We start from the raw sequence: 41,935 nt of genomic DNA on the forward strand, positions 1-41,935 counted from the left end.
CTGCTCCGGCCGCGGCCCCCGCGCCGCCGCCCGACCCCGAGGCGCTCGCCTTCGCCGCGAAGGTCTCGGGCGTGCTCGGGGAGCTGGGCACCCCGGACGCCATGCCCGGGCTGCCGACGTGGCGCGTCGACGCGGGGCGGATCGTCGAGACGTGCACGCGCCTGCGCGACGCCGGGTTCGACTACCTGCTCTTCGTCTCCGCCGTCGACCGCCCGGCCGAGGGGCGCTTCGAGGTGCTCTACGCCTTCACGAGCTACGCCGGCGGCCGCCAGGGCGCCCTGCTCGCCGAGGTCCCCCGCGAGACGCCGGCGATCGACTCGGTCTTCGGTGTCTGGAAGGGCGCCGACTGGCACGAGCGGGAGACCTACGACATGTTCGGCATCGTCTTCCGCAACCACCCGTTCCTGAGGCGGATCCTCCTCGACGAGGACTGGCCCGGCCACCCGCTGCGCAAGGACTACGTGGACACCCTCCACGACGTCGTGAAGCGGCCCTACTGACCATGGAACTGCTCAAGGCGTTCAAGACGGCCGACGTTCCCGGCACCGAGGCCCCCATGGCCTACGAGGACTATTTCGTCAACATGGGGCCGCAGCACCCCTCGACCCACGGGGTGCTCCGCCTCGTGCTCAAGCTCGCGGGCGAGACCGTCCTCGGGGTCACCCCGGTGCTCGGCTACGTGCACCGCGGCGTCGAGAAGATGGGCGAGGCGATGACCGTGGTGCAGTTCACGCACCTGACCGACCGCCTCGACTACCTCTCGGCGCACATGAACAACTGGGGCTGGGCGCTGGCGGTGGAGGAGGCCCTCGGCATCGAGGTGCCGGAGCGGGCCCAGCACATCCGGGTGATCATGGCGGAGTTGACCCGCATGGCCTCGCACCAGCTCTGGTGGGGCGTGCTCGGGATGGACCTCGGCGCCTTCACCCCCTTCCTCTACGGCTTCCGCGACCGCGAGCGGATCAACGACATCTTCGAGAAGACCTGCGGCGCCCGGCTGACGATGAACTACATCCGTCCCGGCGGCGTCGTGCAGGACGTCGACGAGGACTTCGCCAAGGACGTCCGGGCGTTCCTCGAGTACTTCGCGCCCTGCATCACCGAGTACGAGGAGCTCCTCGGCGGCAACCTGGTCTTCCAGGAGCGCACCAAGGGGATCGGCGTGCTCTCGGCCGACCTGGCGCGCTCGCTCGGGGTCACCGGGCCGACCGCCCGCGCCAGCGGCGTCGACTACGACGTGCGCCGCGCGCGCCCCTACGGCATCTACCCGCAGCTCGCCTTCCGGGTGCCGGTCATGAGCGCAGGCGACTGCTGGGCGCGCTACCAGGTGCGCATCGACGAGATGCGCGAGAGCCTCGGCATCGTGCGCCAGGCGCTCGAGAGCATGCCCGAGGGACCGGTGCGGGCCAAGCTGCCGGCGATCGTCAAGATCCCGAAGGGGCACTGGCTCTCGCGCGTGGAGGCCGCCCGCGGCGAGATCGCCTTCTACCTGCAGGGCGACGGCGGCGAGAAGCCCTGGCGCGTGAAGGTGCGCAGCCCGAACTTCTCGAACCTCGCCGCGCTCCCGTACATCTCCAAGGGCCACCGCGTGGCCGACATCGTGGCGATCCTCTCCACGCTCGATGTCGTCATCCCCTGCATCGACCGCTGAGGCGCTGAACGCGATGGACAACTGGATCTGGCACACCGAGCGCATTCCGGCGGCCATCACCGCCTTCCTCACCGCGCTGCTCGGCAACCCGCAGCTCGTCGACCTGGTGAAGATGATCCTCGCCGCGGCGCTCCTGGCCGGCTTCGTCTCGCTCACGGCCCTCTCGCTGGTCTGGGTCGAGCGCAAGGTCGCCGCCCACGTCCAGCAGCGGCTCGGGCCGATGCGCGTCGGGCCGCACGGCATCCTCCAGACGCTCGCCGACGGCCTCAAGCTGCTGAGCAAGGAGAACATCACGCCGCTCGAGGCGGACCGGTTCATCTTCCACCTCGCGCCGCTGCTGTGCTTCGCCGCGACCTTCGTCGCGCTGGCCTTCATCCCGTGGGCGCCGGATCTGCAGGTCGTCAACTTCAACGTCGGCCTGGTCTTCGTGCTCGGGATCGGCTCGGTCGGCGTGCTGGGCATCCTCGCCGCCGGCTGGTCGAGCAACAACAAGTGGTCGATGCTCGGGGCGATGCGCGCCGGCGCGCAGATCATCTCCTACGAGCTGTCGGCGACGATCGCGCTGATCTCCATCCTGGTCTTCGCCGGCTCGCTCGACTTCCGCGAGATCGTCGCCTCCCAGGCCCAGGGCTGGTGGATCTGGCGCGCGCCGCTCGTCGGGATCGTGGCCTTCCTCATCTACGGCATCGCCTCGATCGCCGAGTGCAACCGCACGCCCTTCGACCTCGTGGAGGGGGAGAGCGAGCTGACCGCCGGCTTCCACACCGAGTACGCCTCAATCCGTTTCGCGATGTTCTTCCTCGCCGAGTTCGTCAACATCTTCCTCGTCTGCTCGATCTCGGCCACGGTCTTCCTCGGCGGCTGGATGCCGTTCCACATCGGCGGCGCCGCCGGCTTCAACCGCCTCGCCGACCTCATCCCCCCCTGGGCCTGGTTCTACGGCAAGGCGATGGCGCTCGTGCTCGTCTTCATGTGGGTGCGCTGGACCTTCCCGCGCCTGCGCGTCGACCAGATGATGCGCTTCGAGTGGAAGTTCCTCATGCCGCTGGCCTTCGTCACGCTCGCCGTCGCGAGCTGCCTGGTGACCGCCGGCTGGTACTTCTTCCCCGGGTAAGGCGGCAGGAGCGGCGGCATGGGCTATCTCGGACGGACGGTGACGGCGATCCAGGGCTTCGTCACCGGCATGGGCATCACGCTCGGGCACTACGTGCGCTTCTCGGAGGTCGTGACCCAGCAGTACCCCGAGAACCGCGAGTGCCTGAAGATGGCCCCGCGCTTCCGCGGCAAGATCCACCTCGTGCGCGACCCCGAGAACAACACGCACAAGTGCACGGCCTGCGGCCTGTGCATGAAGGCCTGCCCGAACAACTCGCTGACGGTCAAGCGCGAGAAGGACCCGGAGACGAACAAGTTCAAGCTCGCCGGCTACTATTACCACTTCGAGCGCTGCACGCTCTGCGGGCTCTGCGTCGACACCTGCAGGTTCTCGGCGCTCGTCATGGGCAACGACTACGAGAACGCCGCCTACGAGCGCGGCGCGCTCACCCTGCGGCTGGACACGCCCGACGGCGTGCCGCGGCCGGCGCCGGAGGCCCCGTGACGCTCGAGACGTTCTTCTTCTACCTCATGGCGGCGTTCATCCTGTTCTCCGCCTACTTCGTGGTGACCGCGCGCAACCTCTTCCGCTGCGCCATCGGCCTGGCCGCGGTGCTCATCGGCATCGCCGGCGTCTACCTGCTCATGGACGCCCAGTTCCTCTCGGCGGTGCAGGTGGCCGTCTACGTCGGCGGCGTCGTGGTCCTCGTCGTGTTCGCGGTCCTCATGGTCTCGGACGTCACGCAGAAGGAGTACCTGCGCTCGCCGTTCTCGCGCAGCGTCGCCGCCGCGATCATCGCCGAGCTGCTGCTGATGGTCGTCGCGGGCGCCGCGCTGATGCAGGGCTTCGGCGCCTCCCGCCCCACGCCGGCCTCGGCGCCGGTGCGGGAGATCGGGCACGCGCTGCTCGAGACGGGGCCGGGCGGCTTCGCCCTGCCCTTCGAGGTGATCTCGCTCGTGCTGGTCGCGGCGCTCATCGGCGCCTGCACGGTCGCGGGCGGGCCCGAGGACCGCGCACGGGAGGAGGGCCAGTGAACCCCGGGCTCGAGCACTACCTCGTCCTCTCGGCGCTGATCTTCAGCTTCGGCGTCTTCGGGCTGCTCACGCGCCGCAACCTCGTCGCGATGCTCCTCTGCGTCGAGCTCGTGCTCAACTCGGCGGCACTGAACTTCGTCGCCTTCCATCGCTTCCTCTTCAAGGGCGACCCCGGCGGGGTGGTCTTCCCGATCCTGATCATCGCCGTGGCCGCCGCGGAGGCCGCGGTCGCGCTGGCGGTCATCATCTCCCTCTTCCGCCACCGCAAGAACCTCGACGCGCGGGCCGCGGACACGCTCAGCGGGTGACGACGATGAACACGTTCTCCGGCCATCATCAGGAAGCGGCTTCGCTGTTCGCATCCCCAAGCCTGCAGCGCTGTGCGGGCGAGGCGCCCGCGCCATGACGACGGGCTCCTGGTTCCTCGACCACCTCTGGCTGGTGCCGCTGCTGCCGTTCCTCGGCGCGCTCCTCATCGCCCTCGTCCTGCGGCCGCTGACGAGCCCGCGCGTCTGCTCGGGGGCGGCCATCGCCGCCGTCGGCGGCAGCGCCTTCGTCGGCTGGGGCGCCGCCTTCGCCTACTTCGGCCGCCACGCGCACGACACGCTCATCCCCTGGCAGACGACCTGGCTGGCCTTCACCCCGAAGTTCCCGGGCAACGTCGGCGTGATCGCCGACGACCTCTCGATGCTGCTCGTGCTCGTGGTGACCGGCGTCAGCCTGCTCGTGCACATCTACTCCACCGGGTATCTGCACGGCGAGCCGGGCTACCCGCGGTACTTCGCCGCCCTCAACCTCTTCACCTGCTCGATGCTCGGCCTCGTCCTCTCCGTCTCCATCCTCCAGATCTACGTCTTCTGGGAGCTGGTCGGCGTCTCCTCCTTCCTGCTGATCGGGTACTACTGGGAGAAGCCGAGCGCGGTCTCGGCGTGCAAGAAGGCCTTCATCGTCACCCGCTTCGCCGACCTCGGCTTCCTGCTCGGGCTGCTCATCCTCTCCGGCTACGCCGGCGGCCTGGATTTCGCGCACCTCGGCGACCCGGCGACCATCTCCCGCCTCGAGGGCGTGACCCTCATGGGCGTGAGCGCGCTCACCCTGTCGGCAGTCCTCGTCTACTGCGGCGCCGCAGGCAAGAGCGCGATGTTCCCGCTGCACATCTGGCTCCCCGACGCGATGGAGGGGCCGACGCCGGTCTCCGCGCTCATCCACGCCGCGACGATGGTCGTCGCCGGCGTCTACCTCGTCGCGCGGCTCTTCCCGTTCTACGCCGCCACCGAGGGCGGCATGGCGGTCGTGATGGCGATCGGCACCTTCACCTCGCTCTTCGCCGCGGTCATCGCCGTGACGCAGTTCGACATCAAGCGCGTGCTTGCGTTCTCGACGCTCTCGCAGCTCGGCTACATGATGCTCGCGCTCGGCGTCGCCCGGGCCGAGGCGCCGCTCGGCTTCACCGCCTCGCTCTTCCACCTGGCGACCCACGCCTGCTTCAAGGCGCTGCTCTTCCTCGGCGCCGGCAGCGTCATCCACGCCGTGCACACCAACGACATCCGCGAGATGGGCGGGTTGCGCCGCAAGCAGCCGATCACCCACTGGACGTTCCTCATCGCCTGCCTCGCGATCGCCGGGTTCCCCGGGACCTCGGGCTTCTTCTCGAAGGACGAGATCCTCGCGGCTGCGCTGCACGGCGGGCACCCGGTGGTCTTCGGCGTCGCGCTCTTCGTGGCCGGGCTCACCGCGTTCTACATGTTCCGGATCTACTTCCTCACGTTCTGGGGCGAGCCGCGCGACCACCACAAGTTCGACCACGCCCACGAGTCGCCGGCGAGCATGTGGGTGCCGCTGGCGATCCTGGCGGTGCCCTCGATCTTCCTCGGGTACGTGCCCTTCGGCCAGTACGTCTACCGCGGGGAACTGGAGCACGCGAGCATCGACCCGATGATCGCGGTGCCCGCGACCCTCGCCGGCCTCACGGGCATCGCGACCGCGGCCCTGCTCTACGGCCGGCCCAGCGGCGCGCCCGCCCGGGTCGCCGCGGCGCTCGGCGGGCTCTACCGCACCGTCTACAACAAGTTCTACTTCGACGAGATCTACCTCTTCATCACCCACAAGATCATCTTCCGCTACATCAGCCGCCCGCTGGCCTGGTTCGACCGGCGCATCGTCGACGGCACCATGGACCTCACCGCCCAGGCCTCGCGCCTCGGCGGGGCCTGGCTGCGGCTCACGGCCACCGGGCGCCTGCAGAACGCGCTGCGCTTCGTCTCCGGCGGCGCCGCCCTGCTCATGCTGACGCTCATCTTCGCCGGGCCGGGCATCGCCGCGCTCGTCGCCGCCGGCTATGGCGGCATCGGCGCGGCCCTCGCCGTGCAGATCGTGCGCAACGTCCGCGGCACCGGCGAGCCGCTCAAGAACATCCCGCGCGACTGACACGGGACACTAACGGGAAGAACAAGGGGGACGCATGGGCATACTGACGCTCATCACCGCCGTGCCGTTCGCGGCCGTGGCGATCATCATGTTCCTGCCCGCATCCAGACTCGAGACCATCAAACGGGTCGCGCTCGTGGCCACCGGCATCGACGTCGCCCTGGCGGTCTGGCTGGTGTTCGACGCGCTTGGCCGCATCGGCGCCGGGAGCGCCCCCCTCTGGCACGTCGAGCGCTTCACCTGGCTCGAGACCCTCGGCGTCGAGTACTACATGGGCGCCGACGGCGTCGCCGTGCTCATGATCCTGCTGACGGCGGTCGTCATCTTCTGCGGCGTGCTCGCCTCCTGGCGCCACGAGCACCGCGGCAAGGAGTTCTTCGCCTTCCTGCTGCTGCTCGTCGGCGGCGTCTTCGGCGTCTTCGGCGCCCAGGACCTCTTCCTCTTCTTCCTGTTCTACGAGATCGCGGTGCTGCCGATGTACCTGCTCATCGGCCTCTGGGGCACCGGGCCGAAGGAGTACTCGGCCATGAAGCTGACCCTGATGCTCATGGGCGGTTCGGCGCTGATCGTGGTCGGCATCCTCGTGCTCTTCTTCCAGTCGGGCTCGCCGACCTTCGCCATGGACGCCATAGCCGCGCGGGGCATCCCGGCCGCGACGCAGGCCTGGGTCTTCCCGCTGATGTTCTTCGGCTTCGGGACCCTCGGCGGCCTCTGGCCGTTCCACACCTGGTCGCCGGACGGCCACGCCTCGGCGCCGACGGCGGTCTCGATGCTCCACGCCGGCGTGCTCATGAAGCTCGGCGGCTTCGGCTGCCTCAAGGTCATGTTCCTGATGCCCGAGGGCGCGCGGATGTGGGGGACCTTCTTCCTCGCGCTGACGACCGTGAACATCTTCTACGGCGCGCTCATCGCCTGCCGCAAGACGGACCTCAAGTACATCACGGCGTACAGCTCGGTCAGCCACTGCGGGCTGGTGATCTACGGGCTCTCGACCCTGAACATCACCGGATTCCAGGGCGCCGTCGTGCAGATGTTCGCGCACGGCCTGATGACCGCCCTCTTCTTCGCGCTCATCGGCATGATCTACGGGCGCACGCACACCCGCTTCATCACCGAGATGGGGGGCCTGCTCAAGGTGATGCCGTATCTCGGCGTCTGCTACATGATCGGCGGCATGGCCGGGCTCGGCCTCCCCGGGCTCGCCGGCTTCATCGCCGAGGTCCAGGTCTTCGTCGCCGCCTTCCAGGACGCCTCGCTCTCGCACCGCGTGATGACGGTGCTCGCAGCCTCGAGCGTCGTGACCACCGCCGTGTACCTGCTGCGCGCGCTGACGAAGATGCTCTACGGCCCGATCCAGGACAAGCACCACCTCGAGCTGACGGACGCGACGCTCGTCGAGCGCGTCCCCCTCGGCATCCTCGTGTTCTTCCTGGCCTTCGCCGGGATCTTCCCGATGTGGATGATCCGGCTCATCTCCAGCTCGCTCGCGCCGGTCGTGGCGCGCATCGCGGCGGTTGGCTAGGAGGTGACGACCATGGGCGCCTCGTTCTCCGCGATCAACCTCGAGGTCGGGCTCACGATCCTGGCCGCGGTCGTGCTCGGCGTGGGGATGGTCAGCCCCAAGGGCCGCAACGGCCGCGCCGAGACGCTCCTGGCCGCGGCGGGCTTCGGCCTGCTGTTCGCGGGGACGTTCGCCGGCCTCTCGCCGCTGGGCGAGGCCTTTGGCGGCGCGTGGGGCACCGGTCCGCTCTCCGTCCTCTACAAGCGGCTCTTCCTGGCCGCCGGCGCCCTCACCGCGCTGCTCGCCTGCCCCGGCGACGAGCCCCAGCCGCCGATCCCGGCCAGCCGCCTTGGCGAGGCGATGGGCCTGATGACGCTCTCGGTCACCGGCATGTGCGTGCTGGTCTCCTCCCGGGAGCTGGCGCTGCTCTACACGGGCCTCGAGCTGGTCACGATGCCGCTGGTGGCGATGGTCGCGATCCACCCGCGCCGGCCCCAGGCCGCCGAGGCCGGTCTCAAGTACGTCTTCACCTCGGCGCTCTCCTCGGGCTTCCTGCTCTATGGTCTCTCCTTCGTCTACGGCCTGACCGGCTCGACGATGCTCGCGACGATCGCCCAGCGGCTGCCCGCCGGGCCGCTGACGGTCGCCGCGCTGGTCATGGTCATGGTCGGCGTCGGCTTCAAGATCTCGGCCGTCCCCTTCCACCTCTGGGCGCCGGACGTCTACCAGGGCGGCCCGGTTGTCGTCTCCGTGTTCCTCGCCGTGGCCTCGAAGGCCGCGGGTTTCGCGCTCTTCGCCAAGGCCGTCGCCCTGGCGTTCACCCAGATCGGCGAGAGCGTGGCGCTGCTCGTCGCGGTGCTGGCGGTGCTGACCATGAGCATCGCGAACCTCGTGACGCTCTACCAGACGAACATCAAGCGGTTCCTCGCCTGGTCGTCGGTGGCGCAGTGCGGCTACCTGCTCGTCGGGCTCGCCGCCCGCGGCGTGCGCGCGGACGCCTCCGTGGCCTTCTACCTGCTCGTCTACCTGGCGTCGAGCCTCGCGGCCTTCGGCGTCGCGACCATCGTCGAGCGGGCGACCGGCCGCGAGGACATGCGCGAGTACATCGGCCTCTCCGAGTCCAACCCGCGCATCGCGTTCGTGATGATGCTCGCGCTCTTCTCGCTCGCCGGCATCCCGCCGCTGGCGGGCTTCCTCGGCAAGTTCTTCCTCTTCGCCGCGGCGGCGCAGGTCGGGAAGAACTGGCTGGTCCTGGTGGCGGCCGTCAACTCGACGGTCTCCCTCTACTACTACCTGACGGTCATCCGCTGGATGTACATCGAGAAGCCCAAGGAGGGGAGCACGCCGGTCCCGGCGATCCCGGTCTCGGCGGCCTCCGGCGCCGTGCTCGCCATCAGCACGATCGGCATGCTCGCGCTCGGGCTGCTGCCGCAGTTCCTCCGCTGGGTCGAGAGCGCCTCCGCCTCCGGCTTCTAGCGCAGGCCGCCCACAGCGGCCCATCTGCGGCGTTGCACTCCTCCCGGCTCCCTGCGGCGTACCGCGCGTACGCCTCAGTCGCCGGATCGTCGCGCGCCTTGCATCTGGACCCCTGTGAGCGGCCTGCGCGGGCTCATCCAAGACATTCGCTGATCCGTTGCGTCGCGCGCCTTGCATCTGGACCCTTCTGCGGGGCCTCCCTCACGGTTCCGAACCGGGGGCCATCTGCCGCGGCGCGTCCCTCCTGCCGGATCGTCGCAAATCCGTGGCGGGTCGCCCCTTGCATCTGACCCCGGCTCCGGCCCGGCGTGTCCCCGCGGCCTACCACTCGTGCGGGTGTGCCAAACGGCGCGCCATCGGTGTCAGAATGCTGTAGAATGGCCGGCCGGCGCGGACAACGCGTCTGAAAGGATGACGTTGGACGAGAGGGACGGGCGTTGATACAGAACAAGATCGTGGTTCGCTTCCTGGACGGGAGGCGGCTCAAGGGGTACACAGGGGACTTCCTGCCATCAAAGCCGGCGTTTCATGTCATGCCCCTGGACGCCCCCCCGGGGACCAAGCCCATGCTCGTGCAGATCTCGGAGCTCAAGGCGGTCTTCTTCGTGAAGGACCTGGTCGGCAACCCCGAGCACCGCGAGCGCCTCGAGTTCCGGCCCGACCGGCCCCCGGTGGGCAAGAAGATCCGCGTCGTCTTCCGGGACGGGGAGGTCCTCGTCGGCACCACGCAGGGCTACGATCCGACCCGCGCCGGCTTCTTCCTGGTGCCCGCCGACCACGAGTCGAACAACGAGCGCTGCTTCATCATCGGGCGCGCCACCACGAAGGTCCAGTTCCTCTAGCCGGCGCCCGGCATCGTTTCTTCCGCGGCGGAACTTGCCTGCGGGCGCTTCCATGGGGGAGGCTTCGCCCCCCGGTGGCGCGGCTGGCGCCGCTGTCACCCCCCCTGTTGTGAGAAGCGGGCCTCCTTCGCGTGCGGCGGCGGCGCCGTGACTACCCTGCGTCAGAGCGATCGTCAGTCGACAAGGCGGCAGCGGCGCCAGCCGCGCACCGAGCTCACCAGCCAGACCCCGCGCGCGGACCGCAGCTCGTCCACGCCGATGCGCCGCTCGCGCACCGTGCCGCGCTCGAGCAGCGCGGCGCGAAACGTGCCGCCGAGCAGACCGCACTCGAGCGGCGGCGTCCAGAGCCCCGCTGCGTCCCTGATGACGACATTGGCGGTCGCCGCCTCCGTGACCTCTCCCTCCCCGTTCCAGAGGATCACCTCGTCGCAGCCGCGGCGGCCGGCGAGCGCCCGCTCGTAGGGCTCGCGCCGCGTGGTCTTGTGGTGGAGGAAGAGGTCGTCCCGGCGCACCGGCTCGCGCGCGAGCGCCACCGCCAGGACGCGACGGGCGCGCGCCGGCGGGCGCTCTTCGAGAGGCACCGCGCGCAGCCCGAGCGGCGCCACGGCGATCTCCACCGTCCCGGCTTCGTCCAGCAGCAGGCGGACGCGGCGGGCACCGCGCAGACCGCGCACGGCCGCCCCGAGGCGTGCCCGCACTGCCTCCGGGTCGCAGGCGAAGCCGAAGTACTCGGCCGACGCGGCGAGGCGCCCCAGGTGCCGCTCGAGAAGCAACAGGCCCCGCCCCGGCAGCCACGCCAGGGTCTCGATGAGCCGGAAGCGGGCGGGCACGCCGCCGAGGACGAGCGTCTTGGTCCGGCACTCCGCCAGCTCCGCTCCCGCCCGCGAGTCCCAGACGATACCGCTGCCGGTGCCGTACTCCGCGCTCCCGCGCCGGCGGTCGACGACGAGCGTGCGGATCGCGACGTTCATCCAGCCGCTCCGGCCCGGCCCGAGCACGCCGACGCAGCCGGTGTAGATCCCCCGCGGCGTCCGCTCGAGCTCCGCGATGATCTCCATGGTGCGGACCTTCGGCGCGCCGGTGATCGACGCCGACGGGAAGATCGCGGCAAGGACCTCCTCGAGGGGCGCGCCGGTCTCGGCGCAGACGGTCGAGGTCATCTGCCAGAGCGTCGGGTAGCGCTCGGTCTCCCAGAGGCGCGGCACCCGGACGGACCCGGCGCGCGCGACCCGGCCGAGGTCGTTGCGCACCATGTCCACGATCATCACGTTCTCCGCGCGCTCCTTCTCGCTGGCGCGCAGCGCGTCCGCCTGCCGCACGTCGGCCGCGGCGGTCAGCCCGCGCGCGGCGGTGCCCTTCATCGGCCGGCAGGTGACCAGGTCGCCCTCGAGGCGGAAGCACAGCTCGGGCGAGGCGGAGAGCACGGCGTACCTGCCGGTGTCGATGAAGGCGCCGTAGCGCGACCGCTGCGCCCGGGCCAGGGCGGCGAACCGCGCCGCCATGTCCGCGCCGTCCCACGGCGCCCGCAGCCGGTACGTGTAGTTGACCTGGTAGGTCTCCCCAGCGGCGATGCGCCCGTGGATGGCCGCCACGGCGTCCCGGTAGATCTCCGGCGTCGGCCCGCCGCTCCACGTCGGCGTGAAAGGCGCTACGGCGCCGCCGGCCTCCGGCGCGCGCGCATCCTCGCCCCCCGCGAAGAGCGCGAACCACGCGAGGGGGACCTCGCCCGCCGGCCGCACCGTCAGCGCGTCGTCAAAGGCGGGGGAAGCCTCGTAGCCGATCCAGCCGACCGCCACCCTCCCGCGATCGATCTGCCGCCGCACCTCGGCGACAAGCGGCAGGACATCGACGAGGCGCGTCGCGACGAGCACGCCGAGCGGCTCGCGGTAGCGTCGCCAGCGCGTCCGGTCGTCGCTCCCGCAGGTCGCCAGCGCGCCGACGCCCCCGCTCGGCGCGCGGCTGCCGACACGACGCGTGTTCCGCACTGTCACCGCGCCCCTCCCGCGCCGGACAGCCGGCCGGCGTGCCGGAATTGTACCCGAGAAGCGCACGCCGGGAGCGCGACGGGGCGGCGCGGCGTCTGTACTATGATGGTTCGAGAGCGGCGGGGCGACGGCGCGGCAGCTGTGCGGAGGAACGATGGCGAAGGAACGGAAGGTCGATCTGCCGGCCCCCCTGCCCGGCACCGCGACGGAGTTGGCCGAGCGGGGCTGGGACGAGCTTGACGTGCTCCTCGTCACGGGGGACGCCTACGTTGACCACCCTGCGTTCGGCGCGGCCCTGATCGGCCGGGTGCTCGAGGCGGAAGGGCTTCGGGTCGGCGTCGTGGCGCAGCCGGATTGGCGCACGCCCGAGCCGCTCCTGGCGATGAGCCGCCCGCGGCTCTTCTGCGGCGTGACCGCGGGCAACCTCGACTCCATGGTGGCCAACTACACCGCGGCCCGGCACCGACGCTCCGAGGACGAGTACAGCGAAGGCGGGGCGGCCGGGCGGCGCCCCAACCATGCGGCCGTGGTCTACGCGCAGCTGGCGCGGCGGGCGTTCCCCGGGCTGCCGGTCGTGCTCGGAGGGATCGAGGCCAGCCTGCGGCGGCTGACGCACTACGACTACTGGGCGGACGGGCTCAAGCCGTCCATCCTCCTGGACGCGAAGGCGGACATTCTCGTCTACGGCATGGGCGAGCGCGCCGTGCGGGAGATCGCGCGGCGGCTGCGGGCTGCCGCGGCCGCAGGTGCGCCCGCGGACCTCGCCGGCATCCGGGGCACGGCGCGGCTCCTGGGCGCCCGCGCCGCCGGGGCGCTGCCGCGTCGGACACCGGCACCGGCAGGCGACACGATCGTGCTCCCGTCCTGGGAGCAGCTCCAGGCTGACCGCGCCCTGCTGCTGGAGACGACCCGCCGGACCGAGACGGAACAGAGCCCGTTCTGCGGCAGGCGGCTGGTGCAGTTCTTCGGCGACCGGGCCGTGGTCGTCGACCCGCCGGCGCCGCCGCTGTCCACGGCCGAACTGGACGCGCTGGCCGAGCTGCCGTTCACGCGCCGGCCGCACCCGCGCTACGGCGGCCCGATCCCCGCCTTCACGATGATCCGCGACTCGGTGACCGTCGTCCGCGGCTGCGCGGGCGGCTGCACCTTCTGCGGGCTGGGCCTGCACCAGGGCCGGTTCCTCTCGGCCCGCAGCGCGGACTCGGTGCTGCGCGAAGTCGAGCGGATCGCCACCGCCCCGGGGTTCCACGGCACCATCACCGACCTCGGGGGGCCGACGGCGAACCTCTACGGCTGCGCGAACGGCCTGGACGCCGCGTGCCGCTCCTGCCGGCGGGCGAGCTGCCTCTTCCCGGCACTGTGCGACCGCTTCGCGATCCGCGAAGAACCGGGGATCGAGCTGCTGCGGGCCGCCGCGCGCGTCCCCGGCGTGAGGCACGTCTTCGTGCAGTCGGGCATCCGGATGGACGTGGCGCTGCGCACTCCCCGCTACCTGCGCGAGCTGGTCCGCCACCACGTTTCCGGGCACCTCAAGGTGGCACCGGAGCACCTGCATCCGGAGGTCCTGCGCCGCATGCGCAAGCCGGCCGGCGTCTTCGAGCGCTTCCGGGAGGAATTTCGCAGGGAGAGCGCCGCCGCGGGCAGGGAGCAGTACCTCGTGCCGTATTTCATCGCCGGCTTTCCCGGCTGCACCGAAGCGCAGATGGGGGTCGTCGAGGAGTGCCTGCGCGCGACCCGCTGGCAGCTGCAGCAGGTCCAGGACTTCATCCCGCTGCCGATGACGCCGGCCGCCGCGATGTACGCCACCGGCCGCGACTACGAGACCGGCAGGCCGATCTTCGTCGCGCGCGGCGCCGGCGAGCGACTGCGCCAACGGCGCGCGCTGCAGCCTGCGGCGGGGCCGCCTCGAGGCCGCCGGCGGTGAGCGTGGCACCGCGGACGCCCGCCCATCGGAAGCAACCCATGATCGGGACGCGCCTCCATCACCTCGCCCTCGGCGCGCAGGACGTCGAGCGCATCGCGGCGTTCTACCGCGACCTTCTCGCGCTGCCCGAGGTCGCGCGGCACCGCCTCCCCGACGGCACTCTGCGGTCGGTCTGGCTGGACCTCGGGGGCGCCGTCCTGATGATCGAGCGCACGGCGGAGCCGCCCCGGCGGGTGGCGGACGTGGGCGCGGGACTCTTCCTGCTGGCACTTGCCTGCGCAGCGGAGCGGCGCGAGGCCTGGGAGCGGAGTCTCACGTCCGCCGGCGTCCGGATCGAGGGCCGGACCGAGCACACGAGCTATTTCCGCGATCCCGAGGGGAATCGGGTCGCGATCTCTTCGTACCCGTTCAACATATTCCAGAAATAGTACGTATCGGTAGTTGTCTTAGATTTGCCATTCCCGCAAGTATCTTTTATTCAGTAAACCTGCAAGACGCAGCGATCGGGTCACTGGATAAAATTCTCCGTATTATCAGACTGATACATCGAGCGATTGCCTGCTGGCACGTCGATTGCTGAACAACCAAGACGACGGGCGACGTGCACTGGGGCACGTGCCGAAGAGCAAAGCGAGGAGGAACTCGATGAACAGCAGCGGAAGAGCGTCGGGGCGTATCGGAACACGCGGAGCGGTCGCGGCACTGGCGTTGGCGGCGCTCGTCGGCGGCGCGCCGGACATCGTCCGGGCCACCCCTTCGACGACCTACTGGACGCCGATGACCGTGGACATCCAGCCCTACGGCGTCCTCCACACCGGCGTCGACAACTACTTCACCGTCTTCCGCAAGGCGAAGGACGGGGGCGGCCAGTTCCCGACCGACGTCGGCCTGACGCTCGGGGTGCTCCCCTTCGACAAGCTCAGGATGGAGGTCGGCGTCGACCTCATGGAGTCCTCGGACTACCCCCTCTCGTTCAACGCGAAGATCGGCGTCCCCGAGGATGCGTGGTTCTCCGGGCAGCCGACGCTGCAGCTGGGCGTCTTCAACGTCGGCACCAAGGCGGACGTCACCAACCAGGACGTCGTCTACGCCGTGATCGGCAAGAGCATCCCCGGGATCGGGCGCCTGTCCGCGGGTCCGTACTGGGGCAACAAGAAGGTGCTCATGGACAAGGACGGCGGCGCGGAGAACACCGGGTTCATGGTGGCCTTCGACCGCGCCTTCCTGCCGGTCAAGGACCGGGATGGGAACGAGTTCAGCCGCATCGTCCTCGCCGCGGACTACGCCTCGGGCAAGAACGCGATCGGCGGCGGCGGCGCCGGGGCGTACTGGTTCTTCACGAAGGACATCAGCCTGCTGACCGGGCCGGTCTTCTTCAACGAGGAGGCGATCAACGGCAAGTGGAAGTGGACGGTCCAGTTCGACATCAACACCTCGATCTTCTGATCCGACGGAGCCGCGGGCCCGACGCCACGGGCCCGCGGCCGCCGCTCCGGGCACCCGTTGCGTAGGTTTTCCCGAACGGGACCCTCCGGCGCCCAGGCGTCGTCGCGAGACAATCCGTTGTCACTTTCGGGGGTTGCGATCGGGATGCCGGGGTTGGCACGCTCGTTGCTGGCCCCGGAAGTCCGAACGAGCGACGAGGCGCCGCGCACCCAGGCGACGACACATGGAGGAAGGGGCGGATGGCTCAAGGATGCGGCGCCGGCGACGGACCGCGCCGGCGCCGTGTGGCATACTGGCGTCACCACAGCGCCCGGAGGGTGCCGTGAGCGCACCGCGAACGGCGAAGGCGGCGGCGCCGCGGGGACGGGGAACCATGAGGATCGCACTGGCGCAGATCAACCCGACGGTCGGCGACCTGCGCGGGAACATCGAGCTCATCGCCGCGGCGGCGGGCCGAGCGCGGGAGGCCGGCGCGCAGCTGGTCGTCCTCCCCGAGCTCGCGCTCTGCGGCTACCCGCCCGAGGACCTGCTGCTCAACCCGCACTTCGTCCGCGAGTGTCGCGTCGCCCTCGCCGAGGCCGCCCGCCGCTGCGCCGGCATCGACGCCCTCGTCGGCTTCCCCGAGGCGGCCGCCGACCGCGTCCACAACGCGGCGGCGCTGCTGCGCGGCGGGGCGGAGGCGGCGATCGCGCGCAAGACCGAGCTGCCGAACTACGGCGTCTTCGACGAGCGGCGCTACTTCGCGCCCGGGGCCGGGGCGCTGACGGTCGACCTCGGCGGCACCGCGCTCCTGGTCACGATCTGCGAGGACATCTGGGTCGCCGGGGGCGCCGTCGAGCGCCAGGCCCGCCAGCGCCGCCACGACCTGGTGATCAACATCTCCGCGTCGCCGTTTCATGCCGGCAAGCTCGCAGAGCGCCACGCGGTCGCCGCGCGCTTCGCCCGCACGGCCGGGACGCCGCTGTGCTACCTGAACATCGTCGGCGGGCAGGACGAGCTGGTGTTCGACGGCGGCAGCTTCGTCGTCGACGCGAAGGGGACGATCACCTCGGCCGCCCGGCGCTTCGTCGAGGACCTGCTCATCGTCGAGCTGGCGCCGGGCCCCGACGGGCTCCCGGCGCCGGTGGCGCAACCGCTGCCGGCGCCGCACGAGCGGCTCGCCGAGATCCACGCGGCGCTCGTCCTCGGCACGCGCGACTACCTGCGCAAGAACCGCTTCGGGAAGGCCGTCATCGGCCTCTCCGGCGGCATCGATTCGGCGCTGACGGGGGCGATCGCCGTCGAGGCCCTCGGCGCCGAGCGGGTCGTCGGCGTCTCTCTGCCCTCGCGCTTCAACAGCCGCGAGACGCGCACCGACGCGGCGCGCGTGGCCGCGAATCTCGGGATCCGCTTCCTCGAGATCCCGATCCAGGAGACGTACGAGAGCTACCTGCGGCTGCTGGCGGGCCCCTTCGGCGAGGGCGACCCGGGCGTCGCCGGCGAGAACCTGCAGGCGCGCGTGCGCGGGAACATCCTCATGGCGCTCTCGAACCGCTTCGGCTGGCTCGTGCTGACCACGGGCAACAAGAGCGAGACCGCCGTCGGCTACTGCACGCTCTACGGCGACATGGCCGGCGGCTTCGCGGTCATCAAGGACGTGCCCAAGACGCTCGTCTGGGAGCTGGCGGCCGACCTCAACCGACGCGCGCGGCGCGAGGTGATCCCGGAGAGCACGATCGGGCGCGTGCCCTCGGCCGAGCTGCGCGAGAACCAGCGCGACGAGGACTCCCTGCCGCCGTATCCGGTTCTGGACGCGATTCTCGCCGCGTACGTCGAGGGGCTGCGCTCGCCGCGCGAGATCGCCGCGCTCGGCTTCGACCCGCAGACGGTCGAGCGGGTGATCCGGCTCGTCGACGGCGCCGAGTACAAGCGACGCCAGGCGCCGCCGGGCGTGAAGATCACCCCGCGCGCGTTCGGGCGCGACCGGCGGCTGCCCATCACCAACGGCTGGACGGACCATCTGGCGGAGCGATGATGCGCGTTGCGGTCGTCATGCACGTCGACAGCGAGGGCCCCGGTGTTCTTGCGGACGTCCTGCAGGCCGCGGGCACCGCCGTCGAGACGGTCCACCTCCACCGCGGCGAGCGCCTGCCGGAGCCGCGGGCGCTGGACGCCGCGATCGTCCTGGGCGGCCCGATGAACGTCTACGAGGAGCCCATCCACCCCTTCCTGCGCGAGGAGGACCGCTTCCTCCAGGAGGCCGCGGAGCTCGGGCTCCCCGTCCTCGGCATCTGCCTCGGCGCCCAGCTCATCGCCAAGGCGGCCGGCGCCGCGGTGCGGAAGAACCGCGTCAGGGAGGTCGGCTGGTACACGGTCTCGCTCACGGAGGACGGGGTGCGCGACCCGCTCTTCCGCGAGGTGCCGCCGACGCTCACGGTGCTGCAGTGGCACGAGGACACCTTCGACGTGCCGGCCGCCGGAACGCTGCTGGCCACCGGCAGGGAGTGTCTCAACCAGGCCTTCCGCGTCGGCAACAGCTGGGGCCTGCAGTTCCACCTCGAGGCGGACCGACCGATGCTCAAGGAGTGGTTCGGCGGCCAGCCCGGCTCCGCCCTCATCCTGCACCAGTACGACCGTCTGACCCCGGAGATCGGACGCTACGCCCACACCCTGGGGGAGAATTTCCTCGATTTTGCACGCCGCCGCTGACGTCCGCGGACGGTCCGGCGTGCCGGGAACGCGTCGCGGGAACCCGGGCGGGGCGTGTGCTATCATCGGATTCTTCACAGGCCAGGACGACAGCCACCGGAGAAGGGCAGATGGGGCGCAGCCTGATCGACGGCCAGGCGAAGCGGGGCAACTGCGGCGTCGGCTTCGTCGCCCGGCTCGACGGCGTGCCGCGGCACGATGTCGTCGAGCTGGGCGCGCGGGTGCTCGTGAACCTCGAGCACCGCGGCGCGGTCGGGGGAGACAAGACCACCGGTGACGGGGCGGGCCTGCTGCTGCAGGTCCCCGACCGCTTCCTCCGCGCGGAGGCCGCGCGGCTCGGCTTCGAGCTGCCGCCCGCCGGCGCGTACGGCGCCGGCATGGTCTTTCTCCCCCCCGGCGCGGCCGAGGCGGCCCGCTGCGTCGCGCTGATCGAGCGGCTCGCGGCTGCCGAGGGGCTTCCCGCGCTTGGCTGGCGCGACGTCCCCGTCTTCGCGAACCACCTCGGCGACTTCTCGCGCGCGACCCTCCCGGCGATCCGCCAGGTCTTCCTTCGGGCCGGCGCGCTGGCCGACGACGCCCTCGAGCGCAAGCTCTACGTCGTACGGCGGCTGGCGGAGCGCGAGGCCGCCGGCTGGGGCGAGGCCGTAACCCCGTACTTCTGCGTGCCGAGCCTCTCGGCGCGCACGGTGCTCTACAAGGGTATGCTCACGGGCACGCAGCTGCTCCCCTTCTACCCGGACCTGACGCAGCCGCAGTTCGAGAGCGCGCTGGCGCTCGTCCACCAGCGCTATTCGACGAACACGCTCCCCTCCTGGCCGCTCTCGCAGCCCTTCCGCTTCCTGGCGCACAACGGCGAGATCAACACGCTCCGCGGCAACGTGAACCGGATGCGCGCCCGCGAGGCGATCCTCGCCTCGGAGCTCTTCGGCGACGACCTGGCGAAGCTCACGCCGGTCATCCAGGAGGACGGCTCGGACTCCGCGATGCTCGACAACGCCCTCGAGCTGCTCGTGCTCGGCGGCCGCTCGCTGCCGCACGCGATGATGATGCTCATCCCCGAGGCCTGGGGCCCGCGCTACCAGATCAGCGAGGACCGGCGCGCGTTCTACGAGTACCACGCAGCGATCATGGAGCCCTGGGACGGCCCGGCCGCCGTCGCCTTCACCGACGGGCGCGTGATCGGCGGCATCCTCGACCGCAACGGCCTGCGCCCGGCGCGCTGGACGGAGACGCGCGACGGCCTCGTCGTGCTCGCCTCCGAGTCCGGCGTCATCCCCTTCGAGCCCGAACGGATCCTGCGCCGCGGCCGGCTGCAGCCGGGGCGGATGTTCCTCGTCGATCTCGACGAGCACCGCGTGGTCCCGGACCGCGAGATCAAGGCGCGCATCGCGCGCCAGCGCCCCTACCGCAACTGGGTGCACGCCAACCGCATCGAGCTGCGCGGGCTCTTCGAGGCCTCGGAGATCCCCGCCGAGGAGCCGGCGCGCCTGCGCGCCCGCCAGCATGCCCACGGGTACACCGAGGAGGAGTGTCGCATGGTGCTCGGGCCGATGGCCGCGCGCGGCCAGGAGGCGGTCGGGTCCATGGGCAACGACGCGGCGCTGGCGGTGCTCTCGCGCCGGCCGGTGACGCTGTTTTCCTACTTCAAGCAGCTCTTCGCGCAGGTCACCAACCCGCCGATCGACCCGCTGCGCGAGGAGCTGGTGATGTCGCTCATGAGCTTCATCGGGCGCCAGCGCAACCTGCTCGAGGAGACGCCGGCGCACGTGCGCCAGCTCAAGCTGCGCCAGCCCTTCCTGACGCCGGAGGACATGGAGCACCTGCGGCGGGCCGCCCACCCCGACGTGCGCACCGCGGACCTCGACATGACCTTCCCGGCGGGGGGCGACGGCGCGGCGCTCGAGCGGGCCCTGGACCGGCTGTTCGCGGAGGCCGAGCGGGCGATCGGCGAGGGCGCGACGGTCCTCGTGCTCACCGATCGCGCGATCGGCCCGGAGCGGGCGCCGATCCCGGCGCTGCTCGCCGCCGCCGGGCTGCACCACCACCTGATCCGCGCCGGGCTGCGCAACCACGCCGGCATCGTCCTCGAGGGGGGCGAGCCGCGCGAGGTCATGCACTTCGCGCTGCTCTTCGGCTACGGGACCAACGCCGTCTGCCCGACCACGGCGCTCGCGACGGTCCGCGAGCTGGCCGAGGGCGGTCTCCTCGAGACGCCGGTGACCCCGGCGCAGGCGCTGGACAACTACATCACCGCCCTCAAGAAAGGGCTCCTCAAGACCTTCAGCCGCATGGGCATCTCGACGCTGCGCAGCTTCTTCGGCTCGCAGATCTTCGAGGCGGTGGGGATCGGCGCGGCCGTCGTCGACCGCTACTTCGCGGGGACGCCCTCGCGCATCGGCGGCATCGGCCTGGAGCAGATCGCCAGCGATGCCAACGCCCGCCACCGCGGCGGCTGGTGCGAGAGCGGCTGCCCCGCCGGCCTGCTCGAGAGCGGCGGCGACTACCACCTGCGGGTCGACGGCGAGAGCCACACGCTCGGCCCCGTGGCGATCTCGAAGCTCCAGGAGGCGGTGCGCCGCAACGACGAGCGCATCTTCAGGGAGTACGTCGCGGCGGTCAACGCGGGGCTGCGCCGCACCACGCTCCGCGGTCAGCTCGACTTCGTGCCCGGCGCGCCCGTCCCCCTCGGGGAGGTGGAGCCGGAGGAGGCGATCATCCGGCGCTTCGTCTCGGCGGCGATGAGCTTCGGCTCGATCAGCCCGGAGGCGCACGAGGCGATCGCGATCGCGATGAACCGCCTCGGCGCGCGGAGCAACTGCGGCGAGGGGGGCGAGGACCCGGCGCGCGCCGTGCCGCTGCCCAACGGCGACTCGCGGCGCTCGCGCGTGCGGCAAGTGGCCTCGGGACGCTTCGGCGTGACGCTCGAGTACCTGCGGGGCGCCGACGAGCTGCAGATCAAGGTCGCCCAGGGCGCCAAGCCCGGCGAGGGCGGGCAGCTCCCGGGGCACAAGGTCAGCCGCGACATCGCCCGCGTCCGTCACACCACCCCGTACGTGACGCTGATCTCGCCGCCGCCGCACCACGACATCTACTCGATCGAGGACCTGGCGCAGCTGATCTTCGACCTCAAGGTCGCGAACCCGTCCGCCCGCGTCTCGGTGAAGCTCGTCTCGGAGGCCGGCGTCGGCACCATCGCCTCGGGCGTCGCGAAGGCCAAGGCCGACATGGTGCTCATCTCGGGCTTTGATGGCGGCACCGGCGCCTCGCCGCTGACCGCGATCCGCCACTGCGGGCTCCCCTGGGAGCTGGGCCTCGCCGAGACACAGCAGTCGCTCGTCGCCAACCGCCTGCGCGACCGCATCCGCGTCCAGGTCGACGGCCAGCTGCGCACGGGGCGCGACCTGGCGATCGCGGCGCTGCTCGGGGCCGAGGAGTTCGGCTTCGGCACGATCGTGCTCGTCGCCCTCGGCTGCATCATGATGCGCAAGTGCCACCTCAACACCTGCCCCGTCGGCGTGGCCACGCAGGACCCGGAGCTGCGCCGGCGTTTCGGCGGCGCGGCCGACCACGTGGAGCGGTTCTTCCGCTTCCTCGCGCGCGACCTGCGCGAGCAGATGGCGGCCCTCGGCTTCCGCACCGTCGACGAGATGGTCGGGCGCACCGAGCGGCTCGCGGCGGCGCCGGCGGCGGACCACCCCAAGGCCCGCCTGCTGGACTTCACGGCCGTCGTGCGCCCGCGCATCTTCGACGCGGGGGAGCCGGCCCGCCGCTGCGTGCGGACGCAGGAGCACGAGCTGGCCGCCCACTTCGACCACGAGCTGATCCGCCGCGCGGCGCCGGCGCTCGAGCGGGGCGAGCCGGTCGCGATCGCGCTGCCGGTGCGCAACGTGCACCGCACCGTCGGCACGCTGCTGGCGGGCGAGGTGCTGGCGCGCTTCGGCGCGGCCGGGCTGCCGGACGGCGCGATCGCGCTCACGCTCAGCGGCTCGGTCGGCCAGAGCGCGGGCGCCTTCCTCTGCGCCGGCATCACGCTGCGGATCGAGGGCGACGCCAACGACTACGTCGGCAAGGGGCTCTCGGGCGGGCGCATCGTCGTCGTCCCCCCCCCGGGCGCGACCTTCGTGCCGCACCAGAGCACGATCGCCGGCAACGTGGTGCTCTACGGCGCCACCGGCGGCGAGGTCTTCCTCAACGGTCGCGCCGGCGAGCGCTTCGCGGTGCGCAACAGCGGCGCCGCGGCGGTCGTCGAGGGCGTCGGCGACCACGGCTGCGAGTACATGACCGGCGGCACGGTGGTCGTGCTCGGCCGCACCGGCGTGAACTTCGCGGCCGGCATGTCGGGGGGCGTGGCGTATGTCTACGACGAGACCGGTCTCTTCGACACGCGCTGCAACCTGGACATGGTCGACCTCGAGGGAGTCTGGATTCCCTCCGACCAGGCCGAGCTGCGCGCCCTGATCGAGCGGCACCTGGCGCTCACCGGCAGCGCGCAGGCGCGCATGCTGCTCGAGAGCTGGCAGTCGCGGCTGCCGTATTTCGTCAAGGTCATGCCGATCGAGTACCGCACCTCCCTCGAGCGGATGCGCCGGGAGGCGGAGCTGCAGGCGGAGACGGTGTCGGCGACGGAAGAGGTGTTTGACTAGATGGGCAAGCCCACCGGCTTCATCGAGTACGAGCGCGAGGACGCACCCAAGCGTCCGGTCGCGGAGCGTGTGCGCGACTTCCGCGAGATCGAGCTGGCGCTCCCCGAGGACCGGCTGCGCCGCCAGGCGGGGCGCTGCATGGACTGCGGCGTCCCCTACTGCCACAGCTTCGGCTGCCCGCTCGCCAACCGGATCCCCGACTGGAACGACATGGTCTGGCGCGGGCACTGGCGGCGCGCGCTCGATTCGCTGCACGCCACGAACAACCTGCCGGAGATCACCGGACGCATCTGCCCCGCGCCCTGCGAGAGCTCGTGCACCCTCGGCATCAACGCACCGGCGGTGAGCATCCGCCAGATCGAGCTGGCGATCGTCGAGCGCGGGTGGCGCGAGGGGTGGATCGTCCCGCAGCCGGCGCCGCGCCGCAGCGGGAAGAAGGCCGCCGTCGTCGGCTCGGGCCCGGCGGGGCTCGCGGCGGCGCAGCAGCTGGCGCGCGCCGGCCACGCCGTCGTCGTCTACGAGAAGGCCGACGGGCTCGGCGGCATCCTGCGCTACGGCATCCCGGACTTCAAGCTGGAGAAGTGGGTGCTCGACCGCCGCATCGCGCAGATGGAGGCCGAGGGCGTGGTCTTCGAGACCCGCGTCGAGGCCGGGAGGGACGTTTCGGTGAACTACCTGCGGCGCACGTTCGACGCGGTCGTCGTGGCCGCCGGCTCGCGCGTGCCGCGCGACATCCGCCTCCCCGGGCGCGACCTGGCGGGAGTGATCCTCGCGATGGACTACCTGACGGCGCAGAATCGGCGGGTGGCGGGGGGCGCCGGGGGGACGTCCGCCAAACCGGACCTCACCGCCGCCGGCAGGCGCGTCGTCGTGGTCGGCGGGGGAGACACGGGCGCGGACTGCGTCGGCACCGCCCGGCGGCAGGGGGCGGCCGAGATCACGCAGGTGGAGATCCTCCCCGAGCCTCCACGCGAGCGGGCCGCCGACAACCCCTGGCCCCACTGGCCGCAGGTGCTGCGCACGGGCACCTCGCACGACGAGGGCTGCACGCGGCTCTGGGGCGTCTCGACCAAGGAGGTCCTCAGCGACCCCGCCGGGCACGTCCGGGCACTGCTCTGCGTGCGGGTCGCCTGGAGCCCGCCGGATGCCGCGGGGCGCCGCTCCTTCGAGGAGGTCGCCGGCTCGGCGTTCGAGCTGCCGGCCGACCTGGTGGTGCTTGCGATGGGCTTCGTGCACACCGAGCACAGCGCGCTGGTGACGGACTTCGGCCTCGAGCTCAACCCCGGCGCCTGCCTCCTCACCGACGCCGACCTCATGACCTCGGCGCCGGGTGTCTTCGCCGCCGGCGACTGCGTGCTGGGCGCGCGGCTGATCGTCACCGCGATAGACCATGGGCGCCGGGCGGCCGCCGCGGCGGACCGCTGGCTCAGGGAGGGCTGAGCGGATCCGGCCGACCTCGCGGGTCCGGCTGGACTGGGAGCGGGCGACATTTCCGTAGGTATCGTTCAGCGATACTTACGGAACGGTCCCGGCGTGGATGTCGGTCGCCGGAGACGCCCGGAGAAAACGCAGGAAATTGCCGCCACATGGCGCGATGGCCGCGGCGAACGGACCATGGCACGACGCTTGCTAAGTTCCGGGTCGATCATAACCCGAACGGAGGGGGAACGAGATGGGCAAGAACGCGATACCTGAACTCTTCGGCGCCAACGTCTTCAATGACCGGGTCATGAAGGAGCGGCTGCCGAAGGACGCCTACAAGGCGATGCGGCAGACGATCGACAAGGGCCTGCCGCTGAAGTCCGAGACGGCGGCGGTCGTGGCCAACGCGATGAAGGACTGGGCGATCGAGCGCGGCGCCACGCACTACACGCACTGGTTCCAGCCGCTGACCGGCGCCACCGCCGAGAAGCACGACTCGTTCATCACGCCCACCGACGACGGCGGCGTGATCATGGAGTTCTCCGGCAAGCAGCTCATCCAGGGCGAGCCGGACGCCTCCTCGTTCCCCTCCGGCGGCCTGCGCGCCACCTTCGAGGCCCGCGGCTACACCGCCTGGGACGCCACGTCGCCGGCGTTCCTCAAGGAGGACGCGGCCGGGGACGTCACGCTCTGCATCCCGACGGCCTTCTACTCCTACCACGGCGAGGCGCTCGACAAGAAGACGCCGCTGCTGCGCTCGATGAAGGCCGTCTCCGACCAGGCGCTGCGCGTGCTGCGGGCCCTTGGCGACACCACCGCGACGCGCGTGGTCTCCACCGTCGGCCCCGAGCAGGAGTACTTCCTCGTCGAGAAGGACCGCTACGCGGACCGCCTCGACCTCATCGCCTGCGGCCGCACGCTCTTCGGCGCCGCCCCGCCCAAGGGGCAGGAGCTGGAGGACCAGTACTTCGGCGCGATCAAGGACCGCGTCGCGGCCTTCATGAAGGACCTCGACATCCAGCTCTGGAAGATGGGCATCACCTCCAAGACCAAGCACAACGAGGTGGCGCCGGCGCAGTTCGAGATGGCGCCGATCTTCTCGACGACCAACATCGCCGCCGACCACAACCAGCTCGTCATGGAGACGATGCAGAAGGTCGCGCTGCGCCACGACATGGTCTGCCTGCTGCACGAGAAGCCGTACGCCGGCATCAACGGCTCGGGCAAGCACAACAACTGGTCGCTCTCGACCGACACCGGCCTCAACCTCCTGGAGCCCGGCCACACGCCGCACGAGAACGCCCAGTTCCTCGTCTTCCTCGCGGCGCTGCTGATCGCGGTCGACACGCACGCCGACATCCTGCGCGGCACCTGCGGCTCCTCCGGCAACGACCACCGCCTCGGCGCGAACGAGGCCCCGCCGGCGATCATCTCGATCTTCCTCGGCGAGGAGCTGACGAACATCCTCTTCAAGCTCGCCCGGGGCGAGAAGGCCGCCTCCTCGGAGCGGGCCTACCTCAAGGTCGGCGTGGACACGCTCCCGGAGCTGCCGAAGGACAACACGGACCGCAACCGGACCTCGCCGTTCGCCTTCACCGGCAACAAGTTCGAGTTCCGCATGGTCGGCTCCTCGCAGTCGATCTCCGGCCCGAACGTCGCGCTCAACACCACGGTGGCGGAGGCGCTCGACAACATCGCCACGCGCCTCGAGAAGGCCAAGGACAAGAACGCCGAGATCTCGGCGATCATCAAGGACGCGGTCAACAAGCACGGCCGGATCATCTTCAACGGCAACAACTACGCCGAGGAGTGGGTCCGGGAAGCCGCCCGCCGCGGCCTGCCGAACGTGCGCAACACGGTGGACGCCCTCAAGGCCTTCATCACGCCGAAGTCGCTGGCCCTGTTCGCGAAGTACAAGGTGCTCTCGCACGAGGAGACGCACTCGCGCTACGAGATCTACGTCGAGCAGTACGCGAAGCACATCAATATCGAGGCGCGCACGGCGTCGCAGATGGTGCGCCGCCAGTTCCTCCCGGTCGCGATGCTCTACATGACCGAGCTGGGCAACTCGGTGAAGGCCGCGGGCGCGGCCGCGAAGGTGCAGAAGGCGCTGCTGGCCGAGATCGGCGCCCTGGTCGTCTCCGCGGACAAGAACGTCAAGCTCGTGGAGAAGGAGACCGACAAGGCGCACGGGGCCGGCAGCGCCGAGAAGAGCGCCGCAGCCTTCCGCGACAAGGTCGTCCCGGCGCTGCGCGCCCTGCGCGCCGACGTCGATGCCCTCGAGAGCGTCTGCCCGGCGGACCTCTGGCCCGTGCCGACCTACGCCGACCTGCTCTTCAAGCTCTAGTCCCCGCCCCGGCGACAGCAGACCCCGCCCGGCGCCCGAAGGCCCGGGTGGGGTCTTTCTTTTCCGGTCTTCTCGCGGAGGCGGGGCACTTGCCGCGCCCGGACCGCAGGCCAACCGTTCGGTATGAAATTGCAGCTTCGTCCGCTGATTCCATACCGATCCGTCCCTTCGTTGTGGTGGGCTGCGATGGAAACGCGGGCCGGGTTTGAAGCGCCCGGCCAACGGACGCCACGCCTGCGGCGTTCGGGCACCTCCGATTTTCTCCGGATTTTCCGGGCACAGCCGGGAACCTCCCGGACACTGGCGAGCGTGCGTTCGGTCGCTCTCCTCCTCCGGCGCGCCGCATTCCCGACCTTGGGCACACGAATTGCACCCGGCTGGAGGTTACGTTGATAACGACACGCATGGCATGAGCGAGGACGCGCGCGAAAGGACCGGGAGAAGGATGGGCAGCAGCAAGATCACCGCACTGTGTTGTCAGAAGGCGCTCTACGCCGGCCTCAAGCCCGAGGAGACGACCCGGGCCTGGGTGGAGGGCGTGCAGATCATCGAGACCCCCTGCTCCGGCAAGGTGGACCCGATCTACCTGCTCAAGGCCTTCGAAAAGGGGGCCGACGGCGTCGTCGTGCTCGCGTGCGACCAGCGCCTCTGCTCCACCATCGAGGGGGCGAAGCGGATCCACAAACGGGTCGCGCGCGCGCAGGCGCTGCTGGCGGAGGCGGGGATCGAGCCCGAGCGCCTCGTGCTGCGCATCGTGCGCCGGCCGGCGCTGCGCTCGCTCGAGGCGCTGTTCGCGCCGATCAAGGAAACCATCGCGGAGCTCGGGCCCTCGCCCGTCCGCTGACGAGAAGAACCGGAGGTCGCGCACATGATAGTCGGCGAGAGGAAACCGTTCGAGGAGATCAAGGCGCTCCTCGGGGACAGCGCCCGGGTGCTGCTGGTCGGCTGCGGCACCTGCGTGAAGGTCTGCTTCACGGGGGGCGACAAGGAGGTGGCGGTGCTCGCCTCCCAGCTGCGCCTGGCGGCGGCCAAGGCCAGGAAGAAAAAGGTCTTCGACGAGCTGACGGTCGAGCGCCAGTGCGAGATCGAGTTCGTCGACGAGGTCGCGAAGGCGCTCCCCGGCCACGACGTCATCATGTCCATGGCCTGCGGTGCGGGCGCCCAGATGCTCGCCAGCCGCTTCCCGCAGGTCCCGGTGCTCCCCGCGGTCAACACCACCTTCCTCGGGGTGCTCGAGCGCCAGGGGCTCTTCCTGGAAAACTGCCAGGGGTGCGGCGCCTGCGTGCTCGGGACCTTCGGCGGCATCTGCCCGGTCTCGCGCTGCGCCAAGAGCCTCTTCAACGGCCCGTGCGGCGGCTCCCAGGGCGGCAAGTGCGAGATCGGCGGCGACGTCCCCTGCGCCTGGGCCCAGATCATCGAGCGGCTGACGAAGCTCGGCCAGCTCGGCAACCTCAAGGCGGCGGTGGCGCCGAAGGACTGGCGCAGCGCCCGCCACGGCGGGCCGCGCAAGCTCGTGCGGGAGGACAACATCCTGTGAAGACGGCCATCAGCAACCTCCAGCGTGTTCTCGAGAGCGGCGCCTTCGCCGTCACCGCCGAGTGCGGGCCGCCGCGCGGCGCCGACCCCGACGTCGTCATCCGCAAGGGGCTGCTCCTCAAGAAGTGCACCGACGCCGTGAACGTCACCGACAACCAGACCGCGATCGTGCGCATGAGCTCCATCGCGGCCTCGGCGCTGCTGCGCTCCGTCGGCGTCGAGCCGGTGGCGCAGATGGTCTGCCGCGACCGCAACCGCATCGCGCTGCAGAGCGACGCGCTCGGCGCCTCGGCGCTCGGCATCCGCAACCTGCTCTGCCTCAGCGGCGACCACCAGAAGTTCGGCAACCAGCCGCAGGGCAAGAACGTCTACGACATCGACTCGATGCAACTGCTGCGGGCGGTCACGGACATGGTCGAGAAGGGGCGCTTCATCGCCGACGACTTCCAGATGGACGCGCCGCCGCGGCTGTTCGTCGGCGCGGCCGAGAACCCGTTCGCCGACCCCTTCGAGTACCGGGTCGACCGGCTCGAGAAGAAGATCGCGCACGGGGCGCGGTTCATCCAGACGCAGTGCGTCTTCAACCTCGAGAAGTTCGGGAAGTTCATGGCGCTCGTGCGCAAGCGCGGGCTGCACAGGAAGGCGCACATCCTCGCCGGCGTGACGCCGATCAAGAGCGCCGCGATGGCCCGCTACATGCGCGACAAGGTCGCCGGGATGGACGTGCCCGAGGAGCTGATCGCCCGCGTCGCGAAGCACAAGGGCGAGGAGGCGCGCGCCGAGGGGATCCGCATCTGCGTGGAGACGATCCAGAAGCTCCGCAGGATGGAGGGGGTCGCCGGCGTGCACATCATGGCCATCGAGTGGGAGGAGGCGGTGCCGCAGATCGTGGAGATGGCGGGACTGCTGCCCCGGCCGTAGGCGCACCATGCCGAAGAAATATCATATTGAAGCGAAGGCGGCGGCGCCGCGGCACACGCCGATCGGCAGGCACGGCATCGTCGACTTCAACGAGGACTGCGCCGGCGCCTGCCACCACTGCGTGAAGAAGGAGTGCATCTACGACATCTACCGCAAGGAAGGGATCTTCACGCGGGAGATGCCGGGCGAGCTGCACTATCTCTACAGCTGCATGAACTGCCTGCGCTGCGTGCAGAACTGCACGCGCGCCGTGGTCACCCGCACCGTGAACCCCGAGTTCCGCTGGCTCGGCGACGCCTACTGGAAGCCGGAGATGCTCCTCACCACCTGGTACCAGGCCGAGACCGGCAAGATCCCCGTCTCGGGCGCCGGCTATCGCGGTCCGTTCGCCGGCCCCGGGTTCGACAACATGTGGACCGACATGTCCGAGATCGTCCGCCCGACGCGCGACGGCATCCACGGCCGCGAGTACATCAGCACGTCCGTCGACGTCGGCGCCAAGCTCACGGAGCTCTCGTTCGATGAGCGGGGCCAGCTCGCGGTCGCGCCGCCACCGGTGCTCGAGCTGCCCGTGCCCTTCGTCCTGGGTATCCCGCACTTCGGGGATTGGTCGCCCGGCGCCTACGAGGCCTTCGCCCGGGCGGCGCAGGCGATCCGCACGCTCTGCGTGATCGACCCGGGCCTGGTCACCCCGAACCTCGAACCGTATCGGGCCGCGCTCGCACCCGCCGTCAGCGGCGCCACGATATCGCGTCACCGCGATGCCATCGCCGGCGCGCGGCTGGTGCAGCTCGAGTACGACGACGCGTTCGCCGCGAACGTCGCGGCGATCAAGTTGATCGCGCCGGGCGCCGTCGTGACGGTGCGCGCGCCGATCGACGCCGACTCCCACCTGCTGGCCGAGCGGCTGGTCGCCGCCGGCGTCGAGTCGATCACGTTCGCGGCGAACCACCACGGCCGCAGCGGCGCCTTCGGCGGGGGCGAGTTCATCAAGGAGAGCTTCCGCCGCATCCACGCGCACCTCATGGCGAAGGGCGTGCGCGACACGGTCACGCTGATCGCCTCGGGCGGCATCGCTCTGGCCGAGCACATGGCGAAGGCCATCATCTGCGGCGCCGACCTGGTCGTCGTCGACATCCCGTTTCTGATCGCGCTCGAGTGCCGCATGTGCATGAACTGCACGCTCGGGCGCCCCTGCCCTGTCGACGTCGCGGGCACCCCGCCGGAGCACGGCGCGCGGCGGATCACGAACCTCGCCTCCGCGTGGCACAGCCAGCTGCTGGAGGTGCTCGGCGCAATGGGCCTGCGCGAGGTGCGGCGGCTGCGCGGGGAGTACGGCCGCGCGATGTTCCAGGAGGACCTCGAGCGCGAGACGTTCCAGGCGCTCTTCGCGGGAAAGCGAGCGAAAGGGCAATGAGCACACAGGCGGCAATCACGGCGAAGATCACCCGCAGGCCGAAGGCGACGGTGACGCGCTTTCGCAACGCGATCGGCAAGTACAAGGTCGTCCGCACCGACCGCTGCACCGGCTGCGGGCTCTGCGCGAAGCTCTGCCCGCACGGCGTGCACGTCCGCTACGAGGGCTACAGCCGCACGACGCGGCCCAAGGACCACCTCTGCCGCGGCACCTGGTGCAAGGAGAACTGCGACTACTACTGCATCGACAAGTGCCCGGCCGGCGCGCTCTCGATGGGGCTGAACCCGGTCTACGAGTCGATGGGCGACCCGCGCTGGACTCCGGACATGATCCTCTCGACCTGGGACCAGGCCGAGAACGGGCGCATCACCAACGAGACGCTGGAGCCGCACCTCGGCGCCTCCGGCGGCGGCTTCGACAAGCTGCGGCTGAACTTCCCGAAGGAACCGGCGCTCAAGCTCAAGCCGTCCGAGGTCGACACGCACCTCTCCCTCAACCGGCGCGGCAGCGGCCCGAAGGTCGTGATCGACGTCCCCTGGTACGGCGGCGGGATGTCGTACGGCTCGGTGAGCCCGGCAACGATGGTCGGCAAGGCGCACGCCTGCATGGTCTGGAACAGCTTCACCTGCACCGGGGAGGGCGGCTACCCGCCGCACCTCTACCCCTACGACGACCACGTCATCACGCAGGTCGCCACGGGCCTTTTCGGCGTGCGGGAGGAGACGATCCAGCGCGTGCGCATCGTGGAGTTCAAGTACGCCCAGGGCGCCAAGCCCGGCCTCGGCGGGCACCTGCTCGGCGACAAGAACACGCCGGCGGTCGCGAGGATGCGCGAGGCGGTCGCCGGGACCTCGCTCTTCTCCCCCTTCCCCTTCCACAGCGTCTACTCCATCGAGGACCACAAGAAGCACGTCGACTGGGTGCTGGCGATGAACCCCAAGGCCCTGGTCTCGGCGAAGGTCTCGACGCCGAACGACGTCGACATGGTCGCGGTCGGCTCCTACTACGCCGGCGTGCACATCGTGCACCTCGACGGCAGCTACGGCGGCACGGGCGCCGCGCCCGACATCGCCAAGAAGAACATCGCGATGCCGATCGAGTACGCGATACCGAAGGTCCACCAGTTCCTGGTCAACGAGGGGATCCGCGACAAGGTCACGCTCATCGCGTCGGGCGGGCTGCGCAACGTGCACGACCTCGTCAAGGCGATCTGCCTCGGCGCCAACGGCGCGGTCATCGGCACCGCCGAGATGGTCGCGCTCGAGTGCATCCGCTGCGGCGCCTGCGAGAGCGGCCGCGGCTGCGCCCGCGGCATCGCGACCACCGACCCGGAGCTCTCGCTCCAGTTCGACTACGAGTGGGCCGCCCGGCGCATCACGAACCTCTACAGCTCGTGGCACGCGCAGCTGGTGGACATCCTCGTGCGCTTCGGCATCCGCTCGGTCAGCGAGCTGGTCGGCCGCACCGACCTTCTCCACCACGTCGACTATTCCGAGTAGCCGGGAGAGACCCGATGAAGAGCAATCCGATCGACCAGATCCGGCGCGTGATGGACTCGCGCCGGCGCCTCCTCGAGGAGCTGCCGCCGACGATCCGCGCCAAGTCCGAGGAGGAGGGCGGCTGCGGCGTCACCGGCTTCGCCTGCACGATCCCGGTGGCCGGGCGGCACATCTTCACGCCCTCGGTGCAGATGCACAACCGCGGCAACGGCAAGGGCGGCGGCATCGCCGCGGTCGGCCTCGACCCCGACCAGCTCGGCGTCTCGCGCGACGTCCTCGAGTCGCACTTCTGCCTCCAGGTCGCAGCGCTCGACCCCGCGTGCATGCCCATTCTCAAGGAGAAGTACGTCGACCAGGTCTTCGACATCGCGGCGCACGGCATGCTCCCGACGGTGAAGGACTGGCGCGAGCTGCCGAGCCTGGAAGTGCGCCCGCCCGACGTCCATCGCTTCTTCGTGCGGGTCAAGCCCGCGCTGCTGGACGCGTTCATCGCCGAGCGCGGCCTGCAGGCGCTGGAGCGCGGCGCCGCCGAGGAGGAGTTCGTCTACCAGAACTCGATGCGCCTCAACGCCGAGTACTACGCCTCCCAGGCGGGGCAGAAGGCCTTCGTCGTCTCGCAGGGGCGCAATATGCTGGTCCTCAAGATCGTCGGCTACGCCGAGGACGTCGTGCGCTACTACCGCATGGACGACTTCAAGGCGCACGTCTGGATCGCGCACCAGCGCTACCCCACCAAGGGCCGTGTCTGGCACCCCGGCGGCGCGCACCCCTTTGCCGGTCTCGACGACGCGCTCGTGCATAACGGCGACTTCGCCAACTACCAGTCCGTCGCCGACTACCTGCGCCAGCGCGGACTGCGCACGATGTTCATGACCGACACCGAGGTCTCGATCCTCGTCTTCGACTACCTCAGCCGCGTGCACGGCTACCCGCTGGAGTACATCATCGAGGCGCTCGCGCCCACCTCGGAGCTGGACTTCGACCTGCTGCCGAAGGAGAAGCAGCAGGTCTACCGCCAGATCCAGGTCGCCCACATCCACGGCTCGCCCGACGGCCCCTGGTTCTTCATCATCGCGCGCAACCGCGCCCGCGCCCGCCAGTACCAGCTGCTCGGCATCACCGACACGGCGATGCTGCGGCCGCAGGTCTTCGCGGTGCAGAACGGCGAGGTCCAGACCGGCCTCGTCTGCTCCGAGAAGCAGGCGATCGACGCGACGCTCAAGAGCCTCGCCGCCGAGGACAAGCGCTTCTGCCCCGTGGCCGACAAATATTGGAACGCCCGCGGCGGGTCGAGCCGCGACGGCGGCGCCTTCATCTTCACCGTGCAGGACGACCCGGCGAGCCCGACGGGCAAGACGCTGACCTGCACCGACAAGTTCGGGTCGCCGGTCACCACGCCGCCGGAGCAGGTGCATTGCGACGTCACGCTGCCGGTGTGCGCGGACGCGGCCAAGGGCGACGTCACGGCGGCGGAGATCCGCAAGCACCTGGCGGCCGGCGCGGGGGACCGCCTCGCGGGCGTCGTCCTCAAGAAGATCAAGGACTGGGACTTCGACGCGCTGCGCCGGTTCTGCGATGACCTCGCCTGCGCGACCGGCGGCAGAACCGCCTTTGTCGCGCCGGCGATCAACGCGCTGACCGCGCTGATCGACACGCCCTGCCACACCGGCCTCAAGAAGCGCGCCTCCGTGCTGCAGATCCTGCACCTGACCCTGCACGCGATCCTGGACGCCGTGCCGCCGGTGGAGTCCAGGGCGAAGGGCGCCTCCAAGCGCGTCGCCTGGAAGAACCGCCGCAAGCTGCGCAAGCCCGCCAAGGGCGAGACGACGCTGGTGATCGACGCCACCGGATTCGAGCCCGAGCTGGAGAACCGCGACTCGCTGCTCATCGTCGAGGCCCACAAGCTTGGCTGGAAGCGTTTCATTACCTACAACCTCACGGGGCAGCGCTTCCACGGCGTCGGGCTCGGCCCCGACACCCAGGATGTGCGCATCGACCTCTACGACAGCTCCGGGGACTACGAGGCCTCCGGCATCGACGGCCTGACGATGCACATCCACGGCAACGCCCAGGACCAGCTCGGCCAGATCATGAAGGCCGGAAAGCTCGTCGTCCACGGCGACGTCGGGCAGACCTTCATGTACGGCGCCAAGGGCGGCGAGGTCTACATCCGCGGCAACGCCGCCGGGCGCCCGCTGATCAACGCCGTCGGCAAGCCGCGCGTGGTGATCAACGGCACCTGCCTCGACTACCTCGCCGAGTCCTTCATGGCCGGCAACCCGCTGGCCGGCGGCGGCTTCGTGGTCCTCAACGGGCTGGAGTACGACGCGTACGGCGCCTACAGCGCGCGCTGGCGCCCCTACCCGGGCGGGAACCTCTTCTCGCTGGCGAGCGGCGGCGCGATCTACCTGCGCGACCCCGAGCACAAGACCGTCGCCGAGCAGCTCAACGGCGGGCACTTCCTGCCGATGACGCACGAGGACTGGGCGCTGATCAAGCCGTACCTCGTCGAGAACGAGAAGCTCTTCGGGATCAAGGTCGACGACCTGCTGACCCACAACGGCCGCAAGCTCGAGCCGACCAAGATCTACCGCAAGGTCGGCGCGATGAGCAAGGCGGCTGCTGCGAAGGTCGTGGCGGACGACGACGTGAACCTCGGGCCGGTCAAGAGCCTCGAGGCCAAGGCGGCGGCAAGACGGAAGAAGGGCGCGGCGTAGCGACGGCGCGATTGACAGGACGGCGGTCCCTCGGTGAAGATCGTTGCGCGCGCCTCGCGGCGTCAGGCCCCGGCCTTCTTCTTGTAGAGCACCCAGAACGGCACTTCGCTCCGCACGAGCGAGGCGACGGGCTCGAGCACACGCTGCGGAACGCCGAGCGCCATGAAGAGCTTGGGATGGTTCCAGGCCGGCCGGGAGAGCACGAGCGCGTAGTCGAAGTCCCCGCTCTCGACGACCTGGATGTCGCGGCGCAGCATGCCGAGGGCCTGGTAGAGTTCGTGCAGGTCCGGGTCCATCGGCACGAACCGCAGCCGCGCGCCGGCCGGCAGCAGCGTGTTGATCCGCGCCAGATGCTCCTCCGTGAGCACGGTCCACCAGTAGGTCGTCTCCAGCCCCGCGGCGCGGGCGCCACGGATGCCGCCGACAAGGCCGTTGTAGTACTCGAGGCCGAACGGGTAGACGCGGGCGAGGGGCAGCGCCGCCAGAATCAGCAGCACGCCGGCCGCGGCCGCCTTCGCCGCCTGTGCGCCGCCAGCGGACCACGTCTTCGCGGCGGCGGCGCGCATCGTCGACGCCACCCAATCCAGGCCGATGCCGGCGAGAATCGCGACAAAGACGAATGCCGGGAGGAAGAGCCGCACGCCGTCGAAGAGGGGCGCTGAAGGGGCCGCGGTAACGAGCATGAAGAACGAGAAGTGGATGAGGCTCGAGCCGGCGACCGCGTCGCGCAGGCGATCACGCAGGACGCGAGCCACGCCGGCGAACGACAGCAGCAGCGTGACCTCGGGGACGGTCACGAGCACGAGAAACGGCGCGTAGTACCACGGGCCGGAGAAGTTGTACGTCTTGCCGAGAAAGAGCACCCAGTGCGGGTTCCATTGCTCGCGCGTGAGGCTCATCCGGACGAAGTCGGCGATGCCGCCGAGGGGATGGTGCCAGATGGCGGGCTGCAGGAGCACGAAGACCGCCGGCCCGAGCAGCAGCCCGAGGGCCGGCCGCAGCATCTCGCGCCGGCGGTAGACCAGGCCCCAGACGAGCGATGGGACGAGGACCAGGAAGCCCGTGAACTTCACGGACATGCACAGGCCGTACGCCAGGCCGGCCAGCGGCCAGAGGCGGGGGCGGTCGCAGGCGCGCTCGAAGGCCACCGCGGTCAGGAACCAGAAGACACTGAGCGGGACGTCGGTTGCGCCGATGTGCCCGTCGACGTAGAAGCGCGGCATCGTCCCGAGCAGCGCGGCAGCAGCGAGCGCCGCCAGCGGCCCGTGCGCGCGGCTCACGTAGAGGTAGATGGACGCGAGCAGCGCGGCAAAGAGCAGCACGGTCGAGAACCGATAGGCCCAGAACTCGCCGAGGGGCCCGGAAAGCGCGGCCATCGTCACCGCGCCGAGCAGCTTCGTCAGCGGGGGATGGTCGTTCTTCAGAGGACGGAAACCGAAGACCTGCTGGAGGCGCTCCCGCGAAAACGTTCCCGTCCCCCCCAGATCGCCAGCCCACGCCTTGATGCCTTGCGCCGTCTGGAAATAGAACGGCTCGTCCCAGGAAATCCCGATCTTGTGGGCGGCGGGGATCCCCTGTGCCACGACCGCCAGGAACAGCAGGCAGGCCACGAGCAGGCCTGACCGCCGTGCCGGGGCTTCTCCACCAGCGCGCGCCGGTCCGACGGCCGTGGAGCCAATGTCTTCGTTCATGCCTGGGCGGCCATTCTACCAAGGAAGGAAGATCGGGCGTTCCTTGACAGCTCCGCCCCGCGCCGCTAGAAGACCGGCATGCCCTTGCTAGCCGCTGCACTCCGTGCGGTCGAGGTCGTCTGGCTTCTCGCAGTCGCCTGGGGGATCGGGCGCCCCTTGCTCAGGGTGGGGGGAATCCAGGGGCGTCATCCCGCCGAAGAGGTCGTCTGCTCCCTCGGCCTCGGCCTCGGCGCCATGTCCCTGCTGGTGCTCGCCCTCGGTTTCGCGCACGGGTATCGGCCCCTTTCGCTCGCGCTGTTCATCGGGCTCCTCACCGCCGCGGCGCTGCCGGCGTTGCTCCGGGGCTGGCGCGTCCGTGGCGCCGCCGGTTCGCTCTTCGGGGACGTGCCGGGGTCCGCCCTGGCTCTCCTTGGAGCCGCGGCGCTCGTCTCCGCGCTCGCGTCATCCGCACCCAGCGCCTTCTACGACGCCCTCGTCTACCATCTGGGGGTCCCGAACCTCTGGCTGCTCCGCGGGGGGATCGAGCCGCTGCCCCACAACGTCTACTCGAACTTCCCGTTCGCCACCGAGATGCTCTTTCTCATCGGTCTTTTCCTCGGGGGACCCGAGCAGGCCGGGCTGTTCGCCTGGGTCTTCACGGCGCTTTCCGCGGCGGCGATCGCCACGCTCGTCCTGCCGCGGTGGGGCAGCCGGCCGGCCATCGTCGCCGCTGGCTTCTTCTTCCTTTCCCCGCAGGTCTTCCTCCTGTCCCGCTACGTGACCGTCGACGCGGCGATGACGTTCTACACGCTTCTCGCGTTCCTGTGCCTCCTCAACTGGCTCGACGATGACCAGACGCCGCTCCTCGTGGCGGCCGGGATCTTCGGCGGGTTGGCCTTCTCGACGAAATACCTGGGCGGGCTGTTTGCCATCCTGCTCCCGGCGGCCGTCGTCCTCGGCCGGCGCCGGCCCCGCGCACTGCCGGCGCTGCTGCTCCCCGCCGCGCTCGTCGCGTCGCCGTGGCTGCTCAAGAACGTGCTCTTCACCGGCAACCCTGTCTACCCGGTCCTCCCCGGCATCTTCGGCTGGGGCGATTGGAGCCCGGAACGCGCTGCGGCGCTCGACGCGGACGCCCACGCCGCCTCGGTCGTTGCGCAGTCCTGGCGCGACTGGGCGCGGCTTCCGCTGGACCTGATCCTGACCCGCAGGGACTTCGGCGCGCCGGCCGCGGGCGGGTGGGTCTGGATTCCAGTGCTGGCCGCGGCCGCGTTCGTCGCAGCGCGCCGGGAAAGGCAGGCCGAACGGCCGTTGCTCGCCCTCTTTGCGGCTTTGGTCCTCATCTGGGCCGGGACCTTCTGGATCGCCCGCTTTCTCCTGCCTGCGCTCGCGCTCGGGGCCGTGTTCGTCGGGCTTGCCCTGGAACGCCTCGCACCCCGGTTGCACCCGCGCTGGCCGGTGATTGCCATCGCCGCGTTTTCCCTCTGCACGATCGCAACGATCGCGAGTGACGCCCTGGCTTGGCGCGCCCTGACACAGGCCTGCGCCCAGGGGCTTGGCCTGCAGACCCGCGAAGCGTACCTCGGTTCGCTGCTGCGCCTCCAGCCCGCGGTGGAGGAGATCAACCGCCGCCTGCCGCACGATGCGCGCGTGCTGGTGCTCGGCGACGCCAAGACGGCCTACCTGCGCCGCGACCATCTGGCCGCCACCGTGCTCGACCGTCCGCTCCTCCCCGACCTGCTGGGCGGGCTGCGGGACGCCGATGCCGTCGCCACCGCCGTGCGCGACGCGGGGGTGACCCACGTGCTCCTGAACACGGTCGAAATGGAGCGGACGCAGTCACAGTACCCGCTCAGCGCCACGCCGCCGGAGATCCTGCTGGCGTTCCGCGGGTTTCTCCGGAGCCGCTGCCGCGAGCTGTTCCGCGGGAACGGCGTCCTGCTCTTCGAGGCTGCGGCGCCGGGTTGACAGGACGCCTCCCGGCCGCGAGCGTGAGCGACTTCCGGGCCCGAGCGTGATCGTCGCAACATACCAGCCGTTCTTCGCGCCCTTCCCGGGGTTCTTCGCCAAGGCGCTGCTCGCCGACGTGCTCGTGCTCCTCGACACGGTACAGTTCCCCCAGCGCACCGGCTGGCTCACGCGCAACCGCTTCAAGAGCGAGCAGGGCGAGCTGTGGCTCACGATTCCGGTTCGGCGCCGTGGCCGAGGGCTCCAGCGCATCGACGAGGTGCGGATCGTGCGCGAGGGCTCCTGGGCGCGCAAGCACCTGCTCTCTCTCAAGGAGTCCTATCGGCGGGCGCCGTTCTTCCCCGACCACCTGCCTCTCCTCGAATCCCTGTTCGCGGACGTCCCCGACCGGCTGGTCGACCTCAACATCCCCATCCTCCGCCACTTCACCGAGCGCCTGGGATGCCGCGCGCGGGTCGTGCCTCTTTCCGAGCTGGGCATCGAGGCCCGGGAGCCGGAGCTGTCGGTCGCCATCTGCCGCACGCTGCGCGCCACCGCGTTCCTGACGCAGCGCCCCGCGGCGAAGTTCGTCTCCGGCGACCTGTTGTCGGCAGCGGGCGTCCAGCTGCTGACCTTTGCCTACCACCCCGAGATCCACCCCCAGCTCCACGGCGCGTTCATCCAGAACCTCTCGGCGCTCGACCTGCTGTCCTGCTGCGGGCCGCGGGCCCCCGAGGTGCTGCGCGGGTGGGTGCGTCCCCCGGCTCCGGGACAGCGGCACGCCGAGATCCGCCATTGACTCGCCTTGACCATCACTCTCCAATACCTATAGACTCTCCGGCGATGTTTGCCCTGGATCCGCGCATTCCTCCCGGCGGCGCGACGGCCGCGCGCCGGTGCTTCGCCGTCGGCGTCTGCACGGCCCTGATCACCCTCCTGTTGCCGCTGGCCGCGCCGGCCCCTGTTTCGGCTGACGGGCCACATACCGTCCTGCGCGCCTATGGCCCGGGAGGGCCGCACGAGGTCCTCAAGGAGTGCGCGGCCCTGTACCACAAGCTGTATGGCGAGACGGTCATGGTCTTCCGCGGCGGTCCGGGCACCCTGAGGCAGAAGGTCGCCCTCGACGGAGACCTCTTCTACGGCGGCGCCGAGTACATGCTGGAGGACTTCGACCGCGCCAACCCCGGGCTCCTCGACATGCGGACCGTCGAGCGGCTGCACCCGCGGCGCCTCGGCATCGTCGTCCGCAAGGGGAACCCGCGCGGCATCCGCGGCCTCGAGGACCTCCGGCGCACGGGGATCAGGGTCCTGCAGGCGAGCTTCGAGAACGTGTCGGGGTACCGCGGCGGGACGGCGGCGGGCGCCTCCCGCGACTCGGAAGAGCACACCGGCACGGAGGCGCTCAAGGCCTGGCGCTCCCACCCGGAGATCGATGCCTGGATCACCTACCGGTCGTGGCACGCCGTGCTCGCCGGGGAGGCCGACTTCATCGAGATCGCCGGCGACGGCGCTCTGCGCTTCACGCCCATCGCGCTCACCACCAGGACCTCCCACCGCCAGGCGGCCGCGAGGTTTGTCGCCTTCCTCAAGTCGCCCGAGGCCGAGCGCATCTTCCGGCAGCACGGCTGGGACTAGGGGCGGGACCGCCCCGCCCGCGCTCCGCCCCACCGGCGGACGCACGCCACCCGCGGCGCTTGCGGCAGCCGACGCCGCTCGGCTACGCTGGTGGCCGCTTGTCGGCGACGGGAGGGCGGCACTGAACACACGGGCGCGGTATCTCGCGGCGGGCACCGCCCTGGCGGCCGTCACCGCCCTCGTCTACGCCGGCACGCTCCGCCTCGGTTTCGTCTCCGACGACCTGCCATACGTCGTCGCCAACCGCCGTCTCCTCGACGGGTTCACCGCGACAAGCGTCGCGTGGGCCTTCACCTCCTTCGAGCAGGCGAACTGGCACCCGGTGACCTGGCTCAGCCACCTGCTCGATACGCGACTCTTCGGGCTGCGCCCCGCCGGCCACCACGCGACGAGCGTCCTGCTCCACGTGGTGAACGCCGTCCTGCTCCTCGGCCTGCTCCGGCGGCTGACGGGACGCCTCTGGCGCAGCGCCGCGGTGGCCGCGCTCTTCGCCCTGCACCCGCTGCGCGTCGAGTCGGTCGCGTGGGTCGCCGAGCGCAAGGACGTCCTCTGCGGCCTCTTCTGGATTCTCACGCTCGGCGCGTACGCCCGCTGGTGCGCGCGCCGCAGCGCGGGCCGGTACCTCGCGCTCCTCGCCTCCTTCGCGCTCGCTCTGATGTCCAAGCCGATGGCGGTGACTCTCCCGTTCGTGCTGTTGCTGCTGGACGCCTGGCCGCTGGGCCGCGCCCTGCGCCGCCCGCTGCCGGCCGCCCTCGCGAGGCTCATCGCCGAGAAGCTCCCGCTCTTCGCGCTGGCCGCCGGCTCCAGCGCGCTGACGCTGCTCGCCCAGGCGCGCTACGGCGCGATCTACCGCCCCGCCGGCTACGATCTTGCCGTGCGAGTGAAGGCCGCCTTCGTGGCGTACGCGGGGTATCTCGGGAAGACCTTCTGGCCCGAACCGCTCGTCTTCCTCTACCCGCTCGCTCCCGGCGGACAGCCGCTGGCCGCGGCACTTGCGGCCGCGGGCCTCCTGCTGGCGCTGACGGCGGGCGCGCTGGCGCTCTGGCGGCGCACGCCTGCGCTCGCGACTGGCTGGATCTGGTTCGCCGGCACGCTGGTCCCGGTGGCCGGCGTCGTGCAGGTGGGCATGCAGGCCATGGCCGACCGCTACACGTACCTGCCGCACGTCGGCCTCTTCACGGCGCTGGTCTGGGGCGCCGCGGACCTCGCCGCGCGCCTCCCCCGCCTGCGGGCGCCGCTGATCGGGGCGCTCGTGGCGGCGCTGGCCGCGCTCGCGCTGCGCACCGCGGCGCAGCTGCCGCTCTGGCGCGACGAGGTGACGCTGTACCTTCACGCCGCGACGGCCACGCACGGCAACTGGCTGATGCACTATCGCGCGGCCATCGCGCTGGAACGGGAGGGCCGGGGCGCGGAGGCCGTCGTCCAGTACGAGGAGACCCTGCGCCTGCAGCCGACGCACGTGGAGGCCCGTCTCGCCCTCGCCCGGTTGCTCCAGAGCCAGGGGCGCTACGAGGAGGCGCTCGCGCACTACCGCCAGGCGACCATCTTCGGCCCGAACAGCGCGTCCGCCCAGAAGGGGCTGGCGGCGCTGCTCGAGTTGCGCGGCGATCTGGCGGAGGCGGTCGCCCACTACCGCGCGGCCGTCCGCCTCGAGCCGGGGAATGCCTATTACCGGGCGCTGCTCGAGCAGGCCATCGCCCGCCTCAACGCCCGCCGGTAGCGCGCCGAACACCCCCGCCCCGGTCAGTGCTCCCGCCTGAGCCAGACGCCCCGTGCGCCGGGCGCCGGGTCGTAGGCCCCGAGCCACCGGCGGAACCGCGGGTCCTCCGGCGGCGTCCCGTGCACCTGGATGAACGCCTTGGGCCTGATGCGGCCGGTCCTCCCGAACAGCGGGTTCGGCCAGATCAGGAAATCCCGGTCCGCGTAGTAGAGGAACATCGGCGAGGGAGGGCGCAGCGCATAGGCGACGACGTCGGTTGGTGCCGTCAGCTGCTGCACCCGCGCCCCGAGCTTGACCTCGTAGCGCGCCGAGAGGATGGGCTTGTCGCGCGCCTCCAGCGCGGGCAGCGCGTGCAGGGCGAGCGCCGCGGCAACCGCCGCCGTGGCCACCACCC

General features: G+C 70.8%; 31 protein-coding genes. 28 read left to right on the plus strand and 3 right to left on the minus strand.

Going from position 1 to position 41,935, the window contains the following annotated elements; translation table 11 throughout:
- From VI078_04085 to VI078_04130, 10 genes are all read left to right on the plus strand, one after another.
- The coding region (locus VI078_04085) for an NADH-quinone oxidoreductase subunit C (protein ID HEY5998464.1) at positions 1-500 on the plus strand (500 nt) is incomplete at its 5' end.
- A gap of 2 nt (positions 501-502) precedes the next feature.
- Positions 503-1,651, plus strand: coding sequence for an NADH-quinone oxidoreductase subunit D (locus VI078_04090; protein ID HEY5998465.1), 1,149 nt, complete (start codon positions 503-505; stop codon positions 1,649-1,651).
- 13 nt (positions 1,652-1,664) lie between these two features.
- Positions 1,665-2,765, plus strand: a complete 1,101-nt coding sequence (gene nuoH, locus VI078_04095; GenBank protein HEY5998466.1) for an NADH-quinone oxidoreductase subunit NuoH — start codon at positions 1,665-1,667, stop codon at positions 2,763-2,765.
- Between the two features lie 18 nt (positions 2,766-2,783).
- Positions 2,784-3,251 carry a 4Fe-4S binding protein gene (locus VI078_04100; GenBank protein ID HEY5998467.1) on the plus strand — a complete coding sequence of 156 codons (468 nt, stop codon included), beginning with the start codon at positions 2,784-2,786 and terminating at the stop codon, positions 3,249-3,251.
- Positions 3,248-3,781 carry an NADH-quinone oxidoreductase subunit J gene (locus VI078_04105; GenBank protein HEY5998468.1) on the plus strand — a complete coding sequence of 178 codons (534 nt, stop codon included), beginning with the start codon at positions 3,248-3,250 and terminating at the stop codon, positions 3,779-3,781. Before VI078_04100 ends, VI078_04105 begins: the two co-directional genes overlap by 4 nt.
- Entirely contained in the window at positions 3,778-4,089 is a 312-nt protein-coding gene (gene nuoK, locus VI078_04110; protein ID HEY5998469.1) for an NADH-quinone oxidoreductase subunit NuoK, read from the plus strand. Before VI078_04105 ends, nuoK begins: the two co-directional genes overlap by 4 nt.
- Before the next feature lie 94 nt (positions 4,090-4,183).
- Positions 4,184-6,208, plus strand: coding sequence for an NADH-quinone oxidoreductase subunit L (gene nuoL / locus VI078_04115; GenBank protein ID HEY5998470.1), 2,025 nt, complete (start codon positions 4,184-4,186; stop codon positions 6,206-6,208).
- 34 nt (positions 6,209-6,242) lie between these two features.
- Positions 6,243-7,730 carry an NADH-quinone oxidoreductase subunit M gene (locus tag VI078_04120; protein HEY5998471.1) on the plus strand — a complete coding sequence of 496 codons (1,488 nt, stop codon included), beginning with the start codon at positions 6,243-6,245 and terminating at the stop codon, positions 7,728-7,730.
- Between the two features lie 12 nt (positions 7,731-7,742).
- Positions 7,743-9,185, plus strand: coding sequence for an NADH-quinone oxidoreductase subunit N (locus VI078_04125; GenBank protein HEY5998472.1), 1,443 nt, complete (start codon positions 7,743-7,745; stop codon positions 9,183-9,185).
- A gap of 437 nt (positions 9,186-9,622) precedes the next feature.
- Entirely contained in the window at positions 9,623-10,027 is a 405-nt protein-coding gene (locus VI078_04130; protein ID HEY5998473.1) for a hypothetical protein, read from the plus strand.
- A gap of 173 nt (positions 10,028-10,200) precedes the next feature.
- Here VI078_04130 and VI078_04135 read toward each other — a convergent pair whose 3' ends face one another.
- On the minus strand, positions 10,201-12,018 hold the full coding sequence (locus VI078_04135; GenBank protein HEY5998474.1) for a chorismate-binding protein: 1,818 nt from the start codon (positions 12,016-12,018) through the stop codon (positions 10,201-10,203).
- 148 nt (positions 12,019-12,166) lie between these two features.
- On the opposite strand from VI078_04135, the gene VI078_04140 reads away from it, so the two are divergent.
- From VI078_04140 to VI078_04205, 14 genes are all read left to right on the plus strand, one after another.
- Complete coding sequence (locus VI078_04140; GenBank protein HEY5998475.1) at positions 12,167-13,936, plus strand: YgiQ family radical SAM protein; 1,770 nt, start codon at positions 12,167-12,169, stop codon at positions 13,934-13,936.
- A gap of 38 nt (positions 13,937-13,974) precedes the next feature.
- Complete coding sequence (locus VI078_04145; GenBank protein HEY5998476.1) at positions 13,975-14,364, plus strand: VOC family protein; 390 nt, start codon at positions 13,975-13,977, stop codon at positions 14,362-14,364.
- Between the two features lie 217 nt (positions 14,365-14,581).
- A complete protein-coding gene (locus tag VI078_04150; GenBank protein HEY5998477.1) occupies positions 14,582-15,382 on the plus strand; it encodes a hypothetical protein in 801 nt (266 codons plus the stop codon).
- 373 nt (positions 15,383-15,755) lie between these two features.
- Positions 15,756-17,396, plus strand: coding sequence for an NAD+ synthase (locus VI078_04155; GenBank protein ID HEY5998478.1), 1,641 nt, complete (start codon positions 15,756-15,758; stop codon positions 17,394-17,396).
- Entirely contained in the window at positions 17,393-18,070 is a 678-nt protein-coding gene (locus VI078_04160; protein ID HEY5998479.1) for a type 1 glutamine amidotransferase, read from the plus strand. The genes VI078_04155 and VI078_04160 overlap by 4 nt, the downstream gene beginning before the upstream one ends.
- A 110-nt stretch (positions 18,071-18,180) precedes the next feature.
- Positions 18,181-22,713, plus strand: coding sequence for a glutamate synthase large subunit (gene gltB, locus VI078_04165; protein ID HEY5998480.1), 4,533 nt, complete (start codon positions 18,181-18,183; stop codon positions 22,711-22,713).
- Positions 22,714-24,153 carry a glutamate synthase subunit beta gene (locus VI078_04170; GenBank protein HEY5998481.1) on the plus strand — a complete coding sequence of 480 codons (1,440 nt, stop codon included), beginning with the start codon at positions 22,714-22,716 and terminating at the stop codon, positions 24,151-24,153.
- Positions 24,154-24,385: 232 nt separating this feature from the next.
- Entirely contained in the window at positions 24,386-26,482 is a 2,097-nt protein-coding gene (locus tag VI078_04175; protein ID HEY5998482.1) for a glutamine synthetase III, read from the plus strand.
- Between the two features lie 445 nt (positions 26,483-26,927).
- Positions 26,928-27,326, plus strand: a complete 399-nt coding sequence (locus VI078_04180) for a hydrogenase iron-sulfur subunit (GenBank protein HEY5998483.1) — start codon at positions 26,928-26,930, stop codon at positions 27,324-27,326.
- Between the two features lie 24 nt (positions 27,327-27,350).
- On the plus strand, positions 27,351-28,019 hold the full coding sequence (locus VI078_04185; protein HEY5998484.1) for a methylenetetrahydrofolate reductase C-terminal domain-containing protein: 669 nt from the start codon (positions 27,351-27,353) through the stop codon (positions 28,017-28,019).
- The gene (locus VI078_04190; protein ID HEY5998485.1) at positions 28,016-28,939 is read left to right on the plus strand and encodes a methylenetetrahydrofolate reductase; all 924 of its coding nucleotides are present in this window, start codon (positions 28,016-28,018) and stop codon (positions 28,937-28,939) included. The genes VI078_04185 and VI078_04190 overlap by 4 nt, the downstream gene beginning before the upstream one ends.
- 7 nt (positions 28,940-28,946) lie before the next feature.
- Positions 28,947-30,356, plus strand: coding sequence for a glutamate synthase-related protein (locus VI078_04195; GenBank protein ID HEY5998486.1), 1,410 nt, complete (start codon positions 28,947-28,949; stop codon positions 30,354-30,356).
- Positions 30,353-31,855, plus strand: coding sequence for a glutamate synthase-related protein (locus tag VI078_04200; protein ID HEY5998487.1), 1,503 nt, complete (start codon positions 30,353-30,355; stop codon positions 31,853-31,855). Before VI078_04195 ends, VI078_04200 begins: the two co-directional genes overlap by 4 nt.
- A 14-nt stretch (positions 31,856-31,869) precedes the next feature.
- The gene (locus VI078_04205) at positions 31,870-34,572 is read left to right on the plus strand and encodes a glutamate synthase (protein HEY5998488.1); all 2,703 of its coding nucleotides are present in this window, start codon (positions 31,870-31,872) and stop codon (positions 34,570-34,572) included.
- 62 nt (positions 34,573-34,634) lie between these two features.
- Here VI078_04205 and VI078_04210 read toward each other — a convergent pair whose 3' ends face one another.
- Positions 34,635-36,263 (minus strand): glycosyltransferase family 39 protein, encoded by a 1,629-nt coding sequence (locus VI078_04210; protein ID HEY5998489.1) that lies wholly within the window; start codon positions 36,261-36,263, stop codon positions 34,635-34,637.
- Positions 36,264-36,341: 78 nt separating this feature from the next.
- Between VI078_04210 and VI078_04215 the strand changes: the two genes are divergently transcribed.
- The 4 genes from VI078_04215 (at position 36,342) to VI078_04230 (ending at position 41,541) form a co-directional block, all read left to right on the plus strand.
- Positions 36,342-38,207: a glycosyltransferase family 39 protein gene (locus VI078_04215; GenBank protein HEY5998490.1), complete on the plus strand. Its 1,866-nt coding sequence runs from the start codon at positions 36,342-36,344 to the stop codon at positions 38,205-38,207.
- A 46-nt stretch (positions 38,208-38,253) separates the two neighbouring features.
- Positions 38,254-38,985, plus strand: coding sequence for a WbqC family protein (locus VI078_04220; protein HEY5998491.1), 732 nt, complete (start codon positions 38,254-38,256; stop codon positions 38,983-38,985).
- A gap of 44 nt (positions 38,986-39,029) precedes the next feature.
- Positions 39,030-39,821, plus strand: a complete 792-nt coding sequence (locus VI078_04225; GenBank protein ID HEY5998492.1) for a substrate-binding domain-containing protein — start codon at positions 39,030-39,032, stop codon at positions 39,819-39,821.
- 322 nt (positions 39,822-40,143) lie between these two features.
- The gene (locus VI078_04230) at positions 40,144-41,541 is read left to right on the plus strand and encodes a tetratricopeptide repeat protein (GenBank protein HEY5998493.1); all 1,398 of its coding nucleotides are present in this window, start codon (positions 40,144-40,146) and stop codon (positions 41,539-41,541) included.
- A gap of 23 nt (positions 41,542-41,564) precedes the next feature.
- On the opposite strand, the gene VI078_04235 is transcribed toward VI078_04230, so the two are convergent.
- Positions 41,565-41,935: hypothetical protein (locus VI078_04235; protein HEY5998494.1), on the minus strand; the 371-nt coding region annotated here is incomplete at its 5' end.

The sequence above is a fragment of the bacterium genome (genome assembly GCA_036524115.1).
Lineage (GTDB): Bacteria > JAUVQV01 > JAUVQV01 > JAUVQV01 > DATDCY01 > DATDCY01.

Excerpts from the sequence above, each read along its gene's own strand:
- VI078_04090 (HEY5998465.1), top strand. The coding sequence starts at position 503 with ATGGAACTGCTCAAGGCGTTCAAGACGGCCGACGTTCCCGGCACCGAG.
- nuoH (HEY5998466.1), top strand. The coding sequence starts at position 1,665 with ATGGACAACTGGATCTGGCACACCGAGCGCATTCCGGCGGCCATCACC.
- VI078_04100 (HEY5998467.1), top strand. The coding sequence starts at position 2,784 with ATGGGCTATCTCGGACGGACGGTGACGGCGATCCAGGGCTTCGTCACC.
- nuoL (HEY5998470.1), top strand. The coding sequence starts at position 4,184 with ATGACGACGGGCTCCTGGTTCCTCGACCACCTCTGGCTGGTGCCGCTG.
- VI078_04120 (HEY5998471.1), top strand. The coding sequence starts at position 6,243 with ATGGGCATACTGACGCTCATCACCGCCGTGCCGTTCGCGGCCGTGGCG.
- VI078_04125 (HEY5998472.1), top strand. The coding sequence starts at position 7,743 with ATGGGCGCCTCGTTCTCCGCGATCAACCTCGAGGTCGGGCTCACGATC.
- VI078_04140 (HEY5998475.1), top strand. The coding sequence starts at position 12,167 with ATGGCGAAGGAACGGAAGGTCGATCTGCCGGCCCCCCTGCCCGGCACC.
- VI078_04145 (HEY5998476.1), top strand. The coding sequence starts at position 13,975 with ATGATCGGGACGCGCCTCCATCACCTCGCCCTCGGCGCGCAGGACGTC.
- VI078_04150 (HEY5998477.1), top strand. The coding sequence starts at position 14,582 with ATGAACAGCAGCGGAAGAGCGTCGGGGCGTATCGGAACACGCGGAGCG.
- VI078_04155 (HEY5998478.1), top strand. The coding sequence starts at position 15,756 with ATGAGGATCGCACTGGCGCAGATCAACCCGACGGTCGGCGACCTGCGC.
- VI078_04160 (HEY5998479.1), top strand. The coding sequence starts at position 17,393 with ATGATGCGCGTTGCGGTCGTCATGCACGTCGACAGCGAGGGCCCCGGT.
- gltB (HEY5998480.1), top strand. The coding sequence starts at position 18,181 with ATGGGGCGCAGCCTGATCGACGGCCAGGCGAAGCGGGGCAACTGCGGC.
- VI078_04170 (HEY5998481.1), top strand. The coding sequence starts at position 22,714 with ATGGGCAAGCCCACCGGCTTCATCGAGTACGAGCGCGAGGACGCACCC.
- VI078_04175 (HEY5998482.1), top strand. The coding sequence starts at position 24,386 with ATGGGCAAGAACGCGATACCTGAACTCTTCGGCGCCAACGTCTTCAAT.
- VI078_04180 (HEY5998483.1), top strand. The coding sequence starts at position 26,928 with ATGGGCAGCAGCAAGATCACCGCACTGTGTTGTCAGAAGGCGCTCTAC.
- VI078_04185 (HEY5998484.1), top strand. The coding sequence starts at position 27,351 with ATGATAGTCGGCGAGAGGAAACCGTTCGAGGAGATCAAGGCGCTCCTC.
- VI078_04195 (HEY5998486.1), top strand. The coding sequence starts at position 28,947 with ATGCCGAAGAAATATCATATTGAAGCGAAGGCGGCGGCGCCGCGGCAC.
- VI078_04200 (HEY5998487.1), top strand. The coding sequence starts at position 30,353 with ATGAGCACACAGGCGGCAATCACGGCGAAGATCACCCGCAGGCCGAAG.
- VI078_04205 (HEY5998488.1), top strand. The coding sequence starts at position 31,870 with ATGAAGAGCAATCCGATCGACCAGATCCGGCGCGTGATGGACTCGCGC.
- VI078_04210 (HEY5998489.1), bottom strand. The coding sequence starts at position 36,263 with ATGAACGAAGACATTGGCTCCACGGCCGTCGGACCGGCGCGCGCTGGT.
- VI078_04215 (HEY5998490.1), top strand. The coding sequence starts at position 36,342 with ATGCCCTTGCTAGCCGCTGCACTCCGTGCGGTCGAGGTCGTCTGGCTT.
- VI078_04225 (HEY5998492.1), top strand. The coding sequence starts at position 39,030 with ATGTTTGCCCTGGATCCGCGCATTCCTCCCGGCGGCGCGACGGCCGCG.